Source organism: Streptosporangium sp. OZ121 (assembly GCF_051918885.1).
Lineage (GTDB): Bacteria > Actinomycetota > Actinomycetes > Streptosporangiales > Streptosporangiaceae > Streptosporangium.
Window position 1 is genome coordinate 1 of sequence record NZ_JBPXMC010000042.1, and the last position, 53996, is coordinate 53996.

Sequence of the window (53996 nt, forward strand, 5' to 3'; positions counted from 1 at the left end):
CGCCGCAGATCAGCAGCAGGGTCGGCCCCGAGCCGCGGATCTCGTGGTAAAGAGTCGCGCCGGGCACCTTCAGGGTGCTCGTCTTCGTGGGCCGCATGGTCGTGTCTCCTCGGGGCTTGCCGGTCTCGATTCGGCCGGTCACCGAGGTGTCGGAGCCGCGGCCGCGCTCTCGACATCCTCGCGCAGAATTTCCCGGGAAACTTCCGCGCGGTCACGAGTCGCCGTTCGGAAGCGCGCCGAAACGCCTGTGTCCTGGTCTCGTCGCGGCTGATGCGGGCCTCGGCGCCGGCCGTCCGCCTCGCCCGGGCGTCTTCGAAAACGATGTCCGGCCGCGTAACCCGCGAGGCCGCGGCGAACCTTCACGCTCTGGTTCGCCGCGGCCTCGCCCGTACCGGTGGAGTCCGGTCATCGCGGATGCTCGCCGCTTGACAGCGGGCGGGCGTCCGCCGGTCCGGGATCAGAACGGGATTTTCAGTGATCTTCCACTAGGGGATGGGGACGAAGGACTTGAACCGCCCGGCGGAGTAGCTGCGAAGGGTGTCCAGGACAGTGAAAGTCCCGGTGCAGTCCGCCGTACCGAAGAACTGGAACCTCGAGAACCCGGCGTCCCAGGCGGCGTGGAGGGTCGCGGTCGCGGGCACCGGGGTGCACCCGGCGGGCGGGGCCGGGTAGTGGGCGACCACGTTCCGTGCCGCGTCGAAGAAGTAAAGGCCCACCGGGTCGGACGGATTCGCCGAGGCGGCGGAAGCCGCCGACGCGGCGGTGCCGAGTCCAAGTACGAGAGTCGTAGCGGTGAGCAGGGCAGAACCGATCGCCGTTGTTTTGCGCACTGAACATCTCCATCACGTGGATCCGTTGACGCGAAGATCCTCTCCACATTTGGTTGATTTTTCAAGTGTTATTTTGACTCGTCGAGCAAAGGGGATGTCGTGCGAGGAGTCCGAACGTCCGGTCATGACCGTCGGTGAGAGCGTCCGCGCCGAACGGCATGCTCGGGCGGTCCTGGATCCGGGCCCGCCCCGGGTGCCGGCGTCTCCTCCCGGACACTGCTCGCGGCGGTGGCCGACCTCGACCTTCCCGGCGACGCGGGGGCGGCCTACGTGGCGGGGGAGGCCAGGACCTGCCAGATGGTCCGCGACCACCTCGTGCGCGAACGCAACTGGCCGCGTACCTCGATCAAGGTCAAGCCGTTCTGGACACCGGGCAAGCGCGGGCTGCACTGACGCGCCGCACCGACGGTGGCCATCGGCCCGCCCGAGGCCGTCCCCGCCACGTCACCGTACGGAACCCGGCCCGGCCGTTCAGCCTTTCGTCCGCCGGACCTTGAGGACGTTGTCCCTGCGGGTGGTGGGCCGCCCGTCGGGGTCGTTCTGGATCCGGTCGTGTTCCTCGCAGAGCAGCACCTCCCACTCCCCTTCCGGGAGTTCCAGGCTTTCCAGGACCTCCTCCGGCGTGGGCAGGTGCACGTCGGGATGGGGATTGTGCTCCCAGGCGGGGGACCCCGCGTGCCCGACGACGAGGAGCGTCCCGCCGGGCGCGACCGCCGAGGCGGCGGCCCGCAGGATCTTCTCTCGCGGCATGTCGCCGGGGGAGTGCAGGAAATGGGCGGAGACGAGATCGAAGACGCCGTCGGGGAAGGAGGCGCCCAGGTCGTGCCGCTGCCAGTCGACGAGGCCGGCGACGTCCGCCGCCTCGGCGTGCCGGGCGGCGCGCTCCAGGGCGACGCCGGAGATGTCGGTGGCGGTGACGCGCCACCCCCGCTGTGCGAGCCAGATCGCGTCGGCTCCCTCGCCGCATCCCAGGTCCAGGGCGCTGCCCGGCTCCACGCCGGTGAGCTCGCGGACCAGGATGACGTTGGGGTTCCCGCTCCAGATCCGGTCGCTCTCCCCGTAGCGGAGGTCCCAGAACTCCTCCTCCGGGATGGCGTCGCCCTTCGTGGGGGCGCCCTCCCGCGCGTGTTCGTGCGCGTGCCCGTGCCGGTCGGCGGCGCGGCGGGCGGCCACGGCCCGGCGGGTGTCCTCGGCGATCAGGTCGGCGTTGATCGCCGCGCCGGCGCGCACGCCCGCGGCGGCGGCGCCGATGACCTGCTCGGTCAGGGCTGCGACGTTTCCGGCCACCCACACCCCGGGCAGTGCCGTCGCCCCGGAAGGGTCGGCGGCGATGTGGCTGCCGACCACGTGCCCGCCCATCTCCTGGTCGGTCGTCTCAAGACCCAGGCCGGTGAGGAGGCCGGAGCGGGCGGTGAAGCGCGGGGTCACCACGAGGGCCTGGCGGGAGATCACCCGGCCGTCGGCCAGGCGTACGCCGGTGAGCCGGTCGTCCGTCGCCTCCAGCGCCGCCACCCGCCCCTCCACCACGGCGATGCCGCGGGCGGCGAGCCGCTCGTACTCCTCGGCGCCGAATTCGGGCGCGGTGTGCAGGAAGAGGGTGACGTCCTCGCTCCACTGCCGCCACAGCAGGGCCTGGTGGACCGCGAGCGGTCCGGTGGCCAGGACGCCGATCGCCTGGTCGCGCACCTCCCAGCCGTGGCAGTACGGGCAGTGCAGGACGTCGAGCCCCCATCGTTCCGCGAGCCCCGGCACCGGGGGCAGCTCGTCGGTCAGGCCGGTGGTCACCAGCAGCCGGTCCGCCACGACCGAGGAGCCGTCTTCGAGGACGACGCGGAAGTCCCCGCCCTCCAGCCGCTCGGCCGCCACGACGTCGCCCTTCACGACCTCGCCGCCGTAGCCGGTCACCTCCGCGCGCCCCGTGGCCAGCAGCTCCGCGGGGGGCACTCCGTCGCGCGTCAGGTAGGAACGCACGTGGGCCGCCGGGGCGTTGCGCGGACGGCCCGCGTCGATCACCAGCACCGAGCGCCGTGCCCGTGCCAGGGTCAGCGCCCCGCTCAACCCGGCGGCGCCACCGCCGACGACCACCACCTCGTAGCGCCGTTCCCCGTTCGAGGGGGCGGCGGTCACCTTCTGTTCCGTTCGTTCGGTCATGTGTGATACCTCCGTTCACCGCAAATAGTCCGCCCCCATCCCGGGATTTGACAAAATTTCTTGCCGGAACAGCAAATATAGGCATGGCAGACGACACCTTCGCGAGCGTGCTGACCGCCGTGGGCCCGCGGCTGCGGGCGCTGCGCCGTGCCCGTGGCACCACCCTCGCCCAGCTGAGCGAGACGACCGGGATCTCGCTCAGCACCCTCTCGCGCCTGGAGGGCGGGCAGCGCAAACCGACCCTGGAGCTCCTGCTGCCCCTGGCGAAGGCGCACGGCGTGCAGCTGGACGAGCTGGTCGGCGCGCCGGCTGCGGCTGCTCCTGGGCGAGCACGACCTCGTCCTCGGCGCCGGCGAGGTGGCCGAGTTCGACACCCGCACCCCGCACGGGTGGGCCGCCGCGGGCCCTGAGCCGGTCGAGCTCCTCAGCCTGTTCGGGCTGCAGGGCGAGCGAATGCGCGTGCGGGCCGGCCCCGCCGGCAGGTGACCCGCGTACCGGTGGCGGTGGCCGTCACCGGTACGCGGGCGGCGGGGGCCTACGCGCCGAGGACCGGGAGCAGCTGCTCCTCCTCGTAGGTCAGGTGCCTTTCGAGCTCGTCGGCGAGCCGCTCGACCTCGGCGAGCACGAGCGGGGGATCCGCGCCCTCGGTGGAGAGGACCTCCCGCAACTCCTCGATGAGGACCGTGATCCTCTCGTGTTCCCGGCTCAGCCGCTCCAGGGTCGGGGCGAGTTCGGGGTGGCGTCCGGCGAGGAAGGGGAACATCGCGATGTCCTCGCCGGTGTGGTGGTTGTGCAGCCCCTGGCAGAGGGTGAGGCAGTTCACCCGCAGCTGGGCGCCCAGGCCGGCACCCGACTCGGTGACCTCCTTGCGGATCAGGGAGAGTTCCCGCCGGAACACGTCGTGGACCAGTTTGAGGGTCTCGCCCGCCGACGACGCCTTCGGCGGCCCGCTGTCGACACCTTGAAGGGCGACCACGGGGATGACGCGCGCCGTCCTGGCCTGGTAGTCGGCCCACCCGGGGTCGGCCTCGGCCGCGCGGGCGAAGAGGCGGTCGCGTTCGGCGCCCTCCAGGACGACAGCTCGTGCCTCGTAGGTGAAGAGGCCGTCCTCGACCGTGACGAGAGGGTTGGCCACCAGGTTGTGGAACCAGGCGGGGTGATTCGGCGCGCCACCGGCCGAGGCGATGACCAGGACCCGCTCGCCGCCGTCGGGAAGGTAGCCGAGCGGGGTCGTGTGCCGGGCGCCGGATCGCGCCCCGACGGTGGTCAGCAGGAGCAGCCGGGCTCCCTCGAAGGGGCCACCGACCTTCCCGCCGTTGGCGCGGAACTCCTCGATGATCTGCTGGTTGAATTCATTGGGCATTCTCTGTTTTCTTCTCCAGGATCGATGGTCCCGCGGGCTGTTCGCGGGCATGACGACATCACCACGGGGCGACCGCGACCGTGGTGCGGGAAACGGGGAAAGGTACGCCGGACGACCGGTCGGACCGGCGACTTACCGCCGGGGCCGGTTCGTGAAAGGCGCGAAACACGCGGTGACCGGCGACGACCGGCACCGCGAGAGCATGCGGACATCACACGGGACGTGGAAGCCACGGGAACGTGGAGACCACACGCGGAAGTCACATGAAACGTGGAGACCACGGAAGGGAAATCCACGGAGAAACGTCGCGCCGAACGCGCGGAAGGAAGGAGAGGGTGGGCCTCTGGCCCGCCCGGGGCTCACGCCTCGGCCGGGTGCCCTACTCGCTGTTGGCCCAAGGCCGACCCGGCAGTCACGAGGTCAACCGTAGTGCCACCGACGCGCCAAGGCAACGCCGCGCCCGCGACACCGGGTGAGCGACATCCGACTATTCACTTGGTGTATATATCGGATGTCTAGTCGCGATCATGTCTACCGGACACGTCATGCTTGGGCTGCTCGCCGAGCGGCCCAAGCATGGGTACGAGCTCAAACGCGAGCATGACCAGCGCCTGCCGGGTGCCAGGCCGCTCGCGTACGGACAGGTCTACGCGACGTTGCAGCGCCTGCAGCGGGACGGGTTCGCCGAGGTGGCGGAGACCGTGCGGGAGGGCGGCCCCGAGCGCACGGTGTACGCGATCACCGAGGAGGGCCTGGCCGAACTGGCCCGGTGGCTGGAACAGGTGGAGGCGCCCGCGCCGCACGTCTCCAGCGCACTCGTCTCGCGCGTGGTGGTGGCGATCGTCGCCGGTGGCGCCGCCGACGGGTACCTGGTCAGGCAGCGCGCCGCCCATCTGGCGCGGATGCGCGAGCTCACCGCGGAGCGGGCCTCGGGGTCGCCCGCGCAGGTGCTCGCCGCCGACTACGCGCTCCAGCACCTCGACGCCGACCTGCGCTGGATCGAGACGGCCATGCGACGACTCGCGGATCTTAAGGAGGAGATCGATGCTTGAGGCACGCGCGTTGCGCAAGACCTTCGCCAGGACCGTGGCGCTGGACGGCGTGTCCGTGGAGATCGGCGACGGGGAGATCGTCGCGATCACCGGTCCGAGCGGCTCGGGCAAGTCGACGCTTCTGCACTGCCTGGCCGGGATCATCCGTCCCGAGTCGGGGGAGGTCCACTTCGACGGGCGGCGCGTCGACGCGCTCGACGACGCCGACCGCACGAGGCTGCGCAGGCAGAGCTTCGGCGTCGTCTTCCAGTCGGGCAGCGCCGCCGTCCGGGCGGTGCTCATGGTGGGGATCGGAGTGCTGGTCGCGACGCTGGTGGCGCGGGTCACCCGGCCGATCCTGCGCCGGACGCTGCGGACGGAGGAACTCCGCGACGAGTGAGGGGGAGCGGGGTGTTGTGTGAACATGAGGTGAGGGAAGCTCTCCCTGAGTTCCCCGGCTCTTCCCGGATTCACGAACCCTGACTGCACGAAACTGACTTCACGGGCCTTGGGTTCGCGAGCCTTGGAGTCACGAGTCGCCCCGAGCCTCCCCGGGCTCTTCCAGAGAGGACGTGGTCGCCGTGCCGTCCGTCCGGCCCGGGGCGCCGGGATCGTTTCCCGCCTCCCCGGCCGTGGTCGCCGCGGCGGTCGCGGACGTGGCCGCCGCCGGGGGCTACTTCGGCCTCGATCTCGGCCCGGTTCCCCGCGAGCCCGGCTGGCGGCCGCTCACCGACCTGCTCGCCGACCCCGCCACCGTGGAGGCCCGGATCGCGGACACGGCCGGGCGGCTCGGCACCGCGGAGACACGGGTGGCCGCCTCCATCCTCTTCCAGGGCCTGGCCGCCCGTTTCTGGTCGCCGCCCCTCGGCGCCGCGGTCGCCCACGACCTGCTCGTCGACCTGGCTCCCCGGCACGTGCACTGGCGGGCGGTGGCCGAAGGCCCGCTGCCGCTGCGGGCCGCCCACCTGGAAGGGTGGGAGGTCCGCGGCCCCGCGCGGATCGCCGGGCCGCTGTATCGCAGCGTGGTGACCGGGTTGCTGGAGCCACTCGCCGAGACGGTCCGGCGGGTCGTGCCGATAGCCCCCGGCCTGCTGTGGGGCAACGCGGCCTCCGCGCTGGCGGGCACCCTCCTCGAACTGGGCCGCCGCCGCCCCGGACTCGCCGCCAAGGCCGTGGCGCTGGGCCGCGAACTGCTGGACACCGGCCTGCTGCGCGGCACCGGCGAGCTGGCCGAACCCGCTCCCGGCCATCCCGCCTTCGCCCGGCGCAGCTGCTGCCTGTTCTACCGCCTGCCCGGCGGCGGCATGTGCGGCGACTGCGTTCTGGTCGATCCCGGGATCCGCCGCGAGCGGTGGGCGCGAGCCGCACGGGAGTCCGGCCGATGACCGTGTCGCTCCCGGCCCCTGCCCGTTCGGGCACGGCCCGGATCCCCGTTCGGGGGCGACCCGCTTCCCGCCCGGGTACGGCCCTCACCCGGCCCCCGCACCCGGATGGGACGCCGGATTCTCAGCGGAGCGCCGGCTCCGAACTCCCGGCGCGGGAGCGCGGCGAGGTCCGGGCGCGGCGCGCCAGGATCGTGTCGGCCGAGCCGGCCGCCCAGAGCGCGACCGTGATGTACAGGATCTGCTCCGGGATCCTGATCCACAGGGGCGTCGCCTCGCCGCCCCCGAAGGGGACGTCGGCGACGGCCGCGTAGACGTTGGCCGGAAGCAGCAGCACGTAGAGGGCGGCCAGGCTGATTCCGGCGGCCCGGCGCGTCGTGGCGACCACGAGTCCCACGGCGCCGAGGAGTTCCAGCACGCCGGTCGCGTAGACCACGGCACCGGGGAACGGCACGATCGGCGGCACCATGCGCACCAGGTCGGCGTGGTTGGGCATGACGGTCACCCCCGCCGGGACGAAATGCGCGGCGGCGGTGACGACGAGCATGACGGCCATCCCGTGTGCCGCGCTCGCGGGCCAGGTGGCGAACCGGCGGACGCCGAGCGCGCCCAGGGCGCGGAAGCCCAACGTGGCGACCACGAGAACGATTTCAACGACGAATGCGGACATCGGCGTATCCCCTCTTTGGATAGTGACACTATCTTATAGTTGGATACTATAGCTATCCAATAGCGCCGCCCGCGTGAGATCGAGGTCGGCGTGGACGCCGCGGGGAAACATCTGCGTGCACCACGTCGAACTTCCGCCGGACACACCCGCGGACGACGACGGCACGGGGACTCCACGCGACCGAGGCCGGGCGAAGGACAGTCCTTGTGCTCTCACTTCGTCCGTAGTCTGATTGAGAGGAATTGTTCATCGGGCCGAGCGCCGGCGTACCCCGGACGGTTTCGCGGTGCGGGCGGGTGCGCGGTCCGGCACAGCGTCTCTGAACAGGAAGGGAGCCGACGCTGATGACGGTGACCCTGGAAAAGAGCGTCGAGGACTTCATCACCACCCCCCACAAGTTGTTCATCGGCGGACAGTGGGTGGACGCGGCGTCCGGCAGGACCTTCGCGACTCCCGACCCCGCTACTGGGCAGACCCTGGCGCACGTCGCCGAAGCCGACGCCGAGGACATCGACCGGGCGGTGCGTGCCGCTCGCAAGGCCTTCGAGCAGGGGCCCTGGTCACGGATGACCGCCTCCGAGCGGGGCCGGATCATCTGGAGGATCGGTGACCTGATCCTGGAGCACGCCGAGGAACTGGCCCAGCTCGAATCGCTGGACAACGGCAAGCCGGTGGCCGTGGCACGGGCCGCGGACGTTCCGCTGGCGGCCGACCTGTTCCACTACATGGCGGGCTGGGCGACCAAGATCGAGGGCAACACGATCGCGCTGTCGGTGCCGTACATGCCGGGTGCCTCGTTCCACGCCTACACCCTGCGCGAGCCGGTCGGTGTGGTCGGCCAGATCATCCCGTGGAACTTCCCGCTGCTGATGGCAGCCTGGAAACTCGGGCCCGCGCTGGCGACCGGGAACGTCGTGATCCTCAAGCCCGCCGAGCAGACCCCGCTGTCCGCTCTGCGACTGGCGGAGCTGATCGCCGAGGCCGGGATGCCCGACGGCGTGGTCAACGTCCTGCCCGGGTACGGCGAGACCGCCGGTGCGGCGCTCGCCGCGCACGACGGCGTGGACAAGATCGCCTTCACCGGCTCCACCGAGGTCGGCAAGCTGATCGTGCACGCCGCGGCGGGCAACCTGAAGAAGGTCACCCTGGAACTCGGCGGCAAGAGCCCCAACATCGTCTTCGACGACGCCGACCCCGACATCGCCATCCAGGGCGCGGCGAACGCGATCTTCTTCAACCACGGCCAGTGCTGCGTGGCCGGATCCCGGCTGTTCGTCCAGCGCGACCGGTTCGACCAGGTGGTGGAAGGCGTCGCCGAGATCGCCCGGGGCATCAGGCTCGGTCCTGGCATGGAACCCGACACGCAGATGGGGCCCCTGGTCTCCGACGAGCAGCTGCGCCGGGTGACCGGCTACCTGGACTCGGGGCGCGAGGAGGGCGTCCAGACGCTGGCCGGCGGCAACCGGCACGGGGAGCGGGGCTACTTCGTCCAGCCCACCGTGCTCACCGACGTACGCCCGGAGATGAAGGTCGTCCGGGAGGAGATCTTCGGGCCGGTGGTGGTCGCCTCGCCGTTCTCCGACCTGGACGAGATCGCCGCGCAGGCCAACGCCACCGACTACGGGCTGGGGGCCGGCATCTGGACCCGTGACATCTCCAAGGCGCACGCCCTCGCCGGTAAGATCCGCGCGGGCACCGTCTGGATCAACTGCTACAACGTCTTCGACGCCGCCCTGCCCTTCGGCGGCTACAAGCAGTCGGGCTGGGGTCGAGAGATGGGCCACCAGGCCCTCGACGCCTACACCGAGGTGAAGTCCGTCTGCACCCAGCTGCAGACCTGACCAGCCGCACACCGGGCAGGTGTCCGCGCCGTACGACAGGTGAGCGGGCACGGGGCCGGCCGTTCCGCCGCGTGTCCCCGGCGGAACGGCCGGCCCCGTGCCGTTCCCGTGCCGTCCGCGCTCCGCCCGCCGGGTGACGTCGGTTCGCGAGGGACGGTGCGGGGCGGCAGCGGAGGCCTCATGACCGGGTGCCGGACGCGGACCCCAGCAGGGACCGGCTCCGGTCGTCTCCCCAGATCGAGAACGCGTCCACGTACGGTCGCAGCAGGGCGGTGAGCTCCGCGTCGCCCCGGCCGTTGAGCTCGTCCGACGCTATCTTCCTCGCCGCTCCGGCGAGGAGGTCGGCGACCTGGATCCGCGCGTCCGAGTGCGAGGCGACGAACCTCAGGCCGGCCAGCCGGCTCCTCGGCGACCAGGGGAGACCGTCGGGCCGTGGCTCGCCCAGCATCTCCCTGATCCGCGCGACGCGCTCCTCCGTCAGCGTGGTCTGCCGGTCGTGGACGATCGAGACGGGCCTGGTGCCCTCACCCCAGAAGTCGACGGCCCGGACGATGGCCGGGATCAGGGGATCGAGCGTCGGAATCACCCGTGGATCGTCGAGAAGCCGCGTCAGGAACGATTCCACCCGGGGCCTGGCCCGCCGGAGCAGTCCCATGATCTCGCCGACCTCGCTCCCCGCGCCGGTGAGGCACAGGACGTCGACCATGTCGAAGAACGCGCCGGCGGACGTCCCCGCCCCCCGGCCGTTCCCGGCGCGCATCAGGTCGTTGAACGACTCCAGGAAGGGCTGCCACCGTTCGTGCCCGAACGTGCGCCGGCCCTCGCGGTACAGGACGGCGGCCATGGCGCCGGCCTGCCGGTCCCGTCGCGGGCCCGGGTCCGGCGCGTGAGCGGTCTCCCCGGCGAGCAGCCCGGCGAGTCTGCCGATGACGAGGAACGTCTTGTCGGTCAGATGCACGTGGGCTTTCCCGTGGATCGGCCCCGACGGCCCGAGCAGCCACGTGAGGGCGGACCTGTTCTTCTCGCGGAGCAGGACGTTCGCCTTGTATTCCGTTGCCGGGGAGGGGCCCCTGTCCCGTATTCCCTGAATGCAGCTCGCCGCCGACTCGACGTCCAGGCACAGGCTGGCGTGGGTGAAAACATCGGTGTTCCCGCCGATGAGTTTCTCGCCCTCCGAGCCGGACTCGTCGCAGCTGATTTCCACGGGTTGATCGGCCGATACGGATTGTGCCCGCATAATGTCCTTGCGATATCGGTCACTGCCCGGTTCCATGGCTAATGGACGATTCTTTAGGATACGTCACCCTGATACTCGTGCAACGGATTTTTCCCTCCGTACCGCCGTTGGTATGCCGTGCCGCGCCGATCGCCTCCATCTCGGAGGAGACCGGCGCGGTCGCCCCGCCGGCCGCTAGCATGGGGTGATCTTTGCCGCTTCCGGTGTTCGAGATCACCGGACGGAGACGCCGCGCCGTTCCGCGGTGAGAACATCCGACCATCGAGCCCGGAAGGCCCTGACCTCGAACATGGCCACCGTCACCGTCGTGATCCCGACGTTCAACGAGGTGGACAACCTTCCGCCGATCACGGAGGCGCTGCTCGCGTTGCCGCTTGACGGCCTGTGCGTCCTGGTCGTCGACGACGGCTCCCCGGACGGCACGGGGAAGGCGGCCGACGAGCTGGCCGCGGCGCATCCCGGCCGGGTCGGCGTGGTGCACCGGCGGGTCAGGGAGGGGCTCGGGCGCGCCTATGTCGACGGCATGGAGACCGCCCTCGCGGCCGGGACGGACTTCGTGGTGCAGATGGACGCCGACTTCTCGCATCCCGTCGACGCCGTGCCGCGCCTGCTCGACACCGCGCTGGCGACGGGGGCGGCATGCGTGATCGGCAGCCGGTACGTGCCGGGCGGGACGCTGGCCGCCGAGTGGGGCCTGCGGCGGCGGGCCCTGTCGAGGTGGGCGAACCTCTACGTCCGTACCATCCTGCGCGTCGGGCTGCGGGACGTGACCGCGGGGTTCAAGATCTGGCGGGCGGAGAGCCTCGCCGCTCTGGACCTCGCCGCGATCTCCTCGGGGGGCTACAGCTTCCAGGTGGAGATGCACTACCGGGCGGTCAGGGCGGGGATGACGATCGTCGAGATCCCGATCCATTTCTCCGACCGCCGTGCGGGCAGTTCGAAGATGAGCCTTCGGGTGCAACTGGAGTCGGCCCTGATGCCGTGGCGGTTGATCTTCAAGCGTTGAGAGGGGCCCGCGCGGCGCACCGGTTCCGCGCGTGTCCCGCCCCCGGGGGCCGGGGCCTCCGCGGCGAGCGCGAAGAGCGCGCCGCCGGGCCGGGGAACGCGTTGGACGTCGTCTTCATTCGCAATCATCCTGCTCCATCGGGCGAGTTGTCATTCGTCATGGATGAATTCGCTCCGCTGGGATCTATCGGTATGTCATATGGCGAGTGTTGTGCCGCGGATCAGTAATGTCGAAAGGTGTGGCGCATCATCCCAATGCGTCTGGACGGCACAATACCCAAAGAAAAGAACGATATTATGATATATGCCAATCGATCTCGTGTGGCGGTGCGGAACACGGTGCGTGCGGGGCTGACCGGGATCCTCGCGACCGTGGTCTCGATGGGGGTCGCCGCCGTCCCCGGCGCCGCGGCCGCCGCTCGCGACGACGCCGGCCCGAGTCCCGACCCCGGCACGGTCGTCTCGCCCGCGGCCGCGGCGTGCGGAACGGTCACCACGAGCGGAATGGTCTCGACCTGCGGCGCGGGGAACGACAGCGGCCCGATCACCTTCACCGCGACGGTGACGGCGGCGGACGGGAGCGTCCCCACGGGCAGGGTCACCTTCTCCACCGACGGGGTGACCCTGGGCAGGGCCCTGCTCGTGGACGGCGTCGCCACCCTGACGATGTCGAGCCTCCCCACGGGTGTGTACCGCGTCGTCGCCTACTACCCGGGTACGGCCCAGTTCGATCCCAGCAACACGCCGCTGCTGATCCAGCGTGTCGGCCTCGACTGCCCGTGCACGCCGGGGAGCCAGGTGGGCCAGATCCGGGTGTGGGTCAGGGGGGAGACCAGGAGCCCGGCCCCCGGGGAGAGGATCCGCACCCGGATCGTGTTCGGCGAAGGCGCGTAGCCGGGCGGCCGGCACCTGCGGCCCGTACACCGATCGGCGGCGATCCCCCTCCCGGACTCGCCGCCGATCGGCCTCCCGTCCTGATCGGCCTCCCGTCCTGATCGGCCTCCCGTCCTGATCGGCCTCCCGTCCTGATCGGCCTCCCGTCCTGATCGGTGCAGGGCGCGCCGGTCCAGGGTGGCGCGGGTCCCTCGTCCACGGCCGCCACGGCGTCGAGGCTCGGATCCGGCCGATCCCCGCGGGAGACAGGTGGGGGACAATCTGCGGTGTGCTGTTCGGTGTTCTCGGCCCGGTGGAAGTGCGGTCCGACGCGGGAGACCTGGTCTCCGTCGGCGGGCCGAGCCTGCGCGCGCTGCTCGCCCTGCTGCTGATGGACGCGGACCGGGTGGTCACCGTGGAACGGATGATCGACGGTCTGTACGGGAAGGCACCACCGCCCGGTGCGGCGAACGCCCTGCAGTCCCAGGTGTCACGGCTGCGCCGCGGGCTGCGGGCCGTCGGCGCGCGGGTCGAGTTCCATCCGGCGGGCTACCGCCTCGTCACCGATCCCGAGAGCGTCGACGCGCACCGGTTCGAGCGGCTCGCCCGCGAGGGCCGTCGCGCGCTGACCGCCGGTGACCACCCCCGCGCGGCCGCCCTGCTGCGTGAGGGCCTGGGGCTGTGGCGGGGCACGGCCCTGGCGGATGTGTCCGGCGCGCCGTTCGCCGAGGCCCAGGCGGCTCGCCTGGAGGAGTCGCGGGTCACCGCCTTCGAGGACAGGGCCGAGGCCGAACTCGCCCTGGGCGAACATCGCGGGATGGTGGCGGAGCTGCGGAGAATGGTGGACGCGCACCCGCTGCGGGAACGGCTGCGCGGCCAGCTCATGCGGGCGCTGCACGGCTCGGGCCGGCAGGCCGAGGCGCTCGGGGTGTTCGAGGACGCCCGGCGCACCCTGGCCGAGGAACTGGGCGCGGACCCGTCCACCGAACTCGGGAACATCCACCTGGCCGTGCTGCGAGACGCCCGCCCGCCCCTCACGACCCTGCCCGCCCAGCTCACCGGCTTCGTGGGACGCGAGCGGGAGCGCGCCACGATCGGCGAGCTCCTGGAGACGGCGCGCCTGGTCACCCTCACCGGGCCCGGCGGGGTGGGCAAGACCCGGCTGGCCATCGAGGTGGCCAGGCGGCAGCCGGGCGAGGTGTGCTTCGTGGACCTGGCCCCGCTCGGCGACGGCACGCGGGTCCCGCAGGCGGTGGGCCTGGCGCTGGGACTGCGCGAGTACGGGCTGCTCCCCGGCTCGGCCGACCCCTTCGGCCGCCTGGTCGCGGAGCTGGAGGGCCGCCGGATGCTGCTCGTCGCCGACAACTGCGAACACCTTCTCGACGACGTGGCCCGGCTGGTCCACCGGCTGCTGTCCGCGTGCCCGGAGCTGCGGGTGCTGGCCACCGGCAGGGAGGCGCTGGGCATCACGGGAGAGTCGCTGTGCCCGGTCTCGCCACTCGCGCTCCCCGGGCCCGCGGCGGGACCCGAGGAGGCACTCGGTCACGCCGCCGTACGGCTGTTCGCCGACCGGGTCGCCGCGGTGCGCCCGGGGTTCGTGGTGGACGCGGGCAACGTCGGGACGGTGTCGCGGATCTGCGCGGCTCTCGACGGCCTGCCCCTGGCCATCGAGCTGGCCGCCGCGCGGCTGCGCTCGCTCACGGTCGAGGAGGCCGCCGACCGGCTGGACGACCGGTTCCGGCTGCTGTCGCGGGGCGACCGTACGGCCGTGCCGCGGCACCGGACGCTGCGCGCGCTTATCGAGTGGAGCTGGGACCTGCTCGACGCCCGGGAGCGGCTGCTGGCCAGGCGCCTCACGGTCTTCGCCGGGGGCGCGACCCTGGAGACGGCCGCCGGCGTCTGCGGCGTGCCCGACACCACCGGCGTGATGACCGGCCTGGTGGAAAAGTCCCTGGTGGAGGCCCACGGCGGTCGTTACCACATGCTGGACACCGTGCGGGAGTTCTGCGCCGAACGGCTGGCCGAGGCCGGCGAGCGGGAGGCGGTACGGCGGACGCACGCCACCTACTTCCACGACCTCGCCGAGACCGCCGACGCCCACCTGCGCGGCGCCTCGCAGCTGGAGTGGACGGCCACGCTGACCGCCGAGCACGCCAACCTCCACGCCGCGATGCGCTGGGCGGTCCGCGCCGACCCCGTCCTCGGGGTGCGGCTGGTCGCCGCGCTGTCGTGGCACTGGTGGCTCAGCGGCCTGCGTGACGAGGGCGCCCCGTCGGCCGCCGCGCTCGTCGAGGCGCCCGGGACCTCGGTGCTGCCCGAGCTGGTGGAGGAGTACGTCCTGTGCCTCGTCCACGCCGCGCCGGCCGACTCCCCCGGTCTGGAACGAGCGCGGTCGATCATCCTCTCCCGCGGGTGCCCGCTCCGGCGCCCGCACCTTCTCCTCCTGTACTCCATGGCCGCGGTGCCCGCGGACGCCTCCGCCCCCATCCCGCGGGGGCTGCTCGGCCCCGACCCGTGGTCGCAGGCGCTGGGACGGCTGAGCGAGGGGCACCGGCGGCTGTTCGGCGGCGAGCCGGCCGAGGCCGAGGGGGCGTTCCTGCGCGCGCTCGACGGCTTCCGGTCGATCGGCGACCGGTGGGGGGCCGCCAACGCGCTGGACCGGCTGGCCGAGATCGCCGGCTGGCGGGGGGACCGGGCCGGGGCGTCGGCCCTGAGCGACGAGGCGCTCGCGCTGCTCGGCGAGCTCGGCGCCGCCGAGGCCGCCGCGGACCTGCTGTGCCGGCGCGCGTACGGGGCGATCCGCGCGGGCGGCGACCTCGCCGCCGCGTACCTCGACTACGAACGCGCCGCGGAACTCGCCCGTACGGCGGGCACCGCGGAAACGGTGGCCGGGGCGCGCTGCGGGCTCGGCGAGGTCGCGCGGCTGCGTGGCGACCTGCCCGGCGCCCGGCGCCTCTTCGAGCTGGCACTGGACGGGGACGCCGCCACGACGGCGGGCGCCGGGCAGGTGCGGTCGCGAGCCCTGATCGGGCTGGGCCGGATCGCCGAGGCCGAGGGGGACCTCGCCGGGGCGCGATCCCGGTTGTCCCGGGCGCTGGAGGTCGCGGCCCGCCACCGCGACCGGCCGGTGGCGGCCGAGGCGGTCGCGGACGCCGCCGGTCTCGCCCTGCTCGAAGGCGACGCCGAGCGCGCCGCGTTGCTGCTGGGCGTGGCCGTTGCGGTACGCGGCGCCGGCGACGTGGCGAGACCCGAGGTGGCGGCCGGAGCCCGGGACCGGATCGGATCGGACAGGTACGCCGCGGCCTTCGAGCGGGGGACGGCGATGACCTGCGAGGACGCCCTCGCCCTGCTCCGGCCGGCACCACCCGGTGCGTGACGGCCGGTGTTCGGTGCGCGGACGGTCAGCGCCGCCGGAGAGGCTGGCCGCACCAACCACCGACGAGGGAGCCTTCGCATGGGAAGCCTGACCGGCAAGACGGCACTGGTGACGGGAGCCTCACGCGGCATTGGCCGGGCCATCGCCCGGCGGCTCGCCGCCGACGGCGCGCTGACCGCCGTGCACTACGGCAGTAACGAGAGCGCGGCGAACGACACGGTGGCCGAGATCGGGAAGGCCGGTGGGCGGGCCTTCCCGATCCGGGCCGAACTCGGCGTCGACGGCGACGTGGACACCCTGTTCGCCGGACTGGGCGAGGGCCTGGCGGGACAGCCGCTCGACATCCTGGTCAACAACGCGGCCGGACCGCCGGCCGGGCCGATCGAGGAGACCACCCCCGAGAGGTTCGACCATCTGTTCGCCGTCAACGTGAAGGCGCCGTTCTTCATCATCCAGCGGGCCCTCCCGCTGATGCGCGACGGCGGGCGCGTCATCACCGTCTCCTCCGCCAGCACCCGGGTCGCCACGCCCTTCCAGACCTCGTACGCCATGACCAAGGGAGCCGTCGAGACCATGAGCTTCACCCTGGCGAACGCGCTGGGGGCGCGGGGGATCACCGTGAACACCGTCACGCCGGGCGCCACTCTCACCGACCTGAACGCTTCGCTGCTGGAGGATCCCGGCGTCGAGGAGTTCATGAGCGGCCTGACGGCGCTGGGCCGGATCGGCCTGCCCGCCGACATCGCCGACGCGGTCGCGTTCCTGGCCTCCCACGACGGCCGCTGGGTCACCGGTCACGTGCTCGACGTCAGCGGCGGGATGTGTCTCGGCCCTCGCACCTGAGCGTCCCCCGGTCCCGGTCCCGGGGACACGGTGGCACTCCCGTCGGCTCCTCAGCCGCGCGGGCGGGGCGGCCGGCGCGCCTCACGGACGCGCTTCTCACGGACACGGGTGAACACGTCGGCGAGCAGCCCGCCGGCCGCGATCACGGCGAGCACGCCGAGGAGGTTCACCCCGTAGTCCAGTGGCAGCAGGGAGGGATTGCCGGGCCGCCGGCCGAAGCCCAGGACCACGGGCAGGGCGACGACGGTGATCAGCGCGCCGACCACCGTCGCCGCCCGGTACGGCCACCGCATCCGGCGTACCAGGAGCCCCGCCGCGAGCACCAGCGGCACGAGCAGCAGATCGTGTGCGATCACCAGGCCGCCGAACCACAACGCCCAGCTCAGCGGCCGGGTCTGGTCGGCGTCGGCGAGGAGACCGGTGAATCCCAGCAGGATCAGCCCGATCCCGGCGACGTAACCGGCCACCTTCATGAGACCGTCACCCTCTTCACCCATTTGGTCTGCATGACACCGGGCCGGTTCGGCGCGATGAGCCTGGCCGGATAGCCGTGCTCCAGGTGGAGCGTCTCACCGTTGACCCGCAGCGCGAGCAGGGTCAGCGGGTCGTTCCAGTGGGGCGGTCGCAGCTCGCTGACCCGGTAGACGCCGGAGGGACGCTCGGACGACTCCACCGTGACCACGGCGTCGGGCGCGGCACCGGCCACCAGGTCCCTCATCCGCACGCCGGTCCAGCGCGCGGAGGCGCTCCAGCCCTCGACGCAGGAGATCGGCAGCTCGACCGTGTGCTGCGGCAGCAGCAGCAACTCCTCGTAGGAGTACTCCGCCCGGACCGCGCCGTCGACGACCAGCCGGTACTCGGCGCCCGCCGGTCCGACTCCGGCCTCTTCGGCGGTTCTGTTGACGGGCAGGCCCTGCGGTCCGATCCCCGGGTTCCTCGGTGCGAGCACGGCGAGCCGCTTGAGCGGCGTGAAGGTCTCGCCGACGGTGAGCAGCACGGTCAGGCCGGAGGCGGCGCCGGCGGTGAGCAGGAACCGGCGGCGGTCCGGTTCCAGCGGGACGGGGATGGAGCGGCGGACCTTGGACCATTCGGTGGCGACATGGATGATCAGAGCGCCGTAGACGATGAACGCGGTCCAGTAGTGCGCGGTCGTGAAGAAGAACGACCACGGGTAGGTGTAGGCGACGTTCAGCAGCCCGGTGAAGAGCTGGAACAGCGAACCGGCGACCAGCAGGAGGACGAACGCGCGCTCGGCCGCGTGCGCGGCGGAACGCAGCGGCGGCCACTGCCACAGCTTCGGGTAGACCGTCCACAACTTGGCCAGCAGCAGCGGGATCGTGGCCAGCCCGCCGATGACGTGCACGCCCTGGGTGACGCGGTACAGCCAGACGGGTCGTGACGGCCAGTTCAGCCAGGGAGGCGGATGCTGCAGGAAGTGGCTGAACAGGCCGGTGACCAGGGCGACGGTGAAGCTGATCCCCAGCAGCACGCCGAGCCGGGCGGCCACGCCCTCCGAGCGCAGCGTGCTGGTGAACGCCACCTTCTCCATCAGCGCAGGCTTGCGAACCATCGTCCTGCCTCCTTCCATGACTCCACGCGGGAGAAACCGTTGCGCCCGGCGAGGGTTCCCAGGTCGGAGACGGACACGGTGGCCCAGCCGAACCACGGGCCGGCGAGCCCGCGGCCGCGCAGCCGCAGGTGCTCGACGCGGCCCGCCGCGCTCGGCGGCTGGACCTCGGCGATGACCTCGCCTCCGGGCCGTAGCAGCTCGCGGATCCGGCGGAGCAGGGCATCGGGGTCGCCGCCGATGCCGATGTTGCCGTCGGCCAGCAGCACGGTGGCCCAGCGGCCGGGGCCGGGCAGCCGGTCGAAGACGTTCCGGCAGATCGCCCGGCCTCCCGCGCGCCGGGTGAGCCGGACGGCGTAGGGGGCGACGTCGACGCCCAGCGCCGGGACGCCGCGCCGCGCGAGCGCGACGGTGAGGCGGCCGGGACCGGAGCCGACGTCCAGCGTGGGGGCGGCGCACCGCGACAGCATGGCCTCGTCCCCGTCGATCGGGGCGAGCCAGCGGGCCGCGTCGAGCGGCGCGGTCCGGCCGTCGGCGTACTCCATCTCGATCGCGGCTCCCGCCAGGGACCTCTCGTAGAGCTGCCCGATCATCGGATCGCCCGTTCCCGGCGGGCGGCGGGCGGCGCGTCGCCCGGTCGCCGGACCGCCCCCGTCCCGGCCGCGCGCGGTGATCCGTCCGTGGACCCGTCGTCCACCACGATCGGCCGGTAACCGTCATGCATGCGCTCCGGCGCCCACGGCAGGGCCGTCTCCCCGTCCAGGCACGGGAGCACCACATCGATCTTCATGCTTGCGACGTTAAAGTCGGCGGGGCCCGCCAACCCTTACGGAGTAGTGACGTGTCCCGGGAAGGACGCCGTTCGTACCTAATGTAGGAGGGTGATCGAGCACTTCCGGCAGCAGATCAGGGCTTCGCGCGCGGCGGACGGGCCGTCGCGGGCCGCCGTCGGCCCGGGCGGTCGCCGGAGCGGGCCGGCGCTCGTCCTGTGGGGCTCGCTCATCGCCGCGGCGTTCGCCGCCGGAGCCGTTCTGCACGCGCTGGGCATGCTGCCCATCGACCACCTGCCGCCGCTGCACGGGCACTTCCGCACGCCGTCGATCTCGCTCCTTCCGCCCCTGCTCCTCGGGGTTCTCGCGGTCGCCGTGCTGCCCGCCCTGACCGCGCGGACGCGTTTCGGCGCGGCCCTGCTCGTGGCGTACGGCACGGCCCTGGCGTGGACGGCGCTGCTGGCCGTCTCCGGTGAGGGGCTGGCCCGGCCGTTCACCAGTCCGTACGAGTACGCGGCCGTGCTGCCCGCCGTGGGGGACGACCCGCTGGGCTGGCTGGCCTCCTTCACCGAACGGCTTCCCGGTTATCCCACCCATGTGCGGGGGCATCCGCCGTTGCCCGTGCTGGTGCTCTGGGTCCTGGCGAGGGTGGGGCTGCCCGGCCCGTTCTGGGCGGCGGTGCTGGTCGTGGTGGTCGGCTGCTCGGCGGTCGTGGCCGTCGCGGTCACCGTCCGGCGGCTCGCGGGGGAGGAGACGGCCCGGCTCGCGCTGCCGTACCTCGCGCTGAGCCCGGCCGCGGTCTGGATCGCCACGAGCATGGACGCCCTCTTCGCGGGGGTGGGCGCCTGGGGTGTGGCTCTGCTGGTGTCCGGGGGCGCGGGGAGCGCGGGGAGCAGGGCACGCGTCCTTTGCGGGGCGGCGGCGGGAGTGCTGCTGGGGGCGCTGCCGTACCTCAGCTACGGCCTCGTGCCCTACCTGCTGATCCCGGTGGTCGCCGCGGTCGTCGCGCGGATCTCCCGCGCGACCGCGATCGCCTGCCTGGCGGGGGTGGCGGCGGTCACGGCCGCGTTCGCCGCGGGCGGCTTCCTGTGGCCTTCGGGGGTGCTCGCCACTCACGCGGAGTGGGCCGCCGACCCCGGCGCGGCCCGGCCCTACCTCTACTTCCTGATCGCGAATCTGGCCGTGCTGGCGCTGCTGACCGGCCCGGCGACCGCCGCGGGCCTGGCGCGGACGACACCCGGCGGCGTGCGCGCCCTGGTCGCGGCGGCGATCGTGGCCGTGCTCGCCCTCGACGTCAGCGGGGTGACCAGGGGAGAGGTCGAGCGCATCTGGGTTCCCTATGCCGTCTGGATCGTCCTGGCCGCCGTCTGGTCCCCCGGCCGGCGATGGCTCGCCGCCCAGGCCGTGACGGGGCTCCTGCTGCAGGGACTCGTCATCTCCCCGTGGTGACCGGGTGGCACCGGCGCGGCTCCTCGCCGAAGGCGGTGCGCCGCGGTCGGAGCGCCGCGGTCGGCGGATCCCGTTGAAGACACCGCGGCCGGCCGGACGACGAGCCTGACCTCACCGGGAGGCGTTCGTCCCCATCCTCACCGTCAGCCGAGCGGGGCGGTGGAGAACTCCTTCATCCCGTCCGCGAACGGGATCGTGGCGCGAAAACCCAGTCCGGTCCGCGCGCGCTCCGAGCCGGCGACGATGTGCCGCACGTCGCCCAGCCGGTACTCGCCGGTGGTCACGGGTGCCGGGCCGCCGCGCTCGCCCGCGAGCGCCGCGGCCATCTCCCCGACCGTGCGCGGCTCCCCGCTGGCGATGTTGTAGGCGGTGAGCGTTCCCGGGGCCGCGGTGCCGAGGGCGCCGAGGGTGCCGAGGGCGCCGAGCGCCGCGAGGTTGGCCGCGGCCACGTCGCGCACGTGCACGAAGTCCCGGCGCTGCCGGCCGTCCTCGAACACGCGCGGGGCCCGGCCCGCCTCCAGCGCCGACCGGAAGATGGCCGCCACCCCCGCGTACGGGGTGTCGCGCGGCATCCGGGGCCCGTACACGTTGTGGTAGCGCAACGCGACGGCGGCGCCGCGCGTCTCGCGCGCCCAGTTCGCCGCCAGGTGCTCCTGGGCGAGCTTGGTCGTGGCATAGGCGTTGCGCGGGTCGGCCGGGGCGTCCTCGCCGATGACGGCGGAGGTCACGGGAAGCCCGCAGCGCGGGCACCGGGGCTCGAACTCTCCCCGGGCGAGGTCGTCGCGGCTCCTGGGACCCGGCCGCACCCTGCCGTGGGCCTCGCAGTCGTAGGCGCCCTCGCCGTACACCACCATCGACGAGGCCAGCACCAGCCGCTCGACGCCGTGCCGGGCCATGGCGGCCAGCAGCGTGGCGGTGCCCAACACGTTCACCGAGGCGTAGTCGGGGAGATCGGACACGTCCACTCCCAGCCCCACCTTCGCCGCCTGGTGCACCACGGCGTCGACGCCGCCCAGCACGCGGTCCAGCGCCGCGCCGTCGCGCACATCCCCGCCGCCCGCCCGCGAGTCGAGGCCGACGACCTCGTGCCCGGCCCTCTCCAGGGCCTCGACCACGTGGCTTCCGATGAACCCGGCCGAGCCGGTGACCAGTGTCCTCATGCGGCGACGCTATCCCTGTCCCCGCCCGCGCGAAGGAGACGCGGCGACGACGTTCGCATCTCGTAAGGACGCCTCCCGCGCCGCGTGAAGGTGGCGGACGAGGCCGATCTCGGAAACGTTCTTGGTCAGCTCGACGGTGACCCAGCCCGCTATGTCCACCAGCCTCTGTTCCCGGCCCCACGGCAGGCCGGCGGTCCTGTCGGCGGAGTCGAGGTCGGCGTCGGTGAGCGGCAGCAGGGCCGCCCGCCAGTCGTCCCTCAACCCGCGCAACCAGCCGGCCGCGGCCGCGGTGCCGCCCGGCCAGGTGATCTCCTCGCGCGCGGGTGCCCCGGACCCGAAGCAGTGTCCGAGGGTGGTCGTCCACCAGAAGCCGATGTGCCAGGTCAGCCACCCGATGGAGACGACCGGCGCGGGATCCGGCTCCGGCACCTCCCAGTCGGCCACCCAGCGGCCCCGGCCGTCCGGCCGGACGGTCCAGCAGCCCGCCGCGGGCTCCCAGAGGCAGGCCTGGTCGTCGAGGTCCTTCAGGTGGTACTCGAACAGCGCCCATGCGATGTCGAGCTGCCGGATCAGTAGATCAACGCGAGGTACGGTCACCCGGGCACTCTGGCACCGCTCCCGGCCGGCCTGCCACCGGTTTTCACGGCCGGAAGGACGGGGCGCGGGCCGGGTGACGTGCGGGCCGACGCGGGCCGGGCACGGATGGATCCCGCCGGATCTCGCCGGAGCGAGGCGGGCGGCGCCCGCCCGCCGCGCGCGGCACGCCGCCGGTGACGGCCCGGTACTTCCGCGGTGCGGGAGACTGGGGAGGTGACCATCGAGAACAGCCGTCCCGGTCCGCCCGCGACCAGCGTCTCCATCGTGTTGCTCACGCTGGCGCGCCGGATCGAGACCGAGCTCAACGCCGCCCTCGCGCCGCTCGATCTCACGGTCAGCAGGCTCGGTCTGCTCGGTCACATCGCCGGCGTGCCCGGAGTGTCGTTCAGCGATCTGGCACGCATGTCCGGCACGACGGTCCAGAGTGTCCACAGCGCGGTGAAGGTGCTCGCCGGCGCCGGGCTGGTGCGCGACAACACCGCCCGCGCCGGCTCCGCGTCGGCCATCGAGATCACGCCCGACGGGGCGCGCCTCCTCGACGCGGCGGCGGGCGCGATAGCCGAGGTCGACGACCTGCTGTTCGGCCCCGCCGCGGACCCGATCCAGCAGCAGGTCGCCGGTGCCGTACGCGCCGCGTTCGGGGGTCCCGCCACGCCCTGATCCGTCCGCCCGGCGCCCGCGCGTCACGTCTCCTTCCTTTGGCTTCAGTCTGGCTGAAGCTTTCGTGTTAGGCTTCAGCCTGCCTGAAGGTTGTGAGGAAGGGAGAATCCGTGGAAGCCGTGTTGCTGTCGATCCACGTGCTCGCCGGCATCGTGTTCGTCGGGGGCTCGGCCGTCGCGACGAGCCTGTTCCCCCGCTACGCGCCGGTCGCCGCCGGTGTTCCCGTGGGTCCGGCCGTGGGGGCCGATCCGGCCGGCTCCCCCTCGGAAGCCCCGCGAGCGCCGGAAGCCCCGGCGCCCCCGGAGGCCTCCGGGGAGCGGAACCGGGCCGTGGCCGTCGCGCTGCACCGCATCACCCGGGTCTACGGCGTCTTCGGTGTCGTCGTGCCCGTCGTCGGGATCGTCCTGGCCCTCGTCCAGGGCCGGATGGGCGAGGGGTGGATCTTCGTCTCCATCGCCCTCACCGCGCTCGCGGGCGGCCTGCTGGCTCTGCGGATCTATCCGGAGCAGCGCGACGCGCTCGCCGCGCCCGACGACGGCGGGCGCCTGCGCGGGCTGTCCATGGTCGCCGGCATCTACAACCTGCTGTGGGCGGTCGTCGTCGTCCTGATGATCGCCCGCCCGGGAGCCTATCCGTGAGCACGCCCTGAGGCGACGGGCCGGTCCGTGAGCACGTCCTCGGGTGACGTACCGGTCCGTGAACACGTTCCCGGGTGACGGGCCGGTCCGTGAGCACGCCCCCGGGTGACGGGCCGGCGGGACGTCCCGCCGGCCCGTCGTCTCGCCACCGCGAACCGTCCGCCGCCCGCCGCCCCGTCAGCTCGACGGCACCCTCCGGTAGGCGCTGAGCACCTGGAGGGCCCGCAGGGTCTCGACCCCCCGGTACTCCAGGGTGGCGGCCGCGCCGGGAGGCTCCCAGGTGATGGCCCACCCTCCGTCGGGCTGCTGGTCGGCCGCCAGCCGGTCGAGGTGGCCCTCGATCACCTCGTCGGTGAACAGCCGGCGCCAGCGGCTGCCGGGGTGGGGGGCGAGGTGCAGGGGGGTGACCCCGTACTCCGGGTCCGCGGGATCGCTCCGGTACCACTTCAGCTCGGGAAGCCACTCGGGCACCCGCTCGGCGAGGCGTTCGGCCCGATCGCGATCCGGGACGTGTTCGAGGAAGACGAGCGTCTCGGACATGGCGTGCGCGTCCTCGGGGAAGCCCTTCTCCAGCGCCGACCAGCACCAGTCGGTGGCCCGGGTGAGCCACGGATGCTCCACGCCCATCCGGTGCAGCAGCCCGGCCAGCCCGGCGGTGGGGTTCAGCCCCGGCGCGTAGGTCCACTCCGACCAGTGCACGGCCCTCGGATAGGCCTCCATGACCGGCAGGGACAGGGACACCGCCCCGTCGGGCGCGGCGACCGTCGCCAGCCAGTCGCACGCCTCCGGCACCAGCGGGCCGGTCGCCGGCATCCCGGCCGCCAGCAGTGTCTGGAACGCGGTCTCCACGTCGATGGGCAGGCTGTCGGGGCAGCGCTTGTCGGGTTCGAGACCGTGGCCGAAGCCGCCGTCGGCGTTCCGGTAGCCGCGCAGGGCGTCCGCCACCCCGGTGGCGGGCGCCCCCTGGAAAAGGGTGGCGAACAGGCGGCGTTCGAGCAGGCGCCCCTCGCGGAGGATGAAGGCCCGAGCGCTGTCGAGGATGCTGTCACTCATGGTGTCCCATGCTGCCGGGTGACCGGCCCGGTCGTCTTGCAGGAATCGGACGCCGCCGGTCCGTCACCGCGCGCGGCGGGTCCGGTCCGGCCGCCAGAGGGGCTCGGCGGACTCCTGGACCTCCCCGCCGGCGCCGAAGATCAGGAACCGGTCGAAGTCGTCGGCGAACCACCGGTCGTGGGTGACGGCGAGGACGGTGCCGGAGAAGGAGGCGAGGCCGTCCTGGAGTGCCTGCGCGCCGGCCAGGTCGAGGTTGTCGGTCGGCTCGTCGAGCAGCAGCAGGGTGGCTCCCGACAGTTCGAGCAGCAGGATCTGCAGGCGTGCCTGCTGGCCGCCGGAGAGGGTCTCGAAGGGCTGCCGGCCGGCGGGGGCGAGCTCGTAGCGGGCGAGGGCGGCCATGGCGTCGTTGAGCGTCAGCGACCCGGCGGCCGTGACGATGCCGGCGGGAGTCCGCCCGGCGAGGTCGGGCCGGGCGTGCGTCTGGACGAAGTGGCCGGGCACGACCCTGGCCCCGAGCTCCACGGTGCCCCGGTGACGTACCGGCGGGGGTGCCGGGGCGGGCGACGCCGGCACCCGGGGGAGCGCGCCGCTCCCCGTTTCGGCCAGCAGCCGCAGGAAGTGGGACTTGCCGGAGCCGTTCGGGCCGAGGATCGCCACCCGCTCCCCGTAGTGGATCTCGACGTCGAACGGCTCCGTCAGGCCGGTCAGCTCCAGGCGGGTGCAGGTGAGCGCGCGCTTGCCGGTACGGCCGCCGCTCAGGCGCATCCGGACGTTCTGCTCCCTGGGCGCGCTCTCGGGCGGGCCCGCCTCCTCGAACCTGCCCAGCCGGGTCTGGGCGGCCCGGTAGGCGGAGGCGACGGAGTCGTTGTTGGTCGCCTTCTGGCGCAGGGTGTGGACCAGTTTCCTGAGGCGGGCGTGCTCCTCGTCCCAGCGGCGGCGGCGCTCGTGCAGGCGCTCGTTGCGGTCGAGGCGGGCCTGGGCGTAGGTGGCGAAGCTCCCGCCGTGGGTCCACACCCCGCGTGACTCCACGGTGATGACGCGGGTGGCCGTGTTGGCGATCAGCCGGCGGTCGTGGGAGACGAGCAGGACGGTCTTCCGGGTGGCCCCCAGCTGCTCCTCCAGCCACTGCTTGCCGGAGACGTCCAGGTAGTTGTCGGGCTCGTCGAGCAGCAGGACCTGGTCGGGGCCGCGCAGGAGCGCCTCAAGCGCGAGCCTTTTCTGCTCGCCGCCCGACAGCGTGCCGACGTCGCGGCCCGCCACCTGTTCGTAGCCGGCGCCCATGGCCGAGGTGGTGCAGGCGCTCCAGGTGACCTCGATGTCGTAGCCGCCGGCGTCGGCGTAGTCGCCGAGGGCGCAGGCGTAGGCGAGCTGGGTCTCCTCCAGGTCGCGTTCCGCCAGCGCGCGCTCGGCCCGCCCCAGCTCGGCGGTCGCGGCGCGCACGCGTTCCGGGGCCACCGCCAGCAGCAGCTCGCCTACCGTCAGGCCGCCGCGGAGGCCGCCGATGAACTGGCGCATCACGCCGAGCCCGCCGGACGCGGTGATCCGCCCGGCGGAGGGGGAGAGGTCGCCGGCGATCAGCCGTATCAGGGTGGTCTTGCCCGCGCCGTTGGGACCGACCAGTGCCGCGGTGACGCCGTCGCCGACGCGGAAGGACACCTCGTTGAGCAGCAGCCGCCCGTCCGGCAGCACGTAGGTCAGCTCGTCGGCCTCGACATGTCCCACGGTCGCGTCTCCTCGAAGGCGGCGGTCTCCTCGTGATGGAGAGAAACCGCAGTTAGAACATTGGTCATACACTATGAACATTGATTACCCCGCTTCTCAAGCCATTAAGATCTCCGGAGTGGACGAGGCGGGGATCGGAGAAGCGTGAGCGCTACGCCGGGCAGGAGAACGCGGCGCCAGAGCGGTGAGGCGGCGCCGGGGGTGTGGCTGCGCCCCCCGCGCGCGGGCCGGGCCGAGCCGGTGGTCACCCTCGGGCGGATCGTGGCGGCGGCCGTGGAACTGCTGGACGAGGAGGGGGCCGACCGGCTGACCATGCGCCGGCTCGCCGAGCGGCTGGGGACCGCCGCCACCACGCTCTACCTGCACGTCGAGACCAAGGACGACGTGCTGGACCTCGCGCTCGACGCCGTGTTCGGCGAGGTGCCCGTCCCGCCGGGGCCACAGGGCGCGTGGCGCGACGACGTCACCGCTCTGATCGCCGAGTGGCGCGCCACCATGCTGCGCCACCCGTGGTCGGTGAGGGTGCTGGACCGCCCCCTGCTGGGCCCCAACGTCCTGGCCCGCACCGAACACCTGCACGCCGTGCTGGCGGGGGCCGGTCTCACCGGCCCGCGTCTGACCGCCGCCGCGTACGCCCTGGCCAACTACGTCATCGGTTCCGCGACGATGCAGGTCGCCGGGGCCGGGTACGGCGAGGCAGAGTGGAAGCGGGCCGCCGACCTGCACGTGCTGACGCGCAGCGAGCTGTATCCGACTCTCGCCGCGCACGGGTCCCCGATCGGCAACGACTGGGACCCGGTGTTCACCACCGGGCTGGACTACCTGCTGGACGGCATCGAGTCGCGGATCCGCTGAGACGGGCGTCAGCGACCCCGCGCGGATTCCCGTTCACCTGGTGACAGGGCCGGAACGCGCGGCCGGTACGCTCGCGGCCGGAAAGGGGGCGGGATGCTCTTCGCTGTCGCGGCCGTGTTCGGGCTCACCTGGTGGCTCGGGTGTTACGTGATCGCGCGGGATCCCCGGGAGCGCGGGCCGCGGCGGGCCGGTCTGGGGTTGCTGGCCTACGGTGCCGCGCTCGCGATCGCCCAGGTGCTCACCGCCGTACCGGGGCCCGCGGCGGAGGTGCTGGGCGCGGTCGAGCTCATGCTGGTCCACCTGCCGGCGCTGCTGTGGACGGGGGCCGTGCTGACCCTCGTTCCCCGCGGCGAGCGGCTGGACCGGGCCTGGTCCAGGGGGCTCGTCCCGCTCACGCTCGTGGCGTTCGCGTGGCTGGCGGCGTCCGGCCCGGGGCCGGGGGAGAACCTCGCGGCGCGGGTGGTGATCGGGGTGTTGCTGCTGGGACCGCTGGCCGGGGTGCTGGTGCTGCTCGTGCGGGCCAGGCCGCCGCGGGCCGGGTGGCTGGCGGCGGTCGCCACGCTGTTCTTCGGGCTGGGGGCCGCGCTGCTCATGTTCCCGCTGTTCGGCCCGCCCGGCCTGCTCTCCGTCATCGCCGTCGACGTGGACATGGTCCTGCTAGGCGTGGCCATCGCGATGTCCAGCGCGTTCCAGGCGGGCGAGGCGCTCTGGCGCGACATGCTGCGGTCCCTGCTGGGGGCGGCGGTCGTGGCCGTCGCGTCCGGCGGCCAGGTCGCGCTGGCCGTCGCGCTCGGCGGGCCCGCTCCCGCCCTCTCGGCGCTGCTGTTCGGGGTGATCGCGGTGGCCGTCGCCGTACAGACGCTGGCCGGTCCGGTGCACCGGGCGCTGGACAGGATCGCCTTTCCCGGTGATCCGCGGATCCGCCGCGAGCGGGCCGAGCTGCGCGAGACGTCCGAGGCGCTGCCGCGTCGCGAGCAGGGTCCGCCGCCGCCGGACGAGGCCGAGTTCGTACGGCTGACGCGGCGCGCCCTGGCCAATTACGGGGATCTGGGCAAGCTCGCCAGCAGCCCGCTCGCGAACCTGCCGGTGATCGGGGCGCGGGTCGCCGGTGACAGCCCGCTGGAGCGGGCCGCCGAGCTGAAGCACCTGCTGCTGGAGAGCATCCAGCGGCTCAAGCCCCGCGAAGGGGAGTTCGGCACCAGCGAGGAGTGGCGGTTCTACAACGTCCTGTACTTCCCATACGTCCGGGGGCTGCGTCCCTACCGGCGCGGGGCCGGCCGCGGCGGGCTCGCCGCGGCCGAGCGGCAGGCGTTCGACTGGTTCGTCCGCGATGTTCCCGAACGCACGCTCTACAACTGGCAGAACGCGGCGGCCAAACTCGTCGCGGATGATCTTCGCCGGGAGAACTGGCAGTGAATGGCAGTGCCATGTCTGCAGATGGCAGCGGGTGAGGCGGTGTGCTGAGCGTGTCGGAAGCCCCGACGCCTTCCGCGAAGCCGGAAGCCCGCGCCCTCGGCGAAGGAGACATCGATGAGCACGACCACCCTCACCTCCCGTACCCCTCTGCTCACCCGCGTGCTGTGGACGGACGCCCTCCTCACCGGAGGGTTCGCGCTCGGCCTGGCCGTCGCGGCGGCGCCGCTGGCCGATCTGCTCGCCCTGCCCGAGCCGCTGCTTCGCTGGGCCGGGATCGGGCTGCTGCCGTTCACCGCGTTCGTCGCCTATCTCGCCGGCCGTCCGGTGCCGCCCAGGGGAGGCGTCTGGGCACTGATCGCCGTCAACGCGCTGTGGGCCGTGGACAGCGTCCTGCTGCTGTTCACCGGCTGGGTGGATCCCAACCCGCTGGGCGTCGCCTTCGTTCTCGCCCAGGCTCTCCTGGTCGGCGCCTTCGCCGAACTCCAGTACGTCGGGTTGCGCCGCGCCTGACCGCGCGTCGTCGGAGGTCCCGCCGTCGAAGGTCCCCGCCGCGCCCGGCACCGGCGGCGGGGCCTTTCCGCTCACCCGATGCGGATGACGTGTTTGCCGCGTACGCCGCCGGCCTCCAGTGCCCGGTGGGCCTCGGCGATGTCGGCGAGGGGATGGATCGTGTCGACGACCGGCCGCAGGGCCCCGCCCTCCACCAGCCGGGTCAGGTCGGCGAAGAGCCGGTGGGTGGGGTTTCCACTGAAGAACCGCACGCGCCGCGAACCGAACACGGTGGACGCGAGGATGTACGACAGGGACGAGAGGATGTGCCGGGAGTCGAAGGTGATCGTCACCATCCGTCCTCCCGGTGCCAGGAGCCGGCGGAAGGCGCCGAGCTCGGTGCCGATCGCGGTGTCGAGAACGACGTCGAAGGGGCCGAGGTCGGCCGGTCCGGTGGTCGCGTAGTCGAAGACCTCGTGGGCGCCGAGGTCCCGTACGAAGTCGAGGTTCCCGGCCCCGGCGAGCGCGGTCACGTGGGCGCCGTACGCCCGCCCGAGCTGGACGGCGACGCTGCCGACCCCGCCGCTCGCGCCCCGCACGAGCAGCCGTTCGCCCGCCCTGAGGCGGGCCTTGTCGCGCAGGGCGGTGATCGACGTCGTGCCTCCGGCGAGCAGGGACACGGCCTGGGCCGGGTCGAGCCCCGCCGGGGCGAGGGCGAGCTGCCGGGGGCGGACGGCCACGAACTCGGCGGCGCTTCCGAAGGACGCCCGGGGCAGCGTCCCCCACACCCGGTCGCCCACCCTGAGGCCGGACATGGGGGAGCCCAGGACGGCGACCTCGCCGGCGAAGTCGATTCCCGTGCCCTTCGGGAAGCCCCGCCCCGTGACCAGGCGTATCTTCCCCGCCCTGCCCAGGAGCTCGCCCCCGTTCACGCCGGCGGCGTGCACGCGCACCAGAACCTCACCCGGCCCCGCGACCGGTTTGGGCAACGTGCCCTCGTACAGCACTTCCGGCGGTCCGTACCTGTCGTACCGGGCCGCGCGCATCTCAGTCACTGTCCTCGTCGTCCAATCTGTCCGGCCGGTCGCCGGGCTTGCGCATGGTCGTGATGTCGGCCGGGTCCTGGCGGCGCGTCGCGAGGGCATGCGGGCAGGGGTCATCGCGCCCGGGCACCTCGCTGATCGGACGAGGGTGCGGGCCGTGCCCACCGTCGTGTTCCCGCGGCCGCGACGGCCGTCACCAACCCAGGACGAACTCCGCACACCTGGGAAAAGTGGGCGGCGATTTCCACGTATCGCCAGGCTAACCGGCTAAACGGAAAGGGTGCTCCATTTGAGATAATGTGAGAAACATGTCTATCCATTCCTCTCGGATGCCGCGTCCCGCGGACACGTCCGGGCTCCGCGTGGACGCGCTGCACAACCGCAACCGCATCCTCGAGGCCGCCCGCGAGGCGTTCGCCACGCTCGGGCTCGGCGTGCCGATGGCCGCCATCGCCCGCCGGGCCGGTGTCGGGGTGGCCACGCTCTACCGGCGCTTTCCCACCCGGGAGTCGCTGATCACCGAGGTGTTCGCCGACCAGATGGAGGCGTGCGTGTCGGTCGTCGACGAGGCCCTCGCCGATCCCGACCCGTGGCACGGGTTCTGTACGGTCATCGAGAAGGTGTGCGCCATGCAGGCCGCCGACCGGGGATTCACCGCGGCGTTCCTGACGGCTTTTCCCGACGCGGTCGACCACGAGCGGGAACGCGTCCGCGCCGAGCGGGGCTTCGCCGAGCTGACACGGCGGGCCAAGGACGCCGGACGGCTGCGCGCCGACTTCGAGCCGGCGGACCTCGTGCTGCTGCTCATGGCCAACAGCGGCATCGTCGCCGAATCCGCCGAGGAGGCGCTCATGGCATCGCGCAGGCTCGTCGCCTACCTGCTCCGGTCCTTCCAGGCCGATCCTCCCGGCAGGGCCGATCCCCTGCCGCCGGCGCCCCCGTTCGGGCTGCGCCACATGTACGGCCTTTCGCCGGCCCGCTCCGCCGGATAGCCGGCGCTCCTCCAGAGGAGCCGGTGCTTCGCCGGCTGTCCGGCGCCCGTCCGGCGGCCCCGCGAGCCGCGGCGGGGGAGATCGAACAGCCAGGTGGCGCGCAGCTTCAGCAGCAACCGGTGCAAGGCCAGGCACAGCCACACCACGAGGGCGGTCAGGACGACCGGTTCGACGACGGCGAGCACGATCCGCAGCCCGCCGTCCATGCCGGTCGACAGCGGCGGCACGAGGACCAGGTGCAGCAGCGCGAGCAGGGGCATGTGGATGACGTAGACGGGCAGGGTACGGCGCCCCAGCCTCGCCAGCGCGTTCCCGAGCGTGGCGCGGCGGCCGAGCAGTGCCGCGGCCGTCACGCCGAAGGCCGTCGCGACGGCGCAGACCACCGGCCAGACGCCGGGCCAGGCCCGGGCGCCGGTCATCGCGACCGCCGCCAGGCCCCCGGCGTAGCAGGCGCCGGTCAGGGCCAGGCGCCCCCAGCCCGCGGTGGCGGCCAGCCGCTCGACGAACGGCCGGAGGTACAGCCCGGCGAGGAAGAAGACGAGGTTCTGGTACAGGCCGCCGCGGTTGCCCGGCGTCTCCAGCAGCCCGGCCGACGCCACGGCCGACAGCACCAGCGCTCCCCCCAGCACCAGGACGACCGGGACGCGGCGCGCGGCTTTGGCCAGGGCGAAGTACAGGGCGAGCGCGTAGAGGTACCACAGGTTGGACGGCGTGATCGTCAGCTGGGCCAGCAGATCGGCGACGTCGTCGGCGCGGGCGGTGTCGAAGGACGGCACGAGCGCCAGGACCGCGGTGTGGATCAGTAGCCACACCGCGTAGAGGTAGAGGAACCGGCCCACCTTCGAGCGGCGTACGACCCGCCACGGCCGGGTCACCGCGCCGACGGCGAACATGCCGGAGATGGTGAAGAAGAGCGGCATGCGCAGCGGCAGCAGCTGCTCGGTCAGGGCGCCCCAGGCCCCCGGGATCGGCGGCGACACCCCCCAGTCGATCCGCAGGTAGTGCTTCACGACGACGTGCCAGAGCACCACGAGCAGGATGCACACGCCCTTGGCCACGTCGGCCCAGCGCGCGCGCTCCGGACCCTCGCCGCCCGCGGACCCCGGCTGCCGCGGGGTCCTGCCCGGGTCCGCGGCGCCGGTGAGCGGCTCCGGCGCGTCGGCGGGCGGCCGCCCGCCGTGCGATCCGCCGGCACGGTGCGCCGAGGCCGGCTCATCCGGGTGCGGCCGCTCTTGTCGCGGCACACCGCCGGCTTCTTCCGGGACACCGCGGGTACGGGCAGAGCGCATGGGGCGGGCACCTCCAGGGGGCGGGCGCGCGACGGTCGCGCGCACCGGCCACCCTGGGCGGTGCGGATGTCCACGCCGCCGGGACCGCGTATCCGGGGTCGCTCAGCTGTGCATCGGGTGTGTATCGGCCCGGAGGCCGCGCGTCTCCTCGGAAGCCGTGGAGGCCGCAGAGAACGCGGAGACCTCAGGAGCCTTCGAGGTCTCGAAGGCGGAGCGTGGCGACCGCGCCGCCGTCCGCGGCGTTGGCCAGGGTGAGGGTGGCGCCGATCACCTGAGCCTGGCCCAGGGCGATGGTGAGTCCCAGGCCGTGGCCGCGACCGCGTTCGGCCGTGCCGGTGCGAAAGCGCTGCGGCCCCTCCGCCAGGAGGACGCCGGGGAATCCGGGGCCGTGGTCGCGCACGACGATCGTCGTGCCGTCCACGGTGACCTCGACCGGTGCGCGGCCGTGGCGGTGGGCGTTGGCGACGAGGTTGGCGAGGATCCGGTCGAGGCGGCGCGGGTCGGTCTCGGCCTCCGTGTTCCCGGCGGCCCCGGTGACCGTGAGCCGCGCCTGGAGCCCGGTCCTGGCCAGGCAGTCCTCGACGACGTCGCCCAGCGCCACGGGCCTGGGATCGGCGTGTTCGGCGCCCGCGTCGAGGCGGGATATCTCCAGCAGGTCCTCCACCAGGGCCCGCAGCACCCGCACCCGGTCCCTGACCAGGTCGGTGACCTCACCCTCCGGCAGCAACTCGGCGGAGGTGACCAGGCCCATCAGCGGGGTGCGCAGCTCGTGGGCGACGTCGGCGGTGAAGCGCTGCTCGCTCAGCAGCCGCTCCCGCAGGCTGTCCGCCATCGAGTCGACGGTGGCCGAGATCTCGGTGATCTCGTCACCGCCCCGGCCGCCCTCCGCGGTCCGGGCGTTGAGGTCGCCGTCCGCGATACGCCGCGCGGTCCTGGCCACCCGCCTCAGCCGCCGGCTGGGCAGCTCGGCGGCCAGCGCCGCGGAGGGTACGACGACCCCGAGCGTGGCCAGCGCGGCCATCACGATGTGCCGGTCGAGCGCCTGCCGGCTGCGCAGCTCGACGCCCATGTCGATCTGTACGGCCACCACCTGGTCGCCGACGGGCTCGGCCGCCCACATCCAGGGGATGTCCGGATTACGGTCGTCGTACCAGGTGCCGGCCTGCCCGGTGCTCCTGACCTGCTGGAGCAGCATGGGCGGGATGCGCTCCGGGTCGGATTCGCCGGTCCAGGCGCCGCCAGGGCGCCGGTGGTCGTCCACCGCGGACACCAGGGCGGTCAGGGCCTGACCCCTGCCCATGGTCATGGAACGATCGAGGGTGCTCCGATGCACCAGGATCCCGACGGCCAGCGCCACCGCGCAGGAGGCCACGGTCACCAGCGCGGCGATCTTCCAGCGCAGCGACCTCCAGCTCGGCAGCCCGCGTGCCGGCCGGGCGACGGCGTGTCCCATCTCAGCGCCGCAGCTTGTAGCCGAACCCGCGGACCGTCTCGATCCGATCGGCGCCGATCTTCTTGCGCAGCCGCTGCACGCACAGGTCGACCACGCGGCTGTCACCGTCCCACCCGTAGTCCCAGACGTCGCGCAACAGCGTGTGCCGGTCCAGCACGATTCCCGGATGTGCCGCGAACTCCAGCAGCAGCCGCAGCTCGGTGGGGGCCAGCGTGACCGGCTCACCGGCCAGGAGCACCTCCAGGCCGCCGGTGTCGATGGTCAGATCGCCGAAGACCAGGTCACCGCCGGAGACGGGCTCCGGCGCGTGCCCGGGAGCCGGGGCGAAGGTGGCCCGGCGCAGCAGCGAGCGGATCCTGGCCACCAGCACGGACGTGTCGACCGGCTTGACGACGTAGTCATCGGCCCCGGCCTCCAGGCCCGACACCACATCCAGCGCGTCACCCCGCGCGGACATCATCAGGATCGGGACCGTGCTGGACTCCCTGACCCTGCGGCACAGCCCGATGCCGTCCAGGCTCGGCAGCATCACATCCAGCAGCAGGAGATCGTGCCGCCCGTCCCGGAAGAGTTCCAGGCCGGTCAGGCCGTCGCCGGCCACGGACACCTCGTAGCCGTAGCGCTCCAGCGCCATCGAGACCGTCTTGCGGATCACCGCGTCGTCCTCGACGAGCAGCACGGTGACAGGAGTCGCCGGGGCGCTGTCGACCCTAAAATCGGACATATCTCCCCAAATATGGCGGATGGCTCACCTAGGACACCATAATCTCTCTTCACGGCGGCGCCGCGCGGGACGGATCGATCGCCTCTCGCGCCGGTCGCGGGAACACCGTGCGGGACGGATCGATCGCTTCTCGTACCGGATGGCCGGGCGTCCTCGGGCCCGCGCGAAGACCGGGATCCCGCAGGGGCGAAACGGCGGTCCAGCTGCCGGAACACCTGTTGACACCATGGTTCGGGAAGATCAGCCTTGTGGCGTGGATTCCGACGGCGTGATTTCTCCGCGATCCGATCTCGAACCGGCCCGGGCGGGAATCGACGATCCGGCCCCGGAGGCACGGGTACGGCCGCCGTCCGGGCCGGATGTGGCGGTGGCCGGGCTGCCGCGGCGTGCGGTCGTCGTGGAGTTCGCCGGTGCGCGGGGTGGGGTGGCTCCGTTGACCTGGGGTCAGGCGTCGATCTGGCGGCTGACCACGTGGCGGGGTGGTGATGATCCCTATTTCAACATGCCCTGGACGTTGCCGGTGTACGGCAGGCGTGATCTTGATGTGGTGCTGGGGGCGGTGCGGCGGTTGTTCGAGCGGCACGAGACGTTGCGGACGAATTTCCGGCCGGGTGCCGATGGCGTGGTGCAGCAGGTGGCGCGTTCGGGGCGGCTGGTGGTCGAGGTGGTCGAGGGCGGGGACGCCAGGCCGATGGCGGTGGCCAGGGAGGTGGCCGGCGGTTTGGCGGCGGAGGTGTTCGACTACGCGGGTGAGCTGCCGGTGCGATGCGCGGTGGTGACGGTGGAGGGGCGGCCTCGGGCGGTGGCGTTCGGGGTGTCGCACCTGGCGGCCGACGGGGGCGCGCTGGATCTGCTGGCGGCCGATTGGCGTGCGCTGCTGGCCGGGACCGAGGGGCCCGATCCGGGGTGGCAGCCGATGGACCAGGCGCTTTTCGAGCGGGAGGGGGCGGGGGCCGAGCGGGGGGAGCGGGCGTTCCGGCACTGGCGGGCGGTGCTGGAGGAGGCGCCTCGCTCGATGTTCGACTATCCGCCGGTGGTGGCGGAGGAGCCGCGGTTCATCCGGGTGCGGATGGAGTCGGTGGCGCTGGGGGTGGCCGCGGAGGTGCTGGCGGCGCGCCGGCGGGTGAGCTCGGCCAGTGTGCTGACCACGGCGAGCGCGGTGCTGCTGTCGGCGCTGACCGGGCATCGCCGGGTGGTGATGCAGCTCATCGCGGCCAACCGGCATGATCCGCGGATCGGTGTGCTGGTGGGCCCGGCCGCCCAGGACGGGATCTTCACGCTGGATCTGCCGCCCGGGGGGACGTTGGCCGAGGCCACCCGGACCGGGCACCGCCAGGCACTGACCGCCTACCGCCACGCGCTCTACGAACCGCTGAGGCTGATGGCGATGCGCGAGGAGCTCGGCCGCGAACGGGGCGGGCCCATCGACCTGTCGGCCTACTTCAACGACACGCGGGGCGGCGGTGACTGGCCCGACCTGCCCGCGGTGGAGCCGCCGGGAGATCCCGCCGCGATCGCCGCCCTCACCGCGCGGACCACCTTCTCCCCGGCCGGCTCCTGGGAGCACGTGGACGCCACCACGGTCCAGTTCATCACCGGCCAGGCCAGGGACGCCTGCGAGCTCCACCTGCTGGCCGACACCGCCTACCTGCCCCGGACCACGGTGTACGCGCTGCTGCGCGGGATGGAGACCCTGCTGGTCCGCGCGGTCGCCGCCGACGTCCCCCTCGACACCGTCGCCGGCCTGTGCGGCATCACCCCGGTCGAGCGTCCCCCCGGCCGGGAACGTTCCCGAGCCGATGCCGCCGAGGACCCGGCGAAGGCGCCGGACGCGTCCGCACCCGTCGTGGCAGGGACGACCGGCGGGTGAACCGAGGGCCCTTCCGAGCCTGAAGGGCGAAGGCGAAACCGTCCCGCCGGGGCGGTTTCGCGTCGCCGGGGGAGCGATGCCGCCGTTCGCCGGGCCGCTTGCTCGGGGTGATTGCCGCGCCTAGCGGAAATCTCTGGATACTTCATGACCTTCCGGTCAACCCGGGGCGTGGCTCAGGGAGTGTCAGGGGTGGCTTTCACCGACGAGAGGAGACCGGGTGGACGCGGATTTCGTGGACTTCGTGCGACATCGGGGAGACCACCATCTGAGAACGGCGGTCCTGCTCACCGGCGACTGGCACACGGCCGAGGACCTGGTGCAGTCCTGCCTCGGCAAGCTGTACCGGGTGTGGCATCGGCTGGACACCAGCAGCGAGCCGGACGCCTATCTGCGCCGCATCCTGGTCAACACCTATCGATCCTGGTGGCGTGCTCGATGGCGCCGTGAGATCCCGCGCGCCGAACTGCCCGATCTGCCCGGCCCCGGGGACGCGGGGGAGGATCGGGCGGTGGCCGAGGACGTCCGGAACGCGCTGGCGAGGCTGCCGGTCAGGCAGCGGACCGCTCTGGTACTGCGCTTCTTCGTGGACCTGTCGGAAACGGAGGTCGCCGAGCTGATGGGCTGCTCGACGGGAACGGTCAAAACCCACACGCATCGCGGTCTGCGGGCGATGCGCCGGATGATCTCGCCGGACACGATGGTCAACCGAACCGAGGCGGAGGGGAGTGGGATCCGGTGAGACACCGACACGAGGAGCCGTTCATGAACGAGAAGGAACTGCGCGCACTGCTCGTCAGGGCCACCGAGGATCGGCCGGCGGGCATCGACCTCATGCCGGCGATGCCGGCACCGGCGGCGCCGAGGCGCGGCCCGGCCCGGGTCCTGGCCCCGATCGCCTCGCTGGCCGCCGCGGCGGCGGTGGGGATGGTCGCGCTGCTCCTGCCCGTGGGCCAGTCCTCGGCGCAGGCCCAGGTGGCCGCCGCGGCCGAGAACACCAGCCGGGAGAGCTACCGGATTCACGGCACCAGCGGTGCCAAGACGTTCGACGGGGCGTTCGACCCCGCCCAGCGCGTGGGTGTCATCACGAGGGCCGGGGACGGGGCGGAAACCCGGTTCGTCGGCGACCTGATGTACGTCCGGCAGCAGCGCGAGGGGAAGTGGACGGTCTCTCCGCGCGTCGAGGCGGAGCTGAGGAGCGCTCCGCAGGCCGTCGCCCTGGTCAAGCTCGCTCCGCTGGACCCTCAGGCGGCCCTGCAACGACTCCGTTCGGCCACCGAGGTCCGTGAGGACGGCTCCGCCTCCGGCCAGGGCTGGACCGGCCAGAGGTTCACGTTCTCGCTGGAGGACGCGGGCGAGCCCGGTTTCAAGGGGATCGCCGGCGGGCCGGTGGAGATCACCGGAGCCGTGAGCGTGGACGACCAGGGGCGGGTCCGGCGTCTGGAGGTCGTCTTCGGCGACACCGGCCAGCGAAACGTCCTGGACTTCGGGGACTTCGGCACCCCGGTGACGGTCACGGCCCCGCCCGCCGACCAGGTGGAGCAGGAGCGGACCGGCAAGCCGGACCACAAGGTGGGCCAGGAGCCGATCGTCAAGCCGGACCAGGAACCGGCGGGCGCGCCGGACCACAAGCCGGCCGAGGAGCCGATCGTCAAGAACCCCTGACCGGCCGTCCGGCATCCGCCGGTCGTGTGCCCGGGCCGGGCGGTATCGCCCCGGCCCGGGCACACGGGGTCCGGCGGCTCACATGTGGCGTAGCCGATCGCGGAGGGTGCGCGCGACCTGTGCCATGAGCGCCTCGGCTCCGGGCTGGCTGGCGGCCGGCACGCGGGACTCGGTGAGCACGGCGACGCCGAAGACCTGGCCGTCGGCATGCTCGACGACGCCGACCTCGTGGCGGAGGTTGAGAAGCGTCCCGGTCTTGGAGGACCACTTCGAGGCGTCGGAGGTGAAATCGGGTGCCAGCCGGTGCCGCAGGATGTTGTCGGCCATGAGGCCCCGCACGCGCTCGGCGACGCCCGGGTCGATCGCGGACGGCCTCCACAGTGCTCGCAGGAGGTCGATGAACGCTCGCGCGGACCCCGAGCTCGCGCGCGTCACGTCGAGCTGCGGGATCCGATGCCCCCGCCCGGCCGTCCCCGCTTCGATGGCGAGGAAGTGGGCGAGGTGGGCGTCGGCCGGGTCGAGGCGTTCCACCGGGGTGTCGACGAGTTCCTGGATGGTGTGGCGGACCGTGATGCCGCGCAGCCCCAGCCCGTGCAGCACCGCCGAGACCTCGGCGGGCGGGGTGAGGGCGAACAGCGCGTCCGCCGCGGTGTTGTCGCTCAGGGAGGTGCTGAGGTAGAGCAGGTCGTCGACGGCGATCCTGGCCGGATGCCGGAACCTGCTCAGCCCGGTCGGTCCCGGAGTGGTGATCCCGCCCGGCCGCACGAGGATCTGCGTGGAGCCGTCGAGCTCGCCCTTCCGGATGCGTTCGAGCGTCGCGATGGCGAGCGGAACCTTGACGAGCGAGGCGATCGGGAACTCGAGGTCCGGCTCGATGCCGACCTCGTCACCGGAGTGCAGGTCCCGGACCAGGAACGATCCGCGCAGCCCGGCGTCGTCGAGCGTCCGCCGGAGTTCGCGGATCAGGCTCTCGACCTTGATGGTGTCCCTCCGTCCTGTTCGCGCGCGCCGAGACAGCGGGCGATTGCGTGCCACAGCCGGGTCCTGACGCGCTCCGCGTCGTCCCCGACGGCGGCCGACACCTCGAAGCCGCGGGCGAGGTGGACCTCGCCGATCGGGCGCCAGTGTAGCCCGAGCTCCTCGGCCTGCCGGACCGAGCACAGGAGGAGATCCGCCGAGCCGAAGACCTCCGCCGCGGCGGAGGTGAGCGTGGCCGCGACGACGACCTGCGCGGGCTGGAGGCCGACGGCGTCCCGGATCCGGAACATCCGGTCGCGGATGTGGGGGACGTCGTCCTCGGGCTGGATCCAGATCCGGCTTCTTCGCGACGACCGCGCGGCGCGGCCGGCCCGGAGGGTCTCGACGTAGACGGCTGCCACCGGGAGATCCGTGGCGCCGGCGAGGCCCAGCTGTACGGACCAGGTCGCGTCGCCGGGCGGTGTCACCGTGAGGGCGGCGCGAACCTCGCGAGATCGGACGAGTTCCGCCCGTTCGGCCGGGGCGGCGGCATGGAAGTCGAGGTGGATGTCGTTGCCGAGGGCCTCCGCGCCGAGGTGCGCGAGGTCGCGAACGGTGCAGATGTCGGGAACGGCGAGACGCAGGGGATTGAGCCTGGCCCGTTCCGCCTCGTGCTCCATGTCGTCGGCCAGGCGGACGAGACGCTTCGCCGACGGAAGCATGTCGCGGCCGAACTGCGTGAGCATCGCCCCGCGCGACGACCGATCGAACAACCGCTCCCCGAGGTGCTTCTCCAGGGCGGCGATCCGGCGGCTCGCGACCGACTGCGGCACGCGCGTGGCCGCCGCACCCTCCGTGAAGCTTCCTCGATCGCTCACGTTGACGAACGCTCTCCAGGCTCCAAGGACGTCCACGAGGCAAGTTTATGCCATTTCAGCATTAAGTCGCCTTTTCCATCCTTGATGGCATCGGGTCCCGGTGACAGGCGGCTGTCACCCGCGAACACGTTCCAGGCGGGCTGGAGATCGCACGCGGGATCGCCCACGTTGGGGCCGCCGAAGTCGATGACCGCGGGCAGGCGGCCGTCGACGACGAGCAGGTCGCCCGGCAGCAGGTCGCCGTGCACCCAGACCTCCGGCCGGGAGCCGGGAATGCCGGGAGCCGGGAATGAGGAGAGCGAGGGGCAGGGGGCCAGGGCCGCCCCCTCCAGGGGAGGGGTCAGCGGGCGGCGGCGGTCACGGCGGCCACGATCGCCTCGGGGGTCGCCGGCACGGGTGTGCCCTCGACCAGGACGGTCGGCGTGGCGCTCACCCCCCGCTCGATGGCCTTCCGCGTCACGTAGGCGGTCCAGCCGAGGTAGGCGCCGTCGCGCACGCACTCGCCGAACGCCGGGCCGGTGAGCCCGGCCGGGCCGCCGAGCTCGATCAGCTCGTCGTCGGTGAGTCCCGGTCCTTCCTCGGGGGGCTGGCCGGCGAAGAGAGCGCGGGTGTACTCGACGAATCTCCCGCCGTCCGCGGCGCAACCGGAGGCCGCCGACGCGCGGGAGGAGTACCGGGTGGTCGACAGCCTGTCCAGGAAGCCCATCGGGTGACACACCAGGCTGATCGCCCGCTCCCTCACCATCCCGTTCAGTGTCGGCCCGGACGTCTGCTCGAACGTCTTGCAGAACGGGCACAGGAAGTCGATGTAGACGTCGACGGTGACCGGGCCCGCACCGACGACGATGCCGTCCCCCTCGTCGGAGGCACCGGCCGGCACCCGGACGGGCGCCGTCGCCCGCTGTGGTCGCGTGCTCATGAGGTCCTCCTCGCGATGTTCGGGGAGAGACCCGGACCCGTGCGCCCGAGGACTCCCCTGTTCCTACCCACCCCCCGGGGCGCCGCAGCTTAAGAGCGGTCAAAGCCGGAATCATGGATCGGGCTTCGCGCCGCTCACGGCACCGGCTTCTCCGCGGGCTTCTCCGCCGGGTTCGACGTACCGCAGGGGGCCGGGCCAGGGGAGAGGGCGCACGTCCCGCCCGCGAAGACGCGCGGGACCTCCGGCGCCGGATCCTCCGGCGGCCGAGGCGGCGCGGCCTCGCCCTCACCGGCGGGCACTCTCCGGGGGCCTTCACCGGCGGGCTTTCACCGGCAGGCCTTCAACGATGGGTCCTCTCCGGAAGGTCCTCTGCGGGGGTTCTCCGCGGCGGGCCTTCACCGGCTCGGAAACCCGTTTGTCACCGGCACCGCTCCTCCAGGAGGATCAGGTTCTCATGAGCCGTCCTGTCATCTCAGAGATCCCGACCGGCCCCGTGGCCGTCCCGGGCGTCGTCGCGGCGCTCGCCGGTGATGACACCGTCACCCCGGTGTGGCGCAACGAGCTCGGCGGCCTGACGTTCCGCCTCGAAGGCGGGCACGGTGCCACCAGATACGTCAAGTGGGTCTCCGCGGGCACCCCGGAGATCGACCTCCCCGGCGAGGCGGAGCGGCTGATCTGGGCGCGGCGATGGGCGACCGTCCCGCGGGTCGTCGAGCACGGCACGGACGCCGACGGCGCGTGGCTGGTCACGGAGGCGGTTCCCGGCCTCTCGGCGGTGGATCCCCGGTGGAGCGTCGACCCGGTGACCGCGGCGGCCGCGATCGGCCGGGGGCTGCGCCTGCTCCACGACGCGCTGCCCGTCGACCTGTGCCCGTACGACTGGAGCGTCGACCGGCGGCTCGTCCGTGCCGACGAGCGCATCGCCGGCGGCGAGGGGCCGGCCGACCGGTTTCCCGAGCATCGGCACCTGGACCTCGCAACGGCCCGGGCGCGCATCGGCGAGCCGCCCGCCGTCGACCGCCTCGTCGTCTGTCACGGGGACGCGTGCGTCCCCAACACCCTGCTGCACGACGACGGCACGTTCGCCGCGCACGTCGACCTGGGTTCGCTCGGCGTGGCCGACCGGTGGGCGGACCTCGCGGTCGCGGTGTGGAGCATGGAGTGGAACTACGAGCCGGGCTACGACGGCGTCGTGTACGACGCGTACGGGATCGCCCCCGACCCGGAGCGCGTCGCCTACTACCGCCTGCTCTGGGACATGGCCTGACCGGCCCGTACTGGAACGACGAGCACGCCAGGTTCCAGAGCGGCCGGCTGCACGCCAGCCGGGCGCTGCTGCTGGGACGCAAGACCTGCGACGGCATGTCGCAGGCCTGGCCGAAGATGGAGGGCACGCCGGGGCCGAGCAGATGAACAACCTGCCCAAGTACGTCGCCTCGGCCACTCTGCGCGACCCCGAGTGGAACGCCACGGTGATCGAGGGGACGTCGCCGAGGAGGTCGCCAGGCTCAAGGCCGAGCACGGCCAGGACCTGCTGATCTACGGTAGCGGCGACCTGATCGAGCACAGGCTCATCGACGAGCCGAAGCTCTTCCTGCACCCGGCCGTGGTCGGCTCCGGCAAGCGGCTGTTCCCCGACGGCGTCACCACCTCCGCCTGGAAGCCGGCCGGCACCGCGGCCTTCAGCTCCGGCGCCATCGTCCTGGACTACCGTCCGGCCGACTGACCATCGCCTCCGGGCGCGGGACCGGCCCGCTTCCCCGCTTCCCGCGCGGCACCGAGCCGGCGGGACCGTGCTCACCGGCGCCCAGGCGCGGTCCCCGGCTCCGCGCCGTCGTCGCGGCCCCCTCGGGCGCGGGTACGCGCACGCGACGCCGGGAGGGCCGGGTGCGCCGGCCCCGGTGTGGGTCGTTCCCGGCCGCGGCTCAACGGGTTCGGCGCGGGTGACGGACCGAGGGCGACACCTCTCAGGGCGGCACTCCGTAGCGGGTGGCGATGGCGGTGGCGCGGTCGCGCAGGGAGTCGCGCAACCACTGCGGGGCCAGGGCCTCCGCGTTCGTGGCGAGCTGCCACAGCGCCCATTCGGCGTGTCTCGGATCCTGGAAGGTCACCTCCAGCCGCAGCCGGCCGTCCGGGTCGGCTTCTTCGGCGTGGACGGCCAGCGCGGTGCCCACCAGGTCCTCCCGCCGCGCAGGGTCCACCCGTACCAGCACGGTGACCTGATCGCCGCCGGTCCGGAACCGGGTGCTGCGTTCCTGCCAGGCCCGGTCCAGATCGACCCGGTCCGGTCGCTGCGCGGGCTCGGAGAGTTCCTCGGCGGCCAGGAGCCGGGACAGCCGGTAGGTGCGGTCCGCGCCGGACCTCGTGGCCAGCAGGTAGCCCCGGTCGCGTACGGTGACCAGGCCGATCGGGTCCACCGTGCGCCACCGCGGGGTCTGGTCCACGGCCGCGTAGTGGATGCGCAGCCTGTGCCCGGCGAACACCGCGCGCAGGACCTCGGCCGCTATGGCGTCGGACACCTCCTCGTCGGCCGGCCGACGCGAGAGCAGGTCGGTCTCCGGGTCGACGAGCAATCGCCCGGCCGCGCCGGCCGCGGTGTCCCGATGGCTTTCCGGCAGCGCGTCGACCACCTTGAGCATCGCCGAAGCGAGCGCCGAGCCGAGGCCGAACGCCTGCGCGCCGCGCCGCGATCCGGCGACCAGCAGGGCGAGGGCCTCGTCGTGGTTCAGCCCGGTGAGCTCGGTCCGGAAACCGGGCAACAACGCGAAACCGCCGTGCCGGCCGCGTTCGGCGTAGACCGGGACACCGGCCGCGGACAGCGCCTCGATGTCGCGCAGCACGGTGCGGGTGGAAACCTCCAGCTCGCGGGACAGCGCGGCCGCCGACAGCCGACCGTGCCGCCGCAGCAGCAGCACCAGCGAGACCAATCGGTCGGCACGCATACGAAAACCCTACAGAAATACACGACACAGGATGTCGTGATTTGCCGGGAGGCTTATCGACATCGCGAAAAGGACGGTGGCTACCGGGCCGGGCGACGTACGCGATGTCGACGAATCGAATGGAGCTGATGTGGCAATGGAGCGAATGGCGGTCAACCCGTGGGCGTGGTCGGTGGAGATGGGCTACAACCAGGGTGAGATCGTCTCCGGGCACACCCGGACCCTGTACTGCGCCGGGCAGACCGCGATGAGCGGCGACGGCAAGCCCCGGCACGCCGGTGACATGGCGGCGCAGCTGGCGCTGAGCCTCGACAACCTGGAGGCCGTGCTCGGCGAGGCCGGCATGTCCCTCGCGAACCTGGTCCGGCTCAACGTCCACACCACCGACGTCGATCGGCTCTTCGAGCACTACGGCGTGCTGGCGTCGCGGTTGGGCGCCGCCGGGGTGGCGCCGCCCACCACGATGCTCGGGGTGGTACGGCTGGCGATCCCCGCCCTGATGGTCGAGCTGGAGGGGACCGCCGTCGCGTGATGCGGCCTCGCCACCACCGTCCTGACCGGCCCAGGCCTGACACCCGTTCACGGCCCTCGGCCAACCGGCGTCGGGACTAACCGGCGGTGTGCTCGCGGATCGCCGAGGCGAGGGCGGTCCAGTCGGCGCGTTCCACGCCGTGGCCGGAGTCCGGCAGGACCAGCAACCGTCCACCCGGTATTTCCTCGGCCAGCGCGTGTCCGTGCGGAAGCGGGAACATCGGGTCCGCGGCACCGTGCACCACCAGCGTCGGCACCCGGATGCTCGCGAGTGGCGGACGGTCCCGCGGCGCGTCCTCGAGGAGGTCGTGGTTCCGCGCCGAGGCGGGGTCGTGCGCGCGGCCGACGTCGGCTCGCACCAGCTCGCGGACCTGCCGTTCGGGGAACGGCCGGCGGCCACCGGTGAGCATCTTCGCGTAGCTCACCAGGTGGTCGATCACTGACTCGTGGTCCGTCCAGTCGGGCCGTGCCTCCCGCGAGAACCCGGTGAACTCGCGGGACGGCCCGGGCAGATCGCGACCGCGAGGGGTGGACAGGGCGAACGTGGTGCTGATCAAGGTGAGGGTGCTGGTCCGGCCGGGATGGTCGAGCGCCACCAGTTGTGCCAGGGCGCCTCCCGCGGAAGCCCCCACGAGGTGCGCCGCCTGGATTCCGAAGGCGTCGAGCACGCCGACCGCGTCCTCGACGAGGTCCCCTGAGTCGTAGCCCGGATGCCCGGGCGGGTAGGTGACGGACCGGCCGGTGTCGCGATGGTCGTAACGGATGACGAACCTTCCACCCTCGGAGAGCTCGCGGCAGAAGCCTTCCTCCCACCACAGCATCGATGTGCCGATCCCCATGATCAGCAGCACCGGTGGCCGGCCCGGGTCGCCGAAGGACTCGGCGCACAGCCGCACCCCTCGTACCGTGATCATGCGTTCGGTCACGACGAGTCCCTTCCCGCGCCGCACGCCCTGGGGGCCGCCGTTCGCGTTGCGGTGGTCATGAGGATGCGACCTCCTCCGGGGCCGGGACGGCGGGGCCGTCCCTGAGCACTCCGCGCACGTGGTCGAGCGTCATCGCCTCCGGTTCGAATTCCGTCAGGCACCAGGTGGCGCCGGCGGCGACGTACGCGGCGGGATCGGCACCGGGTGGCAGGGGCACCGCGATGTCGTAGGGCGCCGTGGGATCGGGGCGCAGGCCGCGGATCGTCTCGTCGATCTCCGCGAGCTGGTCGGGGTGCCGCAGCTCGACCGGGAAGAACCCGTCGACACGCGCCGCCCGGTGCAGCGGTCTGCGGCGACCCGCGTAGCCCGCGGCCCAGATCGGCACGCGCGGCCGCCGGACCGGCGCGGGCAGGAACGTGAGATCGTCGATCACGTAGTGCGGTCCTCGGTGGCGTACGGGGCGCCCTGACCAGGCGGACGTGAGGATGCCCAGCGTCTCGTCCAGCATCTCCGCCCGGACCCGGTCGTCGGCCTGCTCCCCGGTGCGTGCGAACTCCGCGCCGTAGACGTCGCCGCCCAGTCCCACGCCCAGCGTCAGCCGGCCCCCGCTGAGCCGATCCAGTGAGACGGTCTCCCGGGCCAGCTTCGCGGGCCGGCGGCGCGCGACCGGCGTGACCATCGGGCCCAGCCGCAGCGAGCCGGTCGCCGTCGCCACCGCCGCCAGCGAGATCCACGGGTCGGCGACCCGCTCGACCGGTGCGGGCCAGGTGAGCCTGTCCCACACGAAGAACCCGTCCCAGCCGACCTCCTCGGCCTCGGCCGCGAGTCGTGCCACCACAAGAGGGTCGGCCAGCTCGTCGAAGAGCGGGACCCACAACGCCGATCGGTGATTAGCAGGCATGCCATCGACGCTAGATCTCCTTCTCCATCGTGAAAAGCGATGGTTCTCGATGCTTATGATCGGGTTTGGCGAAGTACCGTGGCCGGTGTGGCGAACCTGGAGCTTCGACATCTGGTCACCCTCACCGCTGTCGTCGACGAGGGTTCCTTCGGCAGGGCGGCATCGCGGCTCGGCTACACCCAGTCCACCGTCAGCCAGCACGTCTCCGCCCTCGAGCGCGCGGTCGGCGGCCTCCTCTTCGACCGTCCGGGCGGCCCGCGCCGGGTCCGGCTCACGCCGCTCGGCGAGGTGACGCTGACGCACGCCGCGGAGCTGCTCGCCAGGGCCGACGCGATGCGCACCGCCATCGAGCGGTTCAAGGCCGGCGAAGGCCGCCTCACGATCGGCACCTTCCAGAGCGTGTCCAACACGCTCCTTCCGGTTCTGGTCCGCAGGCTCCGCGAGGAGTTCCCCGGCTGCGACATCCGGCTCTCCGAGGACGAGCCGGGATCCCCGGACCTGTCGGCGGTCGACCTGCTCTTCCACGACCACCGCATCGCCGGCGCCGACGTCGAGCACCTCGAACTCCTCCGTGACCCGTACCACCTGGTGTCCCCCCGCGGACGCTTTCCCGACGGGCATGTCGACCTGGCAGAGCTCGACGGGGCGCCGATGGTCGCCTGGCCACCCGACTGCGCGCAGCCGGCGCTCGAGGAGGCCCTCGCCGGCAACGGCGTCCACCCCGAGATCGTCTTCCGCGCCGCCGGCAACGAAACCGTGCTCTCCATGGTCCGGGCCGGTCTCGGCTCGGTGATCCTTCCCTGGCTCGTCATTCACGCCGCCGGCGCCGCGGCCGACGAGGCGCTGAGCGTCCACGCGTTACAACCGCCGATAGCCCCGCGGGAGATCTACCTGCTGCGCCAGGCCCACCGCACTCCCTCGCCTCTCGCCGCTCGCGCCGCGCGGCTGGCCGCCGAGATCGCCGGCGACCTCGAACGCGGCCGGTGAGGCGACCTCCCCGCGTTCCACCGGCGGACGGATTTGACGGCCATCGGGCGACCGGCCGCTCAGCGGACGGAGCAGATCGCGGATCCGATCACCGCCGTCACCGCGTCCGGGTGCGACACCAGGGTCAGGTGCGAGCCGCCGGGGAACTCGGTGACCTTCGAGCGCGCCCGGTGGGCCATGAACCGTTCCGAGAACGGGGTGATGATCCGGTCGCCGGTGCTGATGAAGTACCAGGAGGGGATCGTCTTCCACGCCGCGGCCTTCGACGGCGTCGTGAACGCGCTGGTGGAGGCGGGGCGCTGGGTGGCCCACAGGCGCGCCGCGGTGTCCCTGGGCAGGTCCGAGGCGAACGAGCGGACGAAGACGTCCTGCTTGAGGTACAGGTCCGTCGCTCCCCGGGGCGCGCCCGGGTAGGACACCATGTCGTAGAGGGAGGCGGGATCGGCGGAGAGGGCGGAGCGGCGGCCGCTGAGCCCGCCGGTGGTCTCCCCGACGTCGGGTGCCGCCGCGTCGACGTACACCAGGGCCTTGACGTTCGGGACGCCCGCGGCGGCGTTCGTGATCACCGAGCCTCCGTACGAGTGCCCGACGAGCACGATCGGGCCGGAAACGGTTCTCAGGAAGTCGGCGACGGACGCGGCGTCGCCGGTGAGGTTCCGGAGCGGGTTGGGAATGGCCCGCGCGACGTAGCCCGCTCGTTGCAGGGAGCTCACCTCGCCGTTCCAGCTGGAGGTGTCGGCCCAGGCACCGTGCACCAGGACGACCGTGGGCTTGACGCGGCCCGGCGACCGGCAGGGCAACGGCTCGGCCGTGAGCGCCGGCGACCCGTGCGCCGCAGTGGACGCCCTGACGGCCGTGGCCGCCTGGGTGCCGGTCGCCGTCGACGCCACCGCGGAGGCGGCGACCGCGGCGAGTGCCACCGCGGGTGCGATCTCCCGGAGCCGCCGGCAGGTGCGTGCGGATCTCATCTTTCTCCTCCTTGACGTGATGGGCGATCTTCGGGTGCCGGTGAGCGGTACCCGGGCGATCCTGGCGAGGACGTCCCCCCGGGGGTGTCCGGACGAACAGGGTCGTGCCGGGCTCACCGAGCGGGGCGATGACGTCGCGCCATCTCACCGTGGTGGCGATGCCGCGGGCGAGATCGTCGAGGACGGCGGCGGAGTCGCGCGGCAGGCGGCCCGTGGCGTCGCCACAGGGGACGCCGAGGGGACGCCGGGGGATCGCGGCGACCCCGGCGACGCAGAGCGCGACCCGCGCGGTGACGGTGGACTCCAGCGCCTCGGCGGTGTCCCGCAGGGACGAGCCGGGCAGGATCCGCTCGGCCTCGGCGCGGGTCGCGGTGACGACCGGACGGCCGGGCAGGTCGTGGAGCGTCCCGGGCCGCTGGGTGCCCTGGCCCGGGTGGCGGAACGCGACGCTCATGCGGGGGCCCACGGGTCGTCCACCAGGCGCGGGCCGTGGTCGGTACGGGCCATGACGGGGCCGCCGGTGCGGACCCACTCGGTGAGGGAGATCCCGCCTCCGGGTGTCTCCAGCTGGCAGTCGACCTTACCGGGGAGGGCGATGAAAACGGCCGCCAGCCGGGTGGTCAGGGTGCGGTCCAGCCTGCGCGGTGCCCGGATCAGCAGGTCCAGATCGCTTCCGGGGTGGGTGACCGGCTGCCCGGTGGCCAGTTCGAAGCCGACCCCGCCGATCGGGCCCCAGGTGGTGTCGGCCTCCAGCTCGCCGGCGAGCAGGAGGGTGACGGCGGAGAGGGTGACGGCGAGCAGGGGGAGCCGGGGCCGCCCCCTCAGCTCCTCGGGCGGTACGGAGCGGACGACCGCGTCGCGGGGAACCAGGGCGGCGTGGCGCTGCCATCGCTCGGTCCCGCGGATGCCGACCGGGACGAGGCCGGGCGGGTGCGGTGCCCGCCGTACGACGCACCAGGGGCAGGCGGCGATCGACGCGGGTACCCACCCCGGGGGCGTGCCGCCGAGTGCCGCGGCTCGGGAGAGCCGCAGCAGGTCGTGCGGGCGCGCGGTCACCGCCATCGGGCGGCGAGCGCCTCGCGGACGCGCCGGGAGGCGGCGGCCCGCTCCTGGGCCATCAGGATCTCCGGATCTCCCGAACCGGCCACCCCGACGTGTGCTCGCCGGGCGGCCGGCCGGTCGGCGGGGAACCCGTGGTTCAGCGTCCGCACGGGAGCACCTTCCGCCCGGCCCGGATGACGGGCTCCGGCCACGGCATCATGTCGAGGAAGAGCGCGGCGGCCAGCAGGTCGGCGCTCCCGCCCGGCGACAGCCGCCGTGCGACGCACCGCTCGTCCAGTTCGGCGAGGGCGGCGTGGCCGCGGGCCGTGCCCGAGCCTCCCTCTGCCAGGACGCGCCCGGCACCGGACCGTACGACGCGCAGGCCCTCGGGGCCGCCGCGGTGCAGGACGCAGGTGTCGTCCAGGAGGTTCATCACCGCCAGCAACGCGTCCAGCCGGGCCACCTCCTCGGGGAGCCCGGCCGCCCTGGCCCGGCGCAGCCGCGGCAGGGCGACCCCGACGACGTGCGGGAAGGCGGCCTCGGCCTCGCCGCGAGCGCCGCGCACCCCGTACCGCCGCCGGGCCCGCTCGCCGTGGGAGGGCGCCCTCGCGGGGAGGTGCCGGTCGGGGAGGGCGGCGAGCCGGGCCGCCCGGCCGGCGGCCTCCCGCTCGTCGGCGGCGCCCGCGGCGGTGGCGACGAGCAGCCCGAGCGACCACACCGCCCCGCGGTGCGTGTTCACCCCCCGGGTGGTCCGCAGCATGGCCGCCTCGCCCGCGCGGCTGAGCCGGCCCACCTCCTCCCGGCGTTCGATCCCGGCGGACGTCCGCTCCGCCGCCTCGGCGAGGGAGCGGAACATGGGGCGCAGCGCCCGGGCGGAGGCCAGGAGAAGCGGCAGGTCCATGTCGTCGTGCGCGCCGCGCCCACGGCGGTCGGCCAGGCCCGGCTTGGGGCTCAGGCACGCCTCCTGGCACAGCGCGCGGACGGCCAGGTCGGCGAGCAGGTCGGCGAGCAGGGCCGCGGAGGGCCTCGCCGTCCGTTTCCCCGCCGCGAGCGCGCCGCCGGTGACGGTCATGGCCGGTTAATACCTCGCGAAATATAAGAATTAACTCAAATCATGTTAAAAAGGCACAGTCGGTGATCAAGGTTCGGTATCGATCCGGCAGCCTTCGCCGCCGCGGGAGAGCCGATCTCACCGGGCCACGCCCTCCCCGGCCCGCCCCCGGCCGATCGTGCGCGGCCCTCGGCGGGCCGCTCAGCCGGACCGCGGGTCCGGGGGCGGGCCGGACGGCGACTCGAATCCGCCCGTCAGGACGGGACGCTTGGGCAGGATCCCGTCACCCGAGGAGCGGCCCGTCAGGCGGCGGCGCAGCCAGGGGGTGAGGTGCGCCGAGGCCCAGCGGAGGTCGGCGAGCAGCGCCGGTCTGGCCGCGGGCGGGCCGGGAGGGGGCGGGGGAGGGGCGGCGGCGCGGCCGAGCGCGGCCAGGACCTGGTCGGCGACCCGGCGGTGGCCCAGCGGGTTGAGGTGCAGGCGGTCGGCGCTCCACAGTCCGTGGTCGTCGAACGCCCGGTCGCCGAACAGGTCGACCAGGTGGGCCCCGTGCCGCGCGGCCACCTCCGTGACCAGGTCGTTCATCGCGACGATGCGGGGCCGCAGCACGTGGGGCAGCGGGAGCCGGACGCTCAGGTCGGGGAAGGTGAAGAGCAGCACGTCCGCGCCCGACGCGCGCAGGCGGGCGACCACCTGGTCGAAGCGGTCGCGCATCGTGGTCAGGTCGAAGCCGCGCCACAGCGCGTCGTTGCCGCCCGCGGCGATGCTGACGAGTGACGGGTTCATCGCGATCGCCACGTCGACCTGCTGCGCGACGACGTCGTCGAACCTGCGCCCCCGGATGGCCAGGTTCGCGTAGCCGAAGCCGGGCGCGTCGAGATCCGCCGCCACGAGATCCGCCCACCCGCGCAACGTGCCGTCGGGAAGAGGGTCGCCGACCCCTTCGGTGAAGCTGTCGCCGAGCGCGACGAAGCCGAAGTCCGTCATGGGGTCCACCGCTGGTCACGTCCGAGGTGGGCGACCGCCGGCCGGCGGACCGGTGCGCCGTCGGTGGCGGTGGTGGCGGTGGTGGCGGTGACCTTCCCCGAGGCCTCGCTCGCCCGCCGGTCGAGTTCGAGATTGTGCATGCGGCTCATCCTAGGAGCGGCGGCGGCCTCGTCCCGGAGCGGGGAGGGCCGGACCGATCGGGCCGCTCCGGACCCGCCTCGCGTACGTGAGGACCCGCCTCGCGTACGTGAGGTGTCTCGCGTACGTGAGCCGAGTGCGCGGCCGGGCGGCCCGCGGGAAAGCACGTCCGCGGGCCCGCTGAACGGGTGGCGCCGGGAACGCGTGTCGCCTCGTACCGCTCCAGGTGTAGATCTTTTCCTACGGACAGGCCACCACGGTGTCGCGCGCGGTTGAGCGACGCCGTGCGCGGAATGATGGTCGGTGAGTTCGCCCGACCGCTGACGGGAGCCATGGATGCAGATCGGTGTCGTCTTTCCCCAGACCGAGATCGGCGCGGACGCGGGCGCGGTGCGCGCCTACGCGCAAGGGGCCGAGGAGCTCGGGTTCCGGCATCTGATGGCCTATGACCACGTCGTCGGCGCGGACCCGGAGGTTCACCGGGGCTGGAAGGGCGTCTACGACATAGAGTCGACGTTCCACGAACCGATGGTCCTCTTCGGGTATCTCGCCGCGCTGACCTCGCTCGAGCTGGTCACCGCGATCGTCATCCTGCCCCAGCGGCAGACGGTCCTGGTGGCCAAGCAGGCGGCGGAGGTCGATCTGCTCAGTGGCGGGCGGCTGCGGCTGGGCGTGGGCCTGGGGTGGAACCAGGTCGAGTACGAGGCCCTCGGCCAGGACTTCGGCACCCGGGGCAGGCGCGTCGAGGAGCAGGTGGAGTTGATGCGCCGGCTGTGGACCGAGCGGTCGGTCACCTTCGAGGGCGCCTACGACCGGGTGACCGGGGCGGGGCTCGCGCCGCTGCCGGTGCGGCGGCCGATCCCGCTCTGGTTCGGCGCGCAGTCGCCTCCGGCGTACCGGCGTGCCGGACGGCTGGCCGACGGCTGGTTCCCGCAGGTGCCTCCCGGCCCGAAGCTGGACGAGGCCAGGGCGCTGGTCGAGGAGGCCGCCGTGCGGGCGGGACGCGACCCCTCGGCGCTCGGCATGGAAGGCCGGGTGAGCTGGACGGGCGACGCCGAGGAGATGGGCGACCTGGCCCGCCGGTGGCGGGAGGCCGGCGCCACCCACCTCGCCGTCAACACCATGAAGGCGGGGCTCGGCTCGGTCGACGAACACCTGGCCGCGCTGGCGGCCGCGGCCGGCACGCTCGGACTGCGGAAGGACTGAAAACGTCACTTCGCGATGACGGCCGCCTGACCGGCCGGGGCCCCGCCGCGGCCGGACCCGGTGTTCGCCCACGGGTGGTTCGGCGCGGCCGGACCCGGTGTTCGCCCGCGGGTGGTTCAGCGCGGCGGGATCCTGCCGAGACCGGCGACGACCTCGAACGCGCGCTCGGGGAACGGGTCGCCGTCGACGGGACGCCAGTCCGCCGCCAGGACCAGTCCCGGTTCGAGGAGTTCGAATCCCTCGAAAAGCTCGCCGACCTCGCGCATGGTGCGGAGCCGGACCGGGTTGCGGGTCTGCCCGTACACCGCCAGCCCGGCGGACGCCTCGTCCTCCGGCATCGTGTCGGAACAGGCGTGGGTCAGCCCCAGGTAGCTGCCCGGCGCGAGGGCGTCACGCAGCCGGGCCATGAGGTCGTGCGCGGTGTCGCCGGTGACGAAATGCCATACCGCGACGGTGAACACGCCGATCGGCCGGGTGAAGTCGAGCGTGGCCCGCACCCGGGGGTGGTCGAGGATCTCCTGCGGCCGGCGCAGGTCCCCGTGGATCGTCAACACGCCGGAGTGGTCCACCGTCGACTGATTGTGCGTGACGACCGTCTGGTCGTTGTCGACGTACACCACGCGGGCATCCGGGTGGACGCTCCGCACGACCTGGTGGAGGTTCGGGGGAGTGGGCAGGCCGCAGCCGATGTCCAGGAACTGGTCGATACCGGCGTCGGCCATGGTCCTGGCGGCTCGCAGCAGGAACCCGCGGTTGGCCCGGCACGCGTCGGGGACCGTCGGGAAATGAGCCACCAGCATCTTGACGGCTTCCCGGTCCGCCGCGAAGTTCTCCTGGCCGCCGAGCATGACGTCATACATGCGGGCCGCACTCGCCTGCGATGCGTCACTGGGATGGGTCACGGGGCGCCTTTCGGTGAAGGTGTGTGGTCGTCCATTACGTGAATGCGGTCACAGATCCTCATCAGGAGCGCTGACGTGTCGCCGCTCTCGCAGGCCGCGACCGAGAGCCGGTCGAACGTGATGGCGTGCTCCTCCCGAAGGGACCGCTCGGCGACCTCCTCCCTCTCACCGTGGACGGCGATCATCTGGGGCCGGCCGTAACCGCGGCGAAAGATCGTGAAAGGCCCGTACCCGGGGATGAACCGTGAGCCCATCGGATTCACCTGGATGCTGATGCCCTTCATCTGGGCCGAGGCGGTCAGCGCGATGAGCTGGCGGATGTGCGCCTCCACTCCCGCGATCGGCCGCCACAGCACGGGCTCCTCGATCACGGCCCACAGCACGGGCCGGTCGGCGCCGGCGAGCACCTTCTGGCGGCGCAGCAACTGCTCGACGCTTCTCTCCACGTGGCGGGGCGGGACCGGGTACCGGCTCATCCGGTAGGCGGCCGCCGCGTACTCCGGGGTCTGCAGGAGCGGCGGGATGACGAACGGCTGGTAGGTGCGGATGAGGTCCGCGGTCTGCTCCAGGCGCATCACCACCGCCGCGTCCAGCGGAAGCTCCTTGCTGTCCCACCAGCCCGGCCTGCGCTCGCCGAACGCCACGGACAGCAGC

Annotated in this window: 56 protein-coding genes and 2 pseudogenes (1 of these 58 running past the window's edge); 25 read left to right on the plus strand and 33 right to left on the minus strand. The window is 73.0% G+C overall.

Going from position 1 to position 53996, the window contains the following annotated elements; translation table 11 throughout:
- Positions 1-485: 485 nt before the first annotated feature.
- Positions 486-830, minus strand: a complete 345-nt coding sequence (locus ACTOQ1_RS39600) for a hypothetical protein (RefSeq protein ID WP_440073370.1) — start codon at positions 828-830, stop codon at positions 486-488.
- A gap of 213 nt (positions 831-1043) precedes the next feature.
- On the opposite strand from ACTOQ1_RS39600, the pseudogene ACTOQ1_RS39605 reads away from it, so the two are divergent.
- A pseudogene (locus ACTOQ1_RS39605) lies at positions 1044-1223 on the plus strand (SIP domain-containing protein); the annotation flags it as partial.
- A gap of 78 nt (positions 1224-1301) precedes the next feature.
- On the opposite strand, the gene ACTOQ1_RS39610 reads toward ACTOQ1_RS39605, so the two are convergent.
- Positions 1302-2981, minus strand: coding sequence for an FAD-dependent oxidoreductase (locus ACTOQ1_RS39610; RefSeq protein WP_440073372.1), 1680 nt, complete (start codon positions 2979-2981; stop codon positions 1302-1304).
- An 83-nt stretch (positions 2982-3064) separates the two neighbouring features.
- Between ACTOQ1_RS39610 and ACTOQ1_RS39615 the strand changes: the two are divergent.
- A pseudogene (locus ACTOQ1_RS39615) lies at positions 3065-3467 on the plus strand (helix-turn-helix domain-containing protein).
- A gap of 49 nt (positions 3468-3516) precedes the next feature.
- Here the strand turns inward: ACTOQ1_RS39615 and ACTOQ1_RS39620 are convergent.
- Positions 3517-4344 (minus strand): nitroreductase/quinone reductase family protein, encoded by an 828-nt coding sequence (locus ACTOQ1_RS39620; RefSeq protein WP_440073373.1) that lies wholly within the window; start codon positions 4342-4344, stop codon positions 3517-3519.
- A 527-nt stretch (positions 4345-4871) separates the two neighbouring features.
- On the opposite strand from ACTOQ1_RS39620, the gene ACTOQ1_RS39625 reads away from it, so the two are divergent.
- The 3 genes from ACTOQ1_RS39625 to ACTOQ1_RS39635 all read left to right on the plus strand — a co-directional run bounded on the left by ACTOQ1_RS39625 (position 4872) and on the right by ACTOQ1_RS39635 (position 6760).
- Positions 4872-5396, plus strand: coding sequence for a PadR family transcriptional regulator (locus ACTOQ1_RS39625; RefSeq protein WP_440073375.1), 525 nt, complete (start codon positions 4872-4874; stop codon positions 5394-5396).
- Entirely contained in the window at positions 5389-5775 is a 387-nt protein-coding gene (locus ACTOQ1_RS39630) for an ATP-binding cassette domain-containing protein (RefSeq protein WP_440073377.1), read from the plus strand. Before ACTOQ1_RS39625 ends, ACTOQ1_RS39630 begins: the two co-directional genes overlap by 8 nt.
- A 181-nt stretch (positions 5776-5956) precedes the next feature.
- Positions 5957-6760, plus strand: a complete 804-nt coding sequence (locus ACTOQ1_RS39635; protein WP_440073378.1) for a (2Fe-2S)-binding protein — start codon at positions 5957-5959, stop codon at positions 6758-6760.
- 121 nt (positions 6761-6881) lie between these two features.
- Here the strand turns inward: ACTOQ1_RS39635 and ACTOQ1_RS39640 are convergent, their stop codons facing one another.
- Entirely contained in the window at positions 6882-7427 is a 546-nt protein-coding gene (locus tag ACTOQ1_RS39640) for a DoxX family protein (protein ID WP_440073380.1), read from the minus strand.
- A 344-nt stretch (positions 7428-7771) separates the two neighbouring features.
- Between ACTOQ1_RS39640 and ACTOQ1_RS39645 the strand changes: the two genes are divergently transcribed.
- A complete protein-coding gene (locus ACTOQ1_RS39645; RefSeq protein ID WP_440073381.1) occupies positions 7772-9268 on the plus strand; it encodes an aldehyde dehydrogenase family protein in 1497 nt (498 codons plus the stop codon).
- A 178-nt stretch (positions 9269-9446) separates the two neighbouring features.
- Here ACTOQ1_RS39645 and ACTOQ1_RS39650 read toward each other — a convergent pair whose 3' ends face one another.
- Positions 9447-10472, minus strand: a complete 1026-nt coding sequence (locus ACTOQ1_RS39650; protein ID WP_440073383.1) for a DUF3800 domain-containing protein — start codon at positions 10470-10472, stop codon at positions 9447-9449.
- Positions 10473-10794: 322 nt separating this feature from the next.
- On the opposite strand from ACTOQ1_RS39650, the gene ACTOQ1_RS39655 reads away from it, so the two are divergent.
- The 4 genes from ACTOQ1_RS39655 to ACTOQ1_RS39670 all read left to right on the plus strand — a co-directional run bounded on the left by ACTOQ1_RS39655 (position 10795) and on the right by ACTOQ1_RS39670 (position 16602).
- Positions 10795-11511 carry a polyprenol monophosphomannose synthase gene (locus tag ACTOQ1_RS39655; RefSeq protein WP_440073385.1) on the plus strand — a complete coding sequence of 239 codons (717 nt, stop codon included), beginning with the start codon at positions 10795-10797 and terminating at the stop codon, positions 11509-11511.
- A gap of 326 nt (positions 11512-11837) precedes the next feature.
- On the plus strand, positions 11838-12404 hold the full coding sequence (locus ACTOQ1_RS39660; RefSeq protein ID WP_440073386.1) for an Ig-like domain-containing protein: 567 nt from the start codon (positions 11838-11840) through the stop codon (positions 12402-12404).
- A 268-nt stretch (positions 12405-12672) separates the two neighbouring features.
- Positions 12673-15759 carry a BTAD domain-containing putative transcriptional regulator gene (locus ACTOQ1_RS39665; RefSeq protein WP_440073388.1) on the plus strand — a complete coding sequence of 1029 codons (3087 nt, stop codon included), beginning with the start codon at positions 12673-12675 and terminating at the stop codon, positions 15757-15759.
- 78 nt (positions 15760-15837) lie between these two features.
- Positions 15838-16602, plus strand: coding sequence for an SDR family NAD(P)-dependent oxidoreductase (locus tag ACTOQ1_RS39670; protein WP_440073390.1), 765 nt, complete (start codon positions 15838-15840; stop codon positions 16600-16602).
- Positions 16603-16652: 50 nt separating this feature from the next.
- On the opposite strand, the gene ACTOQ1_RS39675 is transcribed toward ACTOQ1_RS39670, so the two are convergent.
- Genes ACTOQ1_RS39675 through ACTOQ1_RS39690 form a run of 4 tightly spaced genes read right to left on the minus strand, consistent with a single transcriptional unit; the run spans position 16653 to position 18959 of the window.
- Positions 16653-17075, minus strand: coding sequence for a hypothetical protein (locus ACTOQ1_RS39675; protein WP_440073391.1), 423 nt, complete (start codon positions 17073-17075; stop codon positions 16653-16655).
- Positions 17072-18172: a molybdopterin-dependent oxidoreductase gene (locus tag ACTOQ1_RS39680; RefSeq protein ID WP_440073392.1), complete on the minus strand. Its 1101-nt coding sequence runs from the start codon at positions 18170-18172 to the stop codon at positions 17072-17074. The genes ACTOQ1_RS39675 and ACTOQ1_RS39680 overlap by 4 nt, the downstream gene beginning before the upstream one ends.
- Complete coding sequence (locus ACTOQ1_RS39685) at positions 18151-18762, minus strand: methyltransferase domain-containing protein (protein WP_440073393.1); 612 nt, start codon at positions 18760-18762, stop codon at positions 18151-18153. Before ACTOQ1_RS39685 ends, ACTOQ1_RS39680 begins: the two co-directional genes overlap by 22 nt.
- Positions 18759-18959 (minus strand): hypothetical protein, encoded by a 201-nt coding sequence (locus ACTOQ1_RS39690; protein WP_440073395.1) that lies wholly within the window; start codon positions 18957-18959, stop codon positions 18759-18761. The genes ACTOQ1_RS39685 and ACTOQ1_RS39690 overlap by 4 nt, the downstream gene beginning before the upstream one ends.
- Positions 18960-19050: 91 nt before the next feature.
- Between ACTOQ1_RS39690 and ACTOQ1_RS39695 the strand changes: the two genes are divergently transcribed.
- Positions 19051-20388 (plus strand): hypothetical protein, encoded by a 1338-nt coding sequence (locus ACTOQ1_RS39695; protein ID WP_440073397.1) that lies wholly within the window; start codon positions 19051-19053, stop codon positions 20386-20388.
- 143 nt (positions 20389-20531) lie between these two features.
- Here the strand turns inward: ACTOQ1_RS39695 and ACTOQ1_RS39700 are convergent, their stop codons facing one another.
- On the minus strand, positions 20532-21548 hold the full coding sequence (locus ACTOQ1_RS39700; RefSeq protein ID WP_440073398.1) for an NAD-dependent epimerase/dehydratase family protein: 1017 nt from the start codon (positions 21546-21548) through the stop codon (positions 20532-20534).
- A gap of 9 nt (positions 21549-21557) precedes the next feature.
- The gene (locus ACTOQ1_RS39705) at positions 21558-22145 is read right to left on the minus strand and encodes a DinB family protein (RefSeq protein ID WP_440073400.1); all 588 of its coding nucleotides are present in this window, start codon (positions 22143-22145) and stop codon (positions 21558-21560) included.
- Between the two features lie 213 nt (positions 22146-22358).
- On the opposite strand from ACTOQ1_RS39705, the gene ACTOQ1_RS39710 reads away from it, so the two are divergent.
- Both ACTOQ1_RS39710 and ACTOQ1_RS39715 read left to right on the plus strand, forming a co-directional pair.
- A complete protein-coding gene (locus ACTOQ1_RS39710) occupies positions 22359-22805 on the plus strand; it encodes a MarR family winged helix-turn-helix transcriptional regulator (protein WP_440073402.1) in 447 nt (148 codons plus the stop codon).
- Positions 22806-22915: 110 nt separating this feature from the next.
- Positions 22916-23443: a hypothetical protein gene (locus tag ACTOQ1_RS39715; RefSeq protein ID WP_440073404.1), complete on the plus strand. Its 528-nt coding sequence runs from the start codon at positions 22916-22918 to the stop codon at positions 23441-23443.
- Between the two features lie 177 nt (positions 23444-23620).
- On the opposite strand, the gene ACTOQ1_RS39720 is transcribed toward ACTOQ1_RS39715, so the two are convergent.
- Both ACTOQ1_RS39720 and ACTOQ1_RS39725 read right to left on the minus strand, forming a co-directional pair.
- Positions 23621-24496 carry a hypothetical protein gene (locus ACTOQ1_RS39720; protein ID WP_440073406.1) on the minus strand — a complete coding sequence of 292 codons (876 nt, stop codon included), beginning with the start codon at positions 24494-24496 and terminating at the stop codon, positions 23621-23623.
- A 63-nt stretch (positions 24497-24559) separates the two neighbouring features.
- Complete coding sequence (locus ACTOQ1_RS39725) at positions 24560-26218, minus strand: ABC-F family ATP-binding cassette domain-containing protein (protein WP_440073408.1); 1659 nt, start codon at positions 26216-26218, stop codon at positions 24560-24562.
- Between the two features lie 144 nt (positions 26219-26362).
- Here ACTOQ1_RS39725 and ACTOQ1_RS39730 point away from each other — a divergent pair, with 144 nt between their 5' ends.
- The 3 genes from ACTOQ1_RS39730 (at position 26363) to ACTOQ1_RS39740 (ending at position 28999) form a co-directional block, all read left to right on the plus strand.
- Positions 26363-27073 (plus strand): TetR/AcrR family transcriptional regulator, encoded by a 711-nt coding sequence (locus tag ACTOQ1_RS39730; protein ID WP_440073410.1) that lies wholly within the window; start codon positions 26363-26365, stop codon positions 27071-27073.
- A 93-nt stretch (positions 27074-27166) separates the two neighbouring features.
- Positions 27167-28489, plus strand: a complete 1323-nt coding sequence (locus tag ACTOQ1_RS39735; protein WP_440073411.1) for a hypothetical protein — start codon at positions 27167-27169, stop codon at positions 28487-28489.
- 114 nt (positions 28490-28603) lie between these two features.
- Entirely contained in the window at positions 28604-28999 is a 396-nt protein-coding gene (locus tag ACTOQ1_RS39740) for a hypothetical protein (RefSeq protein ID WP_440073413.1), read from the plus strand.
- Between the two features lie 71 nt (positions 29000-29070).
- Here ACTOQ1_RS39740 and ACTOQ1_RS39745 read toward each other — a convergent pair whose 3' ends face one another.
- Together ACTOQ1_RS39745 and ACTOQ1_RS39750 are read right to left on the minus strand one after the other, a co-directional pair.
- Complete coding sequence (locus tag ACTOQ1_RS39745) at positions 29071-30024, minus strand: NAD(P)-dependent alcohol dehydrogenase (protein WP_440073454.1); 954 nt, start codon at positions 30022-30024, stop codon at positions 29071-29073.
- A 1-nt stretch (position 30025) separates the two neighbouring features.
- Positions 30026-30151, minus strand: a complete 126-nt coding sequence (locus tag ACTOQ1_RS39750) for a hypothetical protein (protein ID WP_440073414.1) — start codon at positions 30149-30151, stop codon at positions 30026-30028.
- 199 nt (positions 30152-30350) lie between these two features.
- Here ACTOQ1_RS39750 and ACTOQ1_RS39755 point away from each other — a divergent pair, with 199 nt between their 5' ends.
- Complete coding sequence (locus tag ACTOQ1_RS39755; RefSeq protein ID WP_440073416.1) at positions 30351-31013, plus strand: TetR/AcrR family transcriptional regulator; 663 nt, start codon at positions 30351-30353, stop codon at positions 31011-31013.
- Here the strand turns inward: ACTOQ1_RS39755 and ACTOQ1_RS39760 are convergent.
- From ACTOQ1_RS39760 to cseB, 3 genes are all read right to left on the minus strand, one after another.
- Positions 30896-32257, minus strand: a complete 1362-nt coding sequence (locus ACTOQ1_RS39760) for an acyltransferase family protein (RefSeq protein ID WP_440073417.1) — start codon at positions 32255-32257, stop codon at positions 30896-30898. The genes ACTOQ1_RS39755 and ACTOQ1_RS39760 overlap by 118 nt on opposite strands.
- Positions 32258-32486: 229 nt before the next feature.
- A complete protein-coding gene (locus ACTOQ1_RS39765; RefSeq protein WP_440073418.1) occupies positions 32487-33755 on the minus strand; it encodes a sensor histidine kinase in 1269 nt (422 codons plus the stop codon).
- A gap of 1 nt (position 33756) precedes the next feature.
- Complete coding sequence (gene cseB / locus ACTOQ1_RS39770) at positions 33757-34479, minus strand: two-component system response regulator CseB (RefSeq protein WP_440073419.1); 723 nt, start codon at positions 34477-34479, stop codon at positions 33757-33759.
- Between the two features lie 268 nt (positions 34480-34747).
- Here cseB and ACTOQ1_RS39775 point away from each other — a divergent pair, with 268 nt between their 5' ends.
- The 3 genes from ACTOQ1_RS39775 to ACTOQ1_RS39785 all read left to right on the plus strand — a co-directional run bounded on the left by ACTOQ1_RS39775 (position 34748) and on the right by ACTOQ1_RS39785 (position 38011).
- A complete protein-coding gene (locus tag ACTOQ1_RS39775) occupies positions 34748-36349 on the plus strand; it encodes a condensation domain-containing protein (protein ID WP_440073420.1) in 1602 nt (533 codons plus the stop codon).
- Positions 36350-36566: 217 nt separating this feature from the next.
- On the plus strand, positions 36567-37088 hold the full coding sequence (locus ACTOQ1_RS39780; RefSeq protein ID WP_440073422.1) for a SigE family RNA polymerase sigma factor: 522 nt from the start codon (positions 36567-36569) through the stop codon (positions 37086-37088).
- Positions 37089-37111: 23 nt separating this feature from the next.
- A complete protein-coding gene (locus ACTOQ1_RS39785) occupies positions 37112-38011 on the plus strand; it encodes a hypothetical protein (RefSeq protein WP_440073423.1) in 900 nt (299 codons plus the stop codon).
- 78 nt (positions 38012-38089) lie between these two features.
- Here the strand turns inward: ACTOQ1_RS39785 and ACTOQ1_RS39790 are convergent, their stop codons facing one another.
- The 4 genes from ACTOQ1_RS39790 to ACTOQ1_RS39805 are packed head-to-tail and all read right to left on the minus strand — an operon-like array spanning position 38090 to position 40765.
- Positions 38090-38992, minus strand: a complete 903-nt coding sequence (locus tag ACTOQ1_RS39790; RefSeq protein ID WP_440073456.1) for a serine hydrolase — start codon at positions 38990-38992, stop codon at positions 38090-38092.
- Positions 38974-39882: a LysR family transcriptional regulator gene (locus ACTOQ1_RS39795; protein ID WP_440073424.1), complete on the minus strand. Its 909-nt coding sequence runs from the start codon at positions 39880-39882 to the stop codon at positions 38974-38976. The genes ACTOQ1_RS39790 and ACTOQ1_RS39795 overlap by 19 nt, the downstream gene beginning before the upstream one ends.
- On the minus strand, positions 39843-40190 hold the full coding sequence (locus ACTOQ1_RS39800) for a phosphotransferase (protein ID WP_440073458.1): 348 nt from the start codon (positions 40188-40190) through the stop codon (positions 39843-39845). Before ACTOQ1_RS39800 ends, ACTOQ1_RS39795 begins: the two co-directional genes overlap by 40 nt.
- Positions 40187-40765, minus strand: coding sequence for a DsbA family protein (locus tag ACTOQ1_RS39805; protein ID WP_440073426.1), 579 nt, complete (start codon positions 40763-40765; stop codon positions 40187-40189). The genes ACTOQ1_RS39800 and ACTOQ1_RS39805 overlap by 4 nt, the downstream gene beginning before the upstream one ends.
- A gap of 454 nt (positions 40766-41219) precedes the next feature.
- Between ACTOQ1_RS39805 and ACTOQ1_RS39810 the strand changes: the two genes are divergently transcribed.
- Both ACTOQ1_RS39810 and ACTOQ1_RS39815 read left to right on the plus strand, forming a co-directional pair.
- The gene (locus ACTOQ1_RS39810) at positions 41220-42032 is read left to right on the plus strand and encodes an aminoglycoside 3'-phosphotransferase (protein ID WP_440073427.1); all 813 of its coding nucleotides are present in this window, start codon (positions 41220-41222) and stop codon (positions 42030-42032) included.
- Between the two features lie 192 nt (positions 42033-42224).
- Positions 42225-42491, plus strand: coding sequence for a dihydrofolate reductase family protein (locus ACTOQ1_RS39815; protein WP_440073428.1), 267 nt, complete (start codon positions 42225-42227; stop codon positions 42489-42491).
- 241 nt (positions 42492-42732) lie between these two features.
- Here the strand turns inward: ACTOQ1_RS39815 and ACTOQ1_RS39820 are convergent, their stop codons facing one another.
- Positions 42733-43707, minus strand: coding sequence for a helix-turn-helix transcriptional regulator (locus ACTOQ1_RS39820; protein ID WP_440073430.1), 975 nt, complete (start codon positions 43705-43707; stop codon positions 42733-42735).
- Positions 43708-43843: 136 nt separating this feature from the next.
- Here ACTOQ1_RS39820 and ACTOQ1_RS39825 point away from each other — a divergent pair, with 136 nt between their 5' ends.
- A complete protein-coding gene (locus ACTOQ1_RS39825; RefSeq protein ID WP_440073460.1) occupies positions 43844-44239 on the plus strand; it encodes a RidA family protein in 396 nt (131 codons plus the stop codon).
- Positions 44240-44315: 76 nt separating this feature from the next.
- Here the strand turns inward: ACTOQ1_RS39825 and ACTOQ1_RS39830 are convergent, their stop codons facing one another.
- Together ACTOQ1_RS39830 and ACTOQ1_RS39835 are read right to left on the minus strand one after the other, a co-directional pair.
- Positions 44316-45164, minus strand: coding sequence for an alpha/beta fold hydrolase (locus tag ACTOQ1_RS39830; protein WP_440073431.1), 849 nt, complete (start codon positions 45162-45164; stop codon positions 44316-44318).
- Between the two features lie 55 nt (positions 45165-45219).
- A complete protein-coding gene (locus ACTOQ1_RS39835) occupies positions 45220-46065 on the minus strand; it encodes an LLM class flavin-dependent oxidoreductase (protein ID WP_440073432.1) in 846 nt (281 codons plus the stop codon).
- Positions 46066-46152: 87 nt separating this feature from the next.
- Between ACTOQ1_RS39835 and ACTOQ1_RS39840 the strand changes: the two genes are divergently transcribed.
- Positions 46153-47052, plus strand: a complete 900-nt coding sequence (locus ACTOQ1_RS39840) for a LysR family transcriptional regulator (RefSeq protein ID WP_440073434.1) — start codon at positions 46153-46155, stop codon at positions 47050-47052.
- Between the two features lie 59 nt (positions 47053-47111).
- Here ACTOQ1_RS39840 and ACTOQ1_RS39845 read toward each other — a convergent pair whose 3' ends face one another.
- The 6 genes from ACTOQ1_RS39845 to ACTOQ1_RS39870 form a co-directional block, all read right to left on the minus strand.
- Entirely contained in the window at positions 47112-48020 is a 909-nt protein-coding gene (locus ACTOQ1_RS39845) for an alpha/beta hydrolase (protein ID WP_440073436.1), read from the minus strand.
- A 450-nt stretch (positions 48021-48470) separates the two neighbouring features.
- Positions 48471-49082: a malonate decarboxylase holo-ACP synthase gene (locus ACTOQ1_RS39850; protein WP_440073438.1), complete on the minus strand. Its 612-nt coding sequence runs from the start codon at positions 49080-49082 to the stop codon at positions 48471-48473.
- Complete coding sequence (locus ACTOQ1_RS39855; RefSeq protein ID WP_440073439.1) at positions 49073-49231, minus strand: hypothetical protein; 159 nt, start codon at positions 49229-49231, stop codon at positions 49073-49075. Before ACTOQ1_RS39855 ends, ACTOQ1_RS39850 begins: the two co-directional genes overlap by 10 nt.
- A complete protein-coding gene (locus ACTOQ1_RS39860) occupies positions 49219-50133 on the minus strand; it encodes a triphosphoribosyl-dephospho-CoA synthase (protein WP_440073441.1) in 915 nt (304 codons plus the stop codon). Before ACTOQ1_RS39860 ends, ACTOQ1_RS39855 begins: the two co-directional genes overlap by 13 nt.
- Before the next feature lie 180 nt (positions 50134-50313).
- The gene (locus tag ACTOQ1_RS39865; protein WP_440073442.1) at positions 50314-51096 is read right to left on the minus strand and encodes an SGNH/GDSL hydrolase family protein; all 783 of its coding nucleotides are present in this window, start codon (positions 51094-51096) and stop codon (positions 50314-50316) included.
- Positions 51093-51236 carry a hypothetical protein gene (locus ACTOQ1_RS39870; protein WP_440073445.1) on the minus strand — a complete coding sequence of 48 codons (144 nt, stop codon included), beginning with the start codon at positions 51234-51236 and terminating at the stop codon, positions 51093-51095. Before ACTOQ1_RS39870 ends, ACTOQ1_RS39865 begins: the two co-directional genes overlap by 4 nt.
- A 334-nt stretch (positions 51237-51570) precedes the next feature.
- On the opposite strand from ACTOQ1_RS39870, the gene ACTOQ1_RS39875 reads away from it, so the two are divergent.
- Positions 51571-52440, plus strand: a complete 870-nt coding sequence (locus tag ACTOQ1_RS39875; RefSeq protein ID WP_440073446.1) for an LLM class F420-dependent oxidoreductase — start codon at positions 51571-51573, stop codon at positions 52438-52440.
- Positions 52441-52556: 116 nt separating this feature from the next.
- Here the strand turns inward: ACTOQ1_RS39875 and ACTOQ1_RS39880 are convergent, their stop codons facing one another.
- Both ACTOQ1_RS39880 and ACTOQ1_RS39885 read right to left on the minus strand, forming a co-directional pair.
- Entirely contained in the window at positions 52557-53342 is a 786-nt protein-coding gene (locus tag ACTOQ1_RS39880; protein ID WP_440073448.1) for an SAM-dependent methyltransferase, read from the minus strand.
- Positions 53339-53996: the 3' portion of a helix-turn-helix domain-containing protein gene (locus tag ACTOQ1_RS39885; protein ID WP_440073450.1), read on the minus strand. The gene runs 227 nt beyond the window's last position; only the last 658 of its 885 coding nucleotides appear in the window; its start codon lies beyond the right edge, outside the window — the gene reads right to left on this strand; its stop codon occupies positions 53339-53341. The genes ACTOQ1_RS39880 and ACTOQ1_RS39885 overlap by 4 nt, the downstream gene beginning before the upstream one ends.

What these genes read in the sequence shown, in the direction of transcription:
- ACTOQ1_RS39620 (WP_440073373.1), bottom strand. Translation starts at nt 4,344, where the DNA reads ATGCCCAATGAATTCAACCAGCAGATCATCGAGGAGTTCCGCGCCAAC.
- ACTOQ1_RS39835 (WP_440073432.1), bottom strand. Translation starts at nt 46,065, where the DNA reads ATGCCTGCTAATCACCGATCGGCGTTGTGGGTCCCGCTCTTCGACGAG.
- ACTOQ1_RS39640 (WP_440073380.1), bottom strand. Translation starts at nt 7,427, where the DNA reads ATGTCCGCATTCGTCGTTGAAATCGTTCTCGTGGTCGCCACGTTGGGC.
- ACTOQ1_RS39810 (WP_440073427.1), top strand. Translation starts at nt 41,220, where the DNA reads ATGAGCCGTCCTGTCATCTCAGAGATCCCGACCGGCCCCGTGGCCGTC.
- ACTOQ1_RS39845 (WP_440073436.1), bottom strand. Translation starts at nt 48,020, where the DNA reads ATGAGATCCGCACGCACCTGCCGGCGGCTCCGGGAGATCGCACCCGCG.
- ACTOQ1_RS39735 (WP_440073411.1), top strand. Translation starts at nt 27,167, where the DNA reads ATGCTCTTCGCTGTCGCGGCCGTGTTCGGGCTCACCTGGTGGCTCGGG.
- ACTOQ1_RS39865 (WP_440073442.1), bottom strand. Translation starts at nt 51,096, where the DNA reads ATGACGGACTTCGGCTTCGTCGCGCTCGGCGACAGCTTCACCGAAGGG.
- ACTOQ1_RS39630 (WP_440073377.1), top strand. Translation starts at nt 5,389, where the DNA reads ATGCTTGAGGCACGCGCGTTGCGCAAGACCTTCGCCAGGACCGTGGCG.
- ACTOQ1_RS39870 (WP_440073445.1), bottom strand. Translation starts at nt 51,236, where the DNA reads ATGCACAATCTCGAACTCGACCGGCGGGCGAGCGAGGCCTCGGGGAAG.
- ACTOQ1_RS39825 (WP_440073460.1), top strand. Translation starts at nt 43,844, where the DNA reads ATGGAGCGAATGGCGGTCAACCCGTGGGCGTGGTCGGTGGAGATGGGC.
- ACTOQ1_RS39645 (WP_440073381.1), top strand. Translation starts at nt 7,772, where the DNA reads ATGACGGTGACCCTGGAAAAGAGCGTCGAGGACTTCATCACCACCCCC.
- ACTOQ1_RS39690 (WP_440073395.1), bottom strand. Translation starts at nt 18,959, where the DNA reads ATGAAGATCGATGTGGTGCTCCCGTGCCTGGACGGGGAGACGGCCCTG.
- ACTOQ1_RS39805 (WP_440073426.1), bottom strand. Translation starts at nt 40,765, where the DNA reads ATGAGCACGCGACCACAGCGGGCGACGGCGCCCGTCCGGGTGCCGGCC.
- ACTOQ1_RS39670 (WP_440073390.1), top strand. Translation starts at nt 15,838, where the DNA reads ATGGGAAGCCTGACCGGCAAGACGGCACTGGTGACGGGAGCCTCACGC.
- ACTOQ1_RS39720 (WP_440073406.1), bottom strand. Translation starts at nt 24,496, where the DNA reads ATGAGTGACAGCATCCTCGACAGCGCTCGGGCCTTCATCCTCCGCGAG.
- ACTOQ1_RS39625 (WP_440073375.1), top strand. Translation starts at nt 4,872, where the DNA reads ATGTCTACCGGACACGTCATGCTTGGGCTGCTCGCCGAGCGGCCCAAG.
- ACTOQ1_RS39685 (WP_440073393.1), bottom strand. Translation starts at nt 18,762, where the DNA reads ATGATCGGGCAGCTCTACGAGAGGTCCCTGGCGGGAGCCGCGATCGAG.
- ACTOQ1_RS39675 (WP_440073391.1), bottom strand. Translation starts at nt 17,075, where the DNA reads ATGAAGGTGGCCGGTTACGTCGCCGGGATCGGGCTGATCCTGCTGGGA.
- ACTOQ1_RS39655 (WP_440073385.1), top strand. Translation starts at nt 10,795, where the DNA reads ATGGCCACCGTCACCGTCGTGATCCCGACGTTCAACGAGGTGGACAAC.
- ACTOQ1_RS39740 (WP_440073413.1), top strand. Translation starts at nt 28,604, where the DNA reads ATGAGCACGACCACCCTCACCTCCCGTACCCCTCTGCTCACCCGCGTG.
- cseB (WP_440073419.1), bottom strand. Translation starts at nt 34,479, where the DNA reads ATGTCCGATTTTAGGGTCGACAGCGCCCCGGCGACTCCTGTCACCGTG.
- ACTOQ1_RS39860 (WP_440073441.1), bottom strand. Translation starts at nt 50,133, where the DNA reads ATGACCGTCACCGGCGGCGCGCTCGCGGCGGGGAAACGGACGGCGAGG.
- ACTOQ1_RS39700 (WP_440073398.1), bottom strand. Translation starts at nt 21,548, where the DNA reads ATGAGGACACTGGTCACCGGCTCGGCCGGGTTCATCGGAAGCCACGTG.
- ACTOQ1_RS39785 (WP_440073423.1), top strand. Translation starts at nt 37,112, where the DNA reads ATGAACGAGAAGGAACTGCGCGCACTGCTCGTCAGGGCCACCGAGGAT.
- ACTOQ1_RS39680 (WP_440073392.1), bottom strand. Translation starts at nt 18,172, where the DNA reads ATGGTTCGCAAGCCTGCGCTGATGGAGAAGGTGGCGTTCACCAGCACG.
- ACTOQ1_RS39745 (WP_440073454.1), bottom strand. Translation starts at nt 30,024, where the DNA reads ATGCGCGCGGCCCGGTACGACAGGTACGGACCGCCGGAAGTGCTGTAC.
- ACTOQ1_RS39610 (WP_440073372.1), bottom strand. Translation starts at nt 2,981, where the DNA reads ATGACCGAACGAACGGAACAGAAGGTGACCGCCGCCCCCTCGAACGGG.
- ACTOQ1_RS39765 (WP_440073418.1), bottom strand. Translation starts at nt 33,755, where the DNA reads ATGGGACACGCCGTCGCCCGGCCGGCACGCGGGCTGCCGAGCTGGAGG.
- ACTOQ1_RS39820 (WP_440073430.1), bottom strand. Translation starts at nt 43,707, where the DNA reads ATGCGTGCCGACCGATTGGTCTCGCTGGTGCTGCTGCTGCGGCGGCAC.
- ACTOQ1_RS39875 (WP_440073446.1), top strand. Translation starts at nt 51,571, where the DNA reads ATGCAGATCGGTGTCGTCTTTCCCCAGACCGAGATCGGCGCGGACGCG.
- ACTOQ1_RS39850 (WP_440073438.1), bottom strand. Translation starts at nt 49,082, where the DNA reads ATGGCGGTGACCGCGCGCCCGCACGACCTGCTGCGGCTCTCCCGAGCC.
- ACTOQ1_RS39755 (WP_440073416.1), top strand. Translation starts at nt 30,351, where the DNA reads ATGCCGCGTCCCGCGGACACGTCCGGGCTCCGCGTGGACGCGCTGCAC.